We start from the raw sequence: 57,671 nt of genomic DNA on the forward strand, positions 1-57,671 counted from the left end.
ATGTATGTTCAAAGCACGGTCTCAATATATTAAAAAAAGAATTTATATATTAAATATACTTGTATAAAAAATATGGCAGGCATACCATAAACAAATTTGTAATGCTTAGTCTTATGTCTAAATATCTCCATTCCAACTATAATTCCCAAGCTTCCTAATAATAATGCGATTATAAATAACTTCTTTTCTGGTATCCTGAAGCTACCTTTCTTTGCTCTTCTCTTATCTGAATACATTATATATATCCCATAAAAATTAATTATAATAAGGTACAAAATAAAAAATTTTACCATTGTATCACCTTCCTTATTTCATATACTTTAGCATACCCTCTAGAAAGCAATTATTCAAACAAAAAATATAGGACATTAACCTATAGTAACTTAACGCCCTATATTTCTATATAATTTACTTCAAGCATCATTACATTAACTTTATTATTTTGCACAGAGTATCGAATAAATTTAAGTCATCATAATCAAATCTCTTTAATTTGAGAGGAACTGCTGCACAGACTATAGACTGAATGGTTCCCTTTCTTATTAATGGTACTGCCATTGCAGAGTACCACTCTGAAGATTCATTTATTAAATCATATCCTAATTCTTCTCCCCAATACATGGTGCATATACTTTGTTTTTTAGAAACTACTTCATCTATAATATTATTGCAAACCTGCTCCATGCACCAACCTTCCTCATTTATTTTGCGTTTAAAACTTTTCTTTACTTTGTCTTCATCCATATAGACTATGCTGGCATATTCAGCAGACAGTATGTTTATTATTTCTCCTAAGGAATCATAAATCTTTTTCTCTAAGTCTGTCTCTTGATTTACGATATTTATCAAATCTATGATGGAAGAAATGTTTTTAGAATCTTGAACTAAGTTACCAGAAAGTATACCAGAGAGTTTATTTCTATGTTTTATATGAGAAAATTCTCTTTTCCATATTTCACATCTATCTTTTCCTAATTCTTTTGACACATATAAAGCATGATCAGCTTTTTCAATAAGCTCGTATTTTAAATAGCCATGTTCTGGATACACAGAAACACCCATACTTATAGTAACCGGCACATTATCTCCTAAAATTACTCTCTTTTTAATTTTTTTCCTCAGCCTATCTGAAATCTTTTTTGCCTCATATTTATCTACATTAGGAAGAAGTATAATAAATTCTTCTCCACCATATCTTCCACATATATCTCGATTTCTTATATTCTCTAAAACTACGCTGCTGACCTTTTTTAAAACTTCATCTCCTATTTGATGTCCGTAACTATCATTTATACTTTTAAAATTATCTAAATCGAATATTATTAAGGAAAATATATTTTTATTTTCATCTGCTTCTTCTATAAATTCTTCTATTTTTTCTTCAAGACATTTTCTTGTAAATGTTCCTGTTAAAGGATCTAAGCATGAATTAATTTTTAACTGATACTTTTCTAATATATAGTCTATTAAATTTGTTAAGTTTATACACTGTCCTAAACTTTCTTCATTAAAATTATTTAAAATTTTATCTGAACTCAGATAAACGTATCCTTTTACAAAATCATATGTTTTTCTATTTTTCTTTCTTCCTTCCACAGGTGCGCCCTTAATATTCTTTATTATTATTGGTATGCAAATAACTGCTGTATCTCCTTTTAAGGTATACTGATGATTTAGCAGCATAGGAGTTTTTGTATTCTTTACCTTTTTCAGTATTTCCTCATTTTCTATATCATCACATTCTTCACAAAAGGATACCAAGGTCACATACTTTTCATTTTCTCCTTCTAATAAAATCTTTCCTTTTGAAGCCAAAGTTGTCCATACTAAATATTTTAATATCATTTCTAAATTTGCCATAGAATCAGAAGTTAAATTATTTATAATATCCAACTCATTCTTAGCCAAAATTGAATGAGATTTAGAATATATATCTTTAGCTTCATCAATAAAAGTCTTATCCTTTAACAGATCTATAGAGTATTTAAAATCTAATAGTTCCTCTACAGAATTAATTTCCTTATAATTTATCTCAGATTCCACATATCTATTCCTTATGCATATCAATTTATAGAAAGGTTCTCTTAAATTATTAATTTTTATATATTGTTCTTTTATATTTTCAGGAAGCCTACTTAACAAACATCTTATTATTTTGCAAGCTTCAAAATAGTAATCTGCACCTTTAATATACTGATTTCTATCTAAATACCACTCTCCAATTTCTATACATAACTCATACTTAATGTTTTGCTCATCTAATTTGTCTGATAGCTTTAAAGCTGAATTCAGCAATTCAATCTTATTATCATCTTGTGATAATATGCCTTTAAGATGCATGTGTCTTAATTTTATTTTAGGATTAGAATTATCATTAAAATTATACAAATATTTATTATATAAACTTATTGCCAAATCTTTTTTCCCTTTTTTATATAGTATTATTGCTGTATCGTAAACTATATCAAATACTTTATATTTTTTAAAATTGCATAAAAGCTCCTCTATTTTATCTATATATTTGTACATATTTTGTGGAATTTCATCTTCAATTAAATTTATATATTGAAGATGAATTTCACTTATCCATTTTAATGTGCATTCCTTCATATTTAATATATCAACTGCTTTTTTAATATAGTCTTTTGCTTTTTCTATAAATCCTATATTAAAGAGAAATTCTCCCTGCAGTCTATAAAAATTGACTTCATCTATAACCTGTTTTCTATAACTTTTAAATTCTTGTTGAGATAAAGTATAATATCTATAAGCCATCTCATAATTGTTATTTCTAAAATAAACCATAGATAATTGATTTAAACTATAGAAAAACATTTTTTCAAAATTAATTTCTCTTGATTTATCTAATCCTTCTAAAAAGTACTTAAGAGACTTTTTATAGTCATACTTAGCCAAATAAACTCTGCCTAGGTTTACTAATGATATAACTTCATAATATATGAACTTATCGTTTTCACATATTTCCTTGGCTTTTAACAAGTACTCTTCCATTTTACTTTCTCTTTGATAATAATCACCATAAATCACGCCTAAATTATTGAGGGCTACTACAAGCCCCTTCCTATAGTTTATATTTTTGCTATATCTATAGCTTTCTTTATAACTTTTTACAGCATCTTTTGCTCTATTTAACTCCATATAAGCTGCACCTAAAATGCTGCATAATATGGCCTTATATTTCAGGTGATTTTCTCCACATAATTCTATAGCATCATTGCATATAGAAATAGCTTTATCGTTTTCATCACTTCTAAGATATATTCTAGCCAAAATAAATCTATTTTTTATATATGCTTTTTCATAATTCATGCTTATTAATAGATTTTCTGATGCTCTTATACATTCTATAGCTTTATCTAACTTACTAAACTTTAAGTAGGCACTTCCTAGTAAATTATATACATCTACTAAAAGTCTTTTTTCTCCGATTTTTATACAAATACTTTCAGCATCTTTTCCATAATTTATAGCTGATTTATAGTTAGCATCATCCTCATATAATTTAGAAATTTTTATCAAAAGCTCAATTTTTAAAATATAATCTTCCGTGTTCAGTAAAGAAAGAGCTTTATTTAAGATCACTAATGCCCCTTCTCTATTCTTAAGCTTTAACATTTTTTCAGAGCTATCTACACAATAACGAATTGCCTTATGATTTTGCCCCGACTTCTCAAGATGATATATTATTTCATCTTCATAACATTTATCCTCTTCGTTTTCTCTTTCAAATATGTTGGCTATCCAACCGTGAATCTTAGATTTTTTATCGTCATCTATTCTTTTATATATTATATCTTTTAAAATCTTGCTGCAAAAATCATAAGCAAAGCCTCTGTCTTCTATCTTTTCACATATAATTCCTTTATCACATAAATCCTTTATTATAAAATCGCACTGTAAGTCCCATCCACTTAAAAAATTCTTTATTATATCTTTAGACACACCATTATTGAAGAAAGAAATAAACTCTATTATTAAATAGGACTTCTCATCTAATTTACTGATTTGATTCGTACAAGCCTGCTCTAAGCTGTGTGGAATTGGAAGATTTTCATAATCTTCATCATAATCGCTGCACCATTTTCCTGTATCTTCATCTACATAAATCACCTTATTTAAGAGAAAATTTTTTAAGGTTTCTTTAATAAATAAAGGATTTCCATAAGTGTGCTCATATATCTTTTTTGAGAAGTTTACAGCATCTTTATCCAAATGCATTATATCTTTAATAAATCTTATAGTTCCCTCTTTCGATAACTCTTTTAGATTAATATTTATAGTATTAGGATTATTTCTTTCTTTCAATATAAATTCTGAAAAGTCCTTATCAAATAAAGCTTCCTCATCACAATAGGATAAGATAAACATTATATTTTTACTGTTTAAGTCAGAATTATATAGATAATCTATTAATTCTATGGAAAATCTATCCATTGAATGAATATCGTCTACTATAAATACTATTTCATTGCTTTCACAGAGTTCTTTTAAAAAGTTTTCACTAACTTTTAAAAATCTTATTTTTTCCTTCTCTGCTATTAGAGACTGTATTTGAACCATCTGTTTATTGCTTCCTATCTCTGGCACGAATTTAATAAGTTCAGATTCATAGTTTTTAAGTATTTCCTGACTGCAGCTTTCTAATAACTTTTTTATAATTTCATAAAATCCTTTTGAGGATAAATTATTACTTTCTGAGTTATATGTTGAATAAACTTTTCCTCCATCTAAATATATAAACCTTTCAATCTCCTCCAATAATTTAGTTTTACCTATTCCTCTTTCTCCATGAATTAAAATCATTTTACTTTGGGTACGATTAATTTTTATTTGATTATATACAGACAATACTTTATTTAGCTCATAATCTCTATCTACAAGTTTATTACGGAAGTTCAGCTTTTCAATATCATATTTTTTATTGCTGGAGTATTTTTTTCCTAAGACTTTATTTAAATCTTTTATTATTTCGCTTATATCTCCATATCTATTCTTCTCTTCACATACCATCTTGTTTATAATATTAATTATATTTAAATCTAGTTTATCATCTGTATTTTTTATCTGTTTACAAATGTCATAAGAAAAATCTATTTCTATACCTATACTAAGCATCAATAATACGTATAAAAGTACTCCTAAAGAGTATATATCAGAAGCCCTGCTTGGCTTTGCACCATTTATAACTTCAGGTGCCCTGAATATAAGGCTTTCTCTATTATCTTCTTTAAAAAACTCTTTATTTATTTGAACACTAACCAAATCACAGAGCTTTATCTCGTATTTATTATCATTATTTAATATATAAATATTATTTAAATCAATATTTTCATATAAGATTCCTCTTAAATGAAGATATTGAACTCCACTGCATATATCTACAAATAAATCTATTATGCGATCACTTGAGCATACTTTTACTACATCTTTAATATTTACTGTCCCTTCCATATATTCAGTAGTATAATAGTATTGTTTATATCCTATTTTTCTTTCATTTATATTCTGTACAAGTCCAAAATCAATAGTCTTTATAATATTAGAACTATCTATATTATTATAATCAATAAAATTGTCTATAAGAAAGCGAATGAATTTTTTTGGGGTATAATCAGAATTCAATAGATTTAATTGAACCACATTGCTATTTATAACATCTCTAGCCACATATGAAGATACTACATTATTAATATCTATATTCTTTAGTATTGAATATTGTTTATTAATTATATCCACACTTCTCACTTCCCTATAATTCTTATGACTTACTGACTATTTTATTATACCATATATTTTCAATATTTTATATTATTGTAAGCATTATGAATATAAACCTTACATAAGTTTTTCTATATAAACTATAAAAAAATGACTCAGTGCTGACTTTATATACAGCATTGGTCATTTTATCCTATACTACAAACTCTCAAAAGCTGAACATACTCTCTTCATCATATTTCTAATTGGTAAATTATAAGGACATTTAGGCTCACATTTTCCGCAGGACACACAGTCTTTTGCTCCATGTTCCTGAAATACATATCTCTCTACAGCCCAATCCTTTAAATTATATCTTTTTAAATACCCTTCTAATAGGAATTGAGTAGGTATGTCTATTCCTTGTGAGCATGGTCCACAATACCCACATCTTCTGCAGAATTCAGTTCCAAGGCTTTTTGCTTCTTCTTCAATAATTTTTCTCTCTTCTTCATTTAATTTTACAAACTCATTGCCTATTTTTGCATTTTCATCTATTTGCTCTATGGTATTCATTCCTGGTATTGCAGTGGTTACGTTCTCATTTTCTAATATAAATCTTAAGGAATACTCTTTATTTTCTATAGCTCCTCCTGCCATAGGCTTCATAACTATAACGCCAATGTTTAATTCCTTAGCCCTCCTAAATATCTCCTCTGCTTGTCTTTCTACAGGGTTGTATGGAAATTGGATTGTTGAAAACTCACCACTTTCAACAGCCTTTTTCATTATATCAAGAGAATGACTGGTTATACCTATTTCTCTTATCTTTCCCTCTTTTTTAGCTTCCTTTAATGCCCTTAAAGCTCCATTTTCACTCATTACCATTTCATAGTCTTCATCTGTTCTTACATTATGAAGTTGGTATAAGTCTATAGTATCTATTTGAAATCTTTTTAGACTTCTTTCTATGGCTTTTTTCATTCCTTCATAATCTCTATCAGGTGCTTTTGTTGCAATTATCCAATTCTCTCTCCCTGTTTCCTTTATTCCGTAACCTAGTAATTCTTCACTTTTCCCATATCCTGCAGCTGAATCAATAAAATTTATACCAACTTCATGTGCTTTTTTTATTAATGCTGCAGCCGTTTCCTTAGAAACCTTTTGAATAGGTATTCCACCAAATCCTATAATTGAAACATTAAAATTTGTCTTTCCTAGTACTCTCTTATCCATTGTTTCCCCCTATTTTATAAATGTATTTATTATATTATTATATTATTAACATATAAAATTTTTAACTTCTTTAATATTTTAATTCTCTTACACTTTTTACTAAAGCCTTTTTTTATTTTATACCTATCTCACTAATATTTCTAAATCTGCTCCTGCACTATCTAAAATTTCATCTCATCTCTAATATTTCTAAATCTGCTTTTTTCATAATTTTCAACGCTTTTTACCGCATTTATTGCGTATAATTCCACTTCAACATTCTCTACATTGTATACAAGATTTAGAAGTGGAGCGCCTTCATTTTTAAAAGCTTCATGTTCTCCTTCTCCTATATTAGGAAGAGCCTCTTCTAATAGATGCCTTATTTTCTCTACAGTTGTATCTGATATAATTCCTTGCTCATGCTCTTCTATTTTAAAAACTATATTCTCAAAAGTAGACTCTTCTTTATCTATTATAACTGATAATATAGGCTGCTTTCCATTAATATCTGAAACTCTATCCACATTTATCACCTCCTAAACTGCTCTTTATTCCTTATCTACTCTCTTTAAGTATTTTTCACTTATTTTTTCTAAACTCAGCGAAAGGACTAAACTCCCTTTAAAGTTTGTCACCTCTATATATTATGTCCCATATCATATATTGTAATGTAATTTATTAGGAGGAAACATATATGTATATTAATGACTACAGAGGTTGTCACGGAATGTCCAATACCTATCAACCGAGTCAAGCATTAATTAACTTGCTTATAGAGGCAATGAAGGATGAAAGAGCTGATAGAGCTAAATATGGTAGAATGATGGAGATGACTAAAGATAAAAAAATTAAGAGACAAATAGAATTTGCCTATGATGATGAAGGAAAACACTATAAAATGTTTCAGTATATATACCATATGATAACAGGGCAACTGATAAACATCCCTATTCCTGAAGAAAAAATATCTGATTCCCTTATAGAAAATGTAGAAAGCAGTATCGATGGAGAACTTGAAGCTGTAGAACTATATAGGAAAATTAAATCTATGCTTCCTAATATGCAGTTAAGAGATATGCTTTATGAAATTATTACAGATGAGCAAGAACATGCAACTAGGTTTGTATATGTATATGCTATGCTTCATCACATGCATCATCATATGGATAATAATTGTGACAAGGATGAAATGCACAGTAATGTGAATGATATGCACTATTATGTTGAAAATGCAGCAAATGTAAAGCATGATATATACAAGCATAAGGAAGACAAAAAAGATAAAGAAGACAAATGCCACAGTGATAAAAAATGTAAAACCGATAAAACAAAACACTGCGATAAAAGAATGTACGACGACCTATGGTAATATTTTAACTCTCTAAACAAATTTATTTCTAATATTGTTACAATAAAAAACGCCAAGAAAAATCCTGGTGTTTTTTATTAGATATTATGCTGTTTTTACTTTTGCAACTTCAGCAAGAGCTTTCTTCTTACCAAAATCAACTGTAAGATCTGCTACTTCCTGCATATTAGTAATAATTACAGGAGAAATCGAACTTGCTGCTTTCTTTTCAATAAGTTCTTTATCAAAACTTACAAGTAAATCTCCTTTTTTAACTTTATCTCCTTGGGCTACATGAGCTTTAAAACCTTCTCCATTTAATTTTACAGTATCAATTCCTATATGAATTAACACTTCAAGTCCTTCTTCAGTTAGAATTACTGCTGCATGATTAGTTGGGAATAGTACTGATACTTCTCCACTAACAGGTGCATATACCTTATTTCCTGAAGGTTTAACTGCAAATCCATCACCTAAAAGCTTTCCTGCAAAAGTTTCATCTGGAACTTCCTCTAATTTAACAACTTCACCTTCAATTGGGTTATATACTGATACTGTCACTCCAGAAATTTTCTTTTCATTATCAACTGCTACTTCGCATTTTTTCTCATCTACTTCTGGTTCATTTGATGGCTTATAGCCGCCATTTGCTATAATAGCCTTTATATTGTCTTTAATTCTTTCTGCTTCTGTTCCAAAAATAGCTTGAACGCTATTTCCTGCAAACAACACTCCAGCTGCTCCTAAAGCCTTTAATGTAGCTTGATCTACCTTTGATGGGTCTTTTAATGTAAGTCTAAGTCTTGTAATGCAGGCATCAAGAACTTCTATATTATCTTTTCCACCTATTGCTTCTAAAACCTTTGCTGCTTTTTCAGCTCCCTTAACATTTATTGGAGCTACTACATTTTCATCCTCATCTTCTCTACCAGGAGTCTTTAAGTCTAATGCTCTGATTGCAAAGTAGAAAACTGCAAAGTATAATGCAAAGAATGCTATACCAACTATCCAGATTAACCATGAATGTCCTGCAAACTTAAATCCTAAAAGATAGTCTATAAATGAAGCTGAGAAAGTGTATCCTAGTCTAATCTTTAGCATACTTGTAACAATACCTGATAAGAAAGCTGCAGCTACATGGAATACAAATAACATTGGTGCTACGAATATAAATGAAAATTCAATTGGTTCTGTTATTCCTGTAAGGAATGCTACAAATGCTGCTGATATCATCATACCTGATACTTTTTTCCTGTTTTCCTTTTTAGCAGCTGCAATCATAGCTGCAGCAGCTCCTGGAAGACCAAACATTAGTATTGGGAATTCAGATGCCATAAAGAACCCGGCAGTAGGATCTCCATGGAAATATCTTGCTGAATCTCCAAAGTAAGTTACACCGTTTGAAACAAATTCACCAAATTGATATAAGAAAGCTGGGTAGTACACATGATGTAGTCCAACTGGAATTAGCAATCTTTTTCCTGCTGCATAGAATGCAGGTCCAAGCACTGATGTTGTTGCCCATTGTGAAAATACATTAATTCCATTTTGGATAGGTGCCCATACAGTAACTCCAATAATTCCAAAAACTAAAGCTGCAAGAGAAGTTATAATTGGTACAAATCTTTTTCCACCAAAGAAGCCTAAAACTTGTGGAAGCTTTATATCATGGAATCTATTATATAAAATACCCGCAATTAAACCTATAGCTATACCTCCAAAAACTCCCATATTAATGGTTGTTTTAGATACTACGTCGCTATAAGCAGTCGTTTTCATGAAAGCGTCTAGTGTCATTCCTTGTTCAGCTGCAAGCTTTGTAGCTAAAGCTGCAGCTCCATTATTACTAGCAACGTTTATAATTGCTTGTAAAACAAATTGTCCTACAACAGCAGCTAAAGCAGCAACTCCTTCACCACCTGTAAAACCGATTGCAACTCCTGCTGCAAATATCATTGGAAGATTACTGAATATAGCATCTCCAGCCTGTGCCATATATGGCAAATTCAATAGGTCTGGTTGACCAAATCTTAATAATAAACCTGCTGCTGGTAAAACAGATACTGGTAGCATAAGTGACTTACCTATCTTTTGCAAGACAGCAAACAACTTTTTCATTATAATACCTCCTTGGTTAGTTTAAAACATAAAAAATTATAAGTAATTAGTTGTTTAGCTAAACATCTATTAACCCATGATTATTTAAAAACAAAAAACACGAGCTGTAAGGGATAATAATTATGATGGTATAATTATTCCCTTAAAGCTCGTGCCTAATTCAATAGTAACACTGCTTTTATATTTATATTTCTGAAAGTCTATTGAGATGTAAAGCTATATAGCCTATTTCATCTTCAGGTATTACTACAGAAAATAAATCTTCCATTTTTAAAGCAACTTTCATCGCGATGTTATAATCATTATACAAATCCTTTTTTATAATGTCAAGTAAATTATTTTTTATAGTTTTTTTCTGTTTTATTCTCTCTATTACAAAATTCAAGTGGGTTATTGTTCTTATATATTCAATAGAGCTCTTATCGAAATTCTTATTTAACAACTTTGATATTAATTCCATTAATTCTCCAATCCTTCTTGTATACGCTAAAGATTCACTTACTTGCTTCTGATTTAAAGCAGCGTTAATGTGCATGCATATAAATCCAATTTCATCTTCTGGAAGCTCAACATTTAGTCTACTGTTTATCATATCTAAAGCTCTTTCTGCAAGTCTATACTCATCGGGATATAATGCCAATAATTCATGTAAAAACGGATTCTTAATTTCTACGCCATTTTTGAGTCTTCTTATAGCAAAGTTAATATGATCTGGAAGAGATATATGTATGGCTTTACTAAGTTTAGTTTTGAAGCTTTTTTCACATAATGATATTATTTCTTCAGATATGCCAATAATTTCACCGTCTATTTTTCCTAAAATCTTGTTGAAATTTTCTTCATGATAGTTTATCTGTTTTACAAACTTATTTTCTACTTTATCTTCTGAAATCCTTTTCTCCTTACCTGAATTAAAACCTATAGCCTTACCAACTAGAACAAATTCTTCTCCATGTTTTTGCGCAATTACTACATTGTTATTCAATACTTTTTTTACAATATAATAATCTTCCATAATTATCCCCCTACTCTATGTACTCCCTATACAAAAGTATATTTATCCGCTTTTTACTATATATCTTTAACCTTCCTTATGTCAAATATTCTAGATGATTGTCATATAGATTTTACATTTAAAAAATGTATCTGTAAATACCAAGGCTAAGTGTATTTTACTTAACCTTGATATTTATTAATTATAACCCTTCCATTTACAACATCTACTTTCACTTCTCCTCCATTAGAAAGGCTTCCAAAGAGTACTTCGTCTACAAAATAGGGTTTTATTTCCTGCTGAACTATGCGAAGTATTTCTCTTGCCCCATATATAGAAGATACTCCTCTTTCCGCAATCCACCTATAGCATTTCTCAGTTACATTTAAATTGATATTCTTTGATGAAAGCTTTTCATCAAATTCTTTTAAAGCCTTTTTAGCTATTAAATAAGCCATGTTTTCATCCATTTTGTTAAATACAATAATTTCATCTAACCTATTTCTAAACTCTGGAGAAAATATTCTTTCTACTTCTTTTGTTATGGAATCATCTTTTAAAACTCTTGAACCAAAGCCTAACATCTCTTTTCCTACGAGTCTTGCTCCAGCATTTGAGGTCATTATCAGTATAACATTTCTGAAGTCAGCTCTCTTTCCATCATTATCTGTAAGGGTAGCATAATCCATAACTTGAAGTAATACATTAAAAATATCCGGATGAGCCTTTTCAATTTCATCAAGTAAAAGCACACAATAAGGTGTCTTTCTTATGGCATCTGTCAAAAGACCTCCCTCTTCATATCCTACATAACCAGGAGGAGCACCAATAAGCCTTGCTACAGTATGCTTTTCTTGATATTCGCTCATATCAAAGCGAATTAATGGAATATCTAATATTTCTCCAAGCTTTTTTGCAATTTCAGTCTTTCCAATACCAGTTTGCCCTACAAATAGAAGACTTGCTACAGGTTTTTCTTCATCATTAAATCCTGCTCTTGACCTTTTAATAGCCCCTACTACAGTTTCAATAGCTTTATCCTGACCAAAGATAAACTTTTTTAATTCTTTATCTAAGTTTTTTAATCTTTCAACTTCACTTAAAGATACATTTTTTTCAGGAATTTTAGCCATAGCTGAAATTACCTTTTCTATATCCTTTTCTGTGATTTTTATGCTTTCTTCTTTGTCATCGCATCTTAACCTAGCATAAGCACCAGCCTCATCTATTACATCTATAGCCTTATCTGGAAGATGCCTTTCATATAGATATTTTGAAGATAATTCTACAGCGCTTTTTAAAGCATCATCTGTGTAAATTACATTATGATACTTTTCATAGGTGTCTTTAAGTCCAAGAAGTATCTTATAAGTATCTTCTTTTGTAGGCTCAAGAACCTCAATCTTCTGGAATCTTCTAGATAAGGCTCTATCCTTTTCAAAATACTTTTTATACTCATCATATGTAGTAGAACCTATAACTCTTAGCTTTCCATCAGTCAAAAATGGCTTCAATATGTTAGCAGCATCCATAGAGCCTCCTGATACAGCGCCAGTACCTACAATAGTGTGAATTTCATCTATATACACAATTGCCTTTTCTTGTTCTCTTATTTTCTTTAATACTCTCTTAATTCTCTCTTCAAAATCTCCCCTATATTTTGTACCAGCTAGCAATGCCGCAATATCTAATGAGTATATTTTGCTTCCTTTTAAAATCTCAGGAACTTTGTCATCTGCTATCATTTGAGCTAATCCCTCTGTTATAGCAGTTTTACCTACTCCTGCTTCACCTACATGAATTGGATTATTTTTTAATCTTCTGCATAATACTTGTATAGTCCTTTTTAATATGTCTTCCCTTCCTATAACAGGATCAATTTCTCCCCTTCTTGCTTTTTCCGTTAATTCTAAAGTATACAGGCTTAATATATCTCTCCTGTTTGCTGTTTCATAAAATTCTTCCTCATCTTCTTCAGAATCTATGGATAATTCCTCATAAGCCTTATTTTGTGCAGATATATTATGAGATATATTTTTAAGAATATCCAATCTTCTTATTCCCTGTTTTCTTAAAAAATAGCTAGCAAAGGTATCTTCTGAATCATACAACGCAACCAACACATCTTGAAATCTTATTGTTTTCTTATCTGCTGATAACATTTGAGCTCCAGCGGAAGATATTATATTTTGTACTCCTAAAGTTTGAATAGGCTCTCCATGATCTATCACTGGAATCTCATCTCTAAAGAATTTCAAAAGATCCTCTTTAAGTTCATCAACATTTCCTCCAGAATCTATTATAATTTTTTTGGACTCTTCAAACTGAAGAGCTGCATATAGTATATGTTCTGGAGTAAAATATTCATGTCTAGCAATCTTTGCCTCAGAATACGCAGCTATAAATATTTCACTTAATAAATTATCTAAATTCATAATTACTCCTTTTCCAAAGTTAGTTTTAATGGAAATCCACTTTCCTCTGCCATAATCATGACTTGTCTTATTTTAGTTGAAGCAATATCATAAGAGTATATACCAGCAATTCCTATGCCTTTTCTATGAACATCAAGCATGATTCTCTCAGCCTCAATAGGGCTTTTCCTAAATATTTTAATTAAAATCTCCACCACAAAATCCATTGTTGTATAATCATCATTATGCAAAAGTACCTTGTACATATTCGGCTTTTTTATCTTTATTTCTTTTTTTTCCTTAGAAAATATTACTTCATTCAAAGTCAACAACTCCAAAATATATTATTTATTTTTCAATATAATAATTCACATATATTCTATGGCTATTATAGCAAAAAATACCCCACATATAAACTTTTAAAATGGTTAATATAATAGTGTCAGAAAGTTTCAAAGTTTCACTAAGAAGTACTGCTTTTATTCTAAAAGTAAATGGAGATGATTCTCATGATATTTGCAGATCCAGCTGTCGAATGGATGTAGATATCGGGGGTGAGTCCATTGGAAACTCTTAGTGGTTGTTGGTATATTTATTAATAAATCTTAACAGAAGGGTTTATTAATAAATCAACAACTATATTATTTGAACTTCTGATTATATAGATTAAAGGTAGATGTAAATAATACATCTACCTTTTGTCTTTTTCCTTTACTTTATTTTATATTTAAAAAATCCTTTAGGCATTAAAAAATTTTCTTGCAATTTTTACTGCCTCTTGTGCATCCTTAGCATAATAGTCTGCCTTTATCATATCAGCATATTCCTTGTTTAGTACTGCTCCTCCTACTAAAACCTTACATGGCACCTTATTTTTCCTTAGGCTTTCTATAGTCTTCTCCATAGATTTTACTGTAGTTGTCATAAGAGCACTTAAACCAATCAAGGATACTTTTTCTTTCTTCGCTGTTTCCACTACCTTTTCTATAGGTACGTCTTTGCCTAAATCTATTATTTCAAAACCATAGTTTTCAAGAATAACCTTTACAATATTTTTTCCAATATCGTGAATGTCACCTTGTACTGTAGCTAAAATTATTTTACCTTTAGAGATTTCTTTTTTCCCCTCTAGTTGTATTTTTTCCTTGATTACAGAAAAGGAATTCTTTACTGTTTCAGCAGACATAATTAGCTGCGGAAGAAATATTTCACCCTTTTCATATTTTTTGCCTACTACATCTAAGGCTGGAATTAGATATTCATCTACTATAGTTAGACTATCTTTGTTATTTAACAGTTCTTTTGTCTTCTCTGCTGCTTCATCCTTTAGCCCTTTTATTATTATTTCTTTTAAATCTCTATGATTTTCTCTTTGAATTGTTTCTTTATGCTCATCTTTAGAATAAATGCTAATATATTCTTTTGCTTCTCTATCTGTATTAGAAAGGACTTTAAAGGCTCTTATTGTATCCATTATAACTTTATTATTAGGATTTAATATAGGCGCATCTAAGCCCTCTGCTAAAGCCATAGCTAGAAAAGTCTGATTCAAAATCTCCCTTTGAGGAAGTCCAAAGGATACATTGCTAACACCAAGCAAAGTCTTAACGCCAAAACTTTCCTTAACCATTCTTACAGCTTTTATGGTTTCCACAACTTCACTCTGCTGGGCTGAAGCTGTAAGCACTAAACAATCAATTAAAACATCCTCTTTTTTTATACCATATTTCCCAGCAGTGCTTATGATTTTTTCTGCTATTTTAACTCTATCTTCAGCCTTTGATGGAATTCCATTATCATCAAGAGTAAGTCCTACAACGCAGGCACCATATTTTTTAGCTATAGGAAAAATGGCTTTCATGACCTTTTCTTTTCCATTAACTGAATTTATTATAGGTTTACCATTGTAAATTCTTACTGCGGCTTCTATAACTTCTGTCTCAGAACTATCTATTTGAAGAGGGACATTTATTATAGACTGTATCTCTTTGACTATTTTTACCATTATTTCTTTTTCATCTATTTCTGGAAGCCCAACATTTACGTCTAATATATCAGCTCCAGCTTCTACCTGACTTACAGCTTCCCCTAGTATATAATCCATATTATTATTTTTTAAAGCCTCTTTAAACTTTTTCTTTCCTGTTGGGTTGATTCTCTCTCCTATAAGCTTTACCTCTCTACCTAAAACTACAGTTTTACTTGAAGAGCATACAGCAGTTAGTTTTTTATCTATTATTTCAACAGGTTTTAAATCTTTCAATGCTTCTACTACTCTTTTTATGTATCTATCATCTGTACCACAGCAGCCGCCTAAAATAGATGCTCCTTTTTTCGCCATTATCTTTACATTCTCTGCAAATTCTTCTGGTGTAATTTCATATACAGTCTTGCCATCCTTAACCTTTGGAAGTCCTGCATTTGCTTGAACAATAACAGGAGTCGAAGAATATTCTAATATCTTTTCAACTATAGGAAACAGCTCCTTTGGTCCAAGAGAACAATTTACTCCTAAAGCATCAACTCCTAAACCTTCTAAAAGAGTAACCATAGTTAAAGGGTCTGTTCCTGTAAAAGTTCTTCCATCCTCTCCAAATGTCATGGTACAAAATACTGGAAGACTGCTGTTTTCCTTTGCTGCTAAAATTGCCGCCTTAGCCTCGTATAAATCCGAAATTGTCTCTATTAATATAAAATCACATCCAGCTTTAACTCCGGCTTCTACCTGTCTTTTAAAAATCTCATAAGCTCTTTCAAAGCTTAAAGTTCCTATAGGCTCCAGCATTTGTCCAATTGGCCCAATATCTAGTGCTATGTATGTTTCTCTGCTATTCTTTTTTGCTTCTTTAGCTATATTAACAGCATTTGTTATAACTTCTTCTACAGAATATCCAGTATCTTTAAGCTTTAACTCATTGGCTCCAAAGGTATTTGTAGTTACTATATTGGCTCCTGCTTTTATGTATTTTTCATGAATTTCTTTTATTATATCTGGATGCAGAATATTATATGTTTCTGGAACCTCTCCTGCCTTAAGTCCTCTATTTTGAAGCATAGTCCCCATAGCTCCATCAAAAAATATAAATTTATTTAATAAATCACTTTTAATTCCCACAATAACTGCCCCCTTTTCTATATTCACATTTCCCAAAACTGCTGCATTTTTTACATCCTGGAGGTTCAGATTTAATATTTTTATCTTGAAATCCTATTACTGCACTTACAGATTTTCTTGGTATCAAAATATTGTTTTCACTTGCTGTAAGACCTATTCTCTTTTGTGCTTCTAGTGCATTTATTACTTTAGATTGAATTTCTATGGAAAAATCACCATACCCCGGACTATATCTATAAGTAATACCAAGATTCATACTTTCTGCTTTCTGCTTTATCTCATTTTGCACTTCATCACAAACCCATTCTACAGCAGTAGAAGCACAAGCATCTAAAATCAATGCTTTTGTTAAATTTATTTTCTCATAGTATCTTATTCTAGTATCCACCATGTTTCCAAGAGTTACAGCCATGACAGCACACATAGATGAATTCTTAAGGTGTTCTAATATATCTTTTCCTTTAAATTCCAGATTGCTCTCCCTAAGTCTTATTACATCTTCATACTTTTGAATATTAAATATATTATACACGTATTTATAGTTTGAAATTTCTTTTATTTCCTTTATGCATTCATCTATTAACAAATCTATGTTTTTATCAATTACACCATTTTTGTACCCCAAATATCTTAAAACTTCTTTTTTATCTATGTGCACTGTCACCACCCCTTAAGTAACTTATATAGTATGCAGACTATATCATATATAATGACTTCTAGTCTCTATAGAATTTAGTGCTAAAACCTTTATCTAATACATATTTTGCATATTCCTTTGCTCCAAATAAAGATAAATCTCTATAATTTCCGCATTGTAAATCATTTGCTGCTGGAACTTCTTCTGCTTCTAGCACCTGTTTTAAAGAAGCTTCAAGAGCATTTTTTACTGTTTCTGGTTCTACTTCTCCCCACATTACAAGATAAAATCCTGTTCTGCATCCCATTGGAGATAAGTCAATTACATTGTCTAAATGTTCTCTTAAAAAACCTGCAAGAAGATGTTCTAAAGCGTGCATTGATGCAGTTGGCATGGCTTCTTTATTAGGTTGTAAAAATCTTAAATCGAATTTTGTTACTACATCTCCATGTTGTCCATTTAAAACTCCTGCTTTTCTTACATAAGGTGCAGCAACCTTTCTATGATCTAACTGAAAACTTTCTACTTGTGGCATTTTAAATTCCTCCTTATAATTTTTAATCTCTAGACTATGTCAATTATACCCCTTATTTCTATAATACCAAATAATAAATTTTTGAAATTTAACCTTCTATACCGCTATATTGTTATTAAGAGCCTTTACAACAGAATCTATATTAGAGACAATTCTTCTTGCTACCTCTGGATTGTTCATGGTATATATGTGAATTCCTTCTACTCCTGAGGATAATAGATCTATTATCTGCTCTGTAGCATAGGCAATTCCAGCATCTTTTAAAGCCTGTGGTTTATCAATATATCTATCCATAATCTTTTCAAACTTTTTAGGTACATAAGCTCCACATAAAGATGTTATTCTTTTTATTTGCCTGCTGTTTGTAACTGGCATAATTCCTGCTTCTATAGGAACATTAATACCTATTTCCTCTACCTTTTCTCTAAAATTATAGAAGAAGTTGTTATCAAAAAATAACTGAGTTATTAGAAAGTCTGCTCCTGCATCTACCTTCTTTTTAAGATTTTGTATGTCATCATTAAGATTACTACATTCAATATGCCCTTCTGGATAACAAGCACCGCCTATACAAAAATCTTTTGTACTTTTTATTTTTTCTATTAAATCTACTGCATATTTAAAGTGAAGAGGAGTTGGAAATTTAAAGTTTGGGTCCTGAGGAATATCTCCTCTAAGTGCTAATATGTTTTCAATATTATTATCTCTTAAGGATTTTAAAACTTCCTCTACTTCATCTCTAGTAGAGGAAATACAAGTTAAATGTGCTAATGCTTCAATATTATATTTATTCTTTATAATAGAAGCTATCTCAACAGTTTTATTCCTATCTTTATTATTTCCACCCGCCCCATAGGTTACACTTATATAGTTTGGATTTAAAGGTGCCAGCTCATCTATGGTATCATATATAGTATCTATAGAATAATCTTTCTTTGGTGGAAAAATCTCAAAAGAAATTACGGTTTTTTTGCTTGAAAACATATCCTTTATATACATAAAAATGCCCCCCTGAATATTAATGTACATCCATGAATATTTCTTAAAGAGTTCAAAAATAGGAAAAGACCTAAAGGACATCCTTTAGGTCTTTTCCTATTTAACATCCTCATCTTTCAGCTTTCGCTGCAGGAATTAGCACCATTGTATGCAATCTAAAATTCATACCGGTTGCCGGGCTTCACAGGGCCAGTCCCTCCGCCTCTCTTGATAAGAAATATTCCGTTTTATTTATGTTTATGATTATATATGTAACTCTCAATAATGTCAATGCTTTCTAAATTGTTTTATAGATAAATGCTAAAGTTTACTATGTTTATTCAACATAGTTTTTTGCTTAAAGCAATTTTTCTATATAAGGAGCCATATCTTTAGGTTCTGTAGTAGGTTCAAATCTTTCAACTACATTTCCATTCCTATCTATTAAAAACTTAGTAAAATTCCACTTTATAGAGTTTCCTTCTAGAAACTCTGGAAATTCCTTTTCTAAGACTTCAGTTAATTTACTACCTACAGGATGATTTTTATCTATGCCTTTAAAAGGAATCTTTTCACTTAAATATTTAAATAATGGATGTGCATTTTCGCCTCTTACATCTATCTTTTCAAAAAGTTGAAAGCTTACTCCATAATTGATTTTGCAAAAGTTTTTTACTTCCTCGTTGCTTCCAGGCTCCTGTTCTGCAAATTGGTTGCTTGGAAATCCTAATATTTCAAGTCCTTGTGATTTGTATTTCTTATAAAGCTCCTCTAATCCTTCATACTGAGGAGTAAAACCACATTTGCTTGCAGTGTTTACAATGATTAACACCTTGCCTTTATACTTTTCAAGTGAAATCTCCTCTCCATCTATTGTCTTTACTTTGAAATCATATACTGACACATTTATCCCTCCGTTTATAAAAAATTAGTTCTTTAAGAAATTGCTACACAGTTAGGATAACCTTATTTTATTTCAATATTCTTATAAAAATGTTTATTTGTCATAATATATCTTGCTTATTTAGCAAATGATATATTTACATAAGAACATATGTTTGGTATCATATAGTTATAAATTCTAAGGAAGTGTTAATATGGATATATTGGAAAAGCTAAAAATACTATCAGATGCTGCTAAATATGATGTATCCTGTTCATCTAGTGGAAATAGAAGAAAAAATACAAAAGGTGGGCTTGGAAGTTGCAGCACAAGCGGCATATGTCACAGCTTTACTGCAGATGGTAGGTGCATATCTCTGCTAAAAATCCTCCTCACAAACTACTGCTGCTATGACTGTGCTTATTGTATCAATAGAATTTCAAGCGATATACCAAGGGCTGCTTTTACTCCACAAGAAGTAGTAAACTTAACTATAAATTTTTATAAAAGAAATTATATAGAAGGATTATTTTTAAGCTCTGCTGTATTCAAAAATCCAAATTATACTATGGAACTTTTGATTGATGTTGCTGCCAAACTTAGAAACCAACATAAATTTAATGGATATATTCATCTAAAAGCCATACCTGGAGCAGACCCACTTCTTATTAGAAAGGCTGGGGAACTTGCGGATAGAATGAGTGTTAATATTGAACTTCCTTCCTCAAATAGCCTAAAGCTCTTAGCTCCTCAAAAAAAGAAGGAAAATATATTAAATCCAATGTCCCTTATAGGCTCTCAAATTGCAGTTTCAAGAATTGAAAACAAACTTTATAAAAATTCTCCATCCTTTTTACCTGCAGGACAGAGCACTCAACTTATAATCGGAGCTACTCCTGAGAGCGATCTTCAAATTATAAAGCTCTCTGAAAGTCTTTACAACAAATTTAGTTTAAAAAGAGTTTATTATTCTGCCTATGTTCCAGTGGCTGATAATCCTAAACTTCCATCTTTAACTATTCCTACTCCTATTTTAAGAGAACATAGACTTTATCAGGCTGACTGGCTTTTAAGATTCTATGGTTTTTCTGCAAAAGAGCTTTTAAATGAAAACAATCCAAACTTCGATATAAATCTTGATCCTAAAACCGATTGGGCACTTCGCCATATAAAAAACTTTCCTATTGAAGTGAATACTGCTTCTACAAGAGATCTTCTCCGTGTGCCTGGTATAGGAATACGCTCTGTTGGAAAAATCGCCTCATCAAGAAGAGTTCACTCTCTCAATTTTGATGATTTAAGAGCCTTAGGTGTAGTCTTAAAAAGAGCAAAATATTTTATAACCTGCAAAGGAAAATACTATGGAGAAGTAGATTTTGATGAAGCATTAATACGAAAAAGACTTACTGATAACATCAGTAATAAAAGTACTGTTGTCAATAAAAAAGCTAATCTAAATTATGAACAACTTTCTTTTTTTACAGAAACTCCTGCTATTTATAATCCTAGTGATGCTTTTAGTAAAATAACCGGTGAGTTATAAAGGAGGTACAGCTATGATTTGTTATACCTATGATGGAAGCTTTGAAGGATTATTAACCTGCATTTACGAATCCTATTATAGAAAAGAAAAACCTGAAGAGATTTTAAAAAGAAGATGAATTTATACCTAATCTTTTAAATAAGGAAATTTATATAGAAACTGACATTGATAAATTCTCAAAGGTATATAATGCTATAAAGCAAAAAATTTCTCCTGTTTCATTAAAATATATATTTTATGTATATCTTTCTGAAGTAAGGAACTCTAGTGATTTAATCTATAACTACATAAGACTTGGCTTTAAACTTGGAAAAAATATAGATTTACATATTTATGACAAGAGAGTTTTGGAAGTTCACAGATTAGTTAAAAAAGTTACAGGTGAAATTCATAGAATGTTAGGCTTTGTGAGATTTAAAAATATAAATAATAATTTTTTATACTCTGCTATAGAACCTGAACACAACATTGTTGCTTTAATTACTCCTCACTTTGCAGATCGTTTATGCAGTGAAAATTTCATAATCCATGATTTAAAAAGAGAAATAGCATCAATGTATAATGGACAAGAATGGTCAATTACTACTCTTTCTAAAAATCATGGACTAAAATTGCTGAATGAAGCCAAAGATGAAATATATGAATGTCTTTGGAGAGAATACTTTAGAAGCACTACTATAGAAAGCAGACTTAACCTAAAACTTCAGAAAATGCATATGCCAAAGCGTTATTGGAAGTTTCTAACGGAAATTTCTTGATATAAGAGCAAGTAAAAAATTTAAAAAGTGTAAAATTGGAGGAGTAGAAAGTGAAGGAGTTTAGGAACTTCTCTTAATTTAGAAAAAACAAATTTTCTAAACTCCCTACACTCTCTAAACTTCTCCACTCCTCCACTGCCATTCCCACTCTCTAAACTCTAACCTGCTATATAAGTATATCTTTCTTAGTAAACACCACATGTGAAATCACATAGCTTACAATAGTCCATATTACAAGCACTCCTATGGTAAATCCAATGGTTATATTCGGATTATTAAACTGGGTAGCTATTCTTCCACTTAGAACCATAGATGGATCCCCAAAGGTGCTAAATATATAGTGAACATACTTGCTAACATAAGGTATGCTTTGGAACATTGTAAAGGCTATTATTAACACTATATTTATTGCCATAGATACCATACTGCTCTTTACTATTGTTGACAGCAAGAAGGCAAAGGCTGCTGATGCTATAATAAATAAAATTTGAAGTAAAAACATTTGGATTAAATACTTCCACATAGGTATTATAGTCGTACTTCCAGCTACCATTTTTAAAACCTTTTGTCCCATGCCACTGGCAATAGCATTGTCATATACGAACCTTGAACCAACAGCTACTGGATAATCCATATTTCCAAAGCTAAATATAAACCCCACTACTAAAAAGGCTATGATTTCAATTAACACAATTATTATACTAGAGGATAAAGTTAGAGCTATAAATTTTGACAATAGTACTTTTCCTCTTGATACAGGCTGAGTTAATAAAAACTTCATAGTTGGAGGAGTGTACTCTCCTGATACCATATCTGAGCTAAATATAGTAATTCCTACTGCTAAGAAGATAACTCCTAGAATATTAAATAAATCTCTTATAAATTTTGTTGCTGTTACGTCATAAGAATTATATTCTGGTTCTATATCCTTATCTAATAGATACTTTTTAGTCATTAAATCTATATTTAGTCTCTCTTTTTCTTCATTGTTTATCTGAGTATTATTTATTTGCCCTTCTACCTGCTTTATCTCTTCTTTTAAGGTAACCCTCCAATCCTTCTTTCCGCTGGATTGCTCCTTTTTAATTTCTTCTATTCTTAAATTAGCTTGCTTTATTTCCTCATCAAAATGCAGCTTTTCTTCTTCTGGAATACTAGTATCATTTTTCATCTTATTTAAGTGCGCAATATTCTCCTGCTCATTTTGAATTCTTCTCTCTGGCTTATTCCACTCATTCATAGATTCAGCATTTTTATAAGATGCAAAAGCCATAAACCCTACAAGTAAAATAAACAATCCTGTTACAACCAAAGTTTTTCTTCTCTGCATAAGCTTTATAATTTCATTTCTAATTAACGTTATCATCATATCGCTCTTTTCCCTCCTTCAACAAGCTCCATATATCTCTCTTCAAGCTCTGCATGCTTCTTATAGATTTCCTCTAGGCGTATCTTATTTTCTGATAGCTTAAATATAAGCTCTGGCACAAGTCCTTTATCGATACTGCATTTAATCATGTCTGTATCTAAAGAAACATTATGAACAAATTCTAAGCTTTCTAATATTTCTATGCATTTATCCTTTTCTTCTACAGATAAAACTACATTCTCTATTTCGCTCTTTACCACATCTCCATATACACTCTCTACAGATTGAATAACTCCATTATTTATAAAAGCAACTCTATCACATACCATCTGAACTTCACTTAATATATGAGAGGATATAAAAACTGCTGCACCAGTTTCTCTTGCTGCTTTTTTTACTATGCTCCTAAAATCTAGAATTCCTGTTGGATCAAGTCCATTTGTAGGCTCATCTAGTATTAAAAGTTTAGGTTTTGCAATCAGTGCCGCTGCTAGTCCTAGTCTTTGTTTCATTCCAAGAGAATACTTTTTCACCTTATCATCTATTCTATCCTTTAAATTTACAAGTTCTATTATCTCATTTACATACTCTTTATCTGTCTTTCTTATTCTTGCAATTTGCATTAGGTTTTCTCTTCCTGATAGATAAGTATAAAGCTCAGGATTTTCAACCACTGCCCCAACGGAGGCTAGTGCCTTTTCTCTTTCTTTTGATATATCATGTCCTGCAATTACTATACTTCCAGAGTTTGGTGCAATAAGGCCTACTAGCATTCTTATAGTAGTAGTCTTTCCTGCTCCATTTGGCCCTAAGAATCCAAAAATCTCTCCTTCTTTAACATTAAAACTTATTCCTTTTATTATTTCTCTTTTGCCAAGGCGCTTTTTAACATCTTTAACTTCTAGTACATTCATATCTAAACCTCTCTTTCTTATCTTTTACTCATTTCTATAATCTTTCTTGTTATGACATACACAATACATCCACATAGTAAAGTAGTCAGCATAGTTAAAGTAATTATTTTGTTTGCAATAGGTACATAAATTTCTAAGTTATCAATGCCATATTGATATAAATGATAATGTCCTTTAAAAAATTCTGAAGCTATGCTGCCTCCTAAAAGAGCAAAGCATACTGAAACACCTATTTTGAATATAATTTCTAATGGTGCAAAGATTACTATATATCCATTTCTCTCTAGTGGAATATTTTTAAAAGAATATACTAATAAAATTACAAGTATTGGTATAACTACAGCTAGTACGAAAGCTTTTTGATAAATGCTAAGATTATTTATAGCACAACTATAACCTGCTAAGGAAATGTTCATAGCAATACTTTCAAATTTATCTGTTATAGCAAAGTAGCGTTTCTCTGACAATATATTAGGATTAAGAGTTAGTGTTCTTAAAAATGCGGAAGTTAGCACGAATAATCCCATAGGAAGTAATAAAAATATAGTACCAACAACTCCTCCAAGTATATTTTTTCCTGAAAGGCCTTGAATAAGCATTATAAAAGTAACAACAAACAGATAAGTTAAGGAGTTTATGAGTGCCCTCTGAAAAATCATACTTCCATTCATGTAGCCTGCTAAAACACTTTTATTTCCTATATATATAAATGTTATCACTATGGAACTCAATATAACTGGAACTATCACTGTCAATGCTGCTACAATCCATTTTGATATAATAATTTCTTCCCTTTTAAATGGCATAGAACTTAATGAATCATACTTTCTCCCCATAATATCGATTCCTACAATGAAGGTTCCTAAAAGGATTAAAGTTCCTATCAGCACTACTTGACTTGCATCTCCTTTTAAGAAAACTTGCTCAAAATGATGCACATAACTATTATTGAAAGTTCCTTGGCTAACTTCCTTCTGCAAGCTTTGAACAGTGTTTACAAATGGTAGTATTGTATATAAAAGCATCTGCCCCAAAAACAAGCCGCTTAAAGCTCTTACATTCTTCCATTCTTTATATAATAGTGCTTTATTTAAATAGTTCTTCATAGTTAACATCACCTCCAATTGAGTATATAAACATATCTTCAAGACTTAAATCTATTTCCTCTTGGAAGAGAATTTCGCAGCTATTAAGCTTATCTAAAAATTTCTTGCTGTAATCCTTAGTGACTATGTTGTAAACCCTTCCTACCCTTTCTACTTTGATTATCTCATTCCATTCTTCTAAATCACATGGTGCATCATTTTTAAAAACCACCTGTATCTTTCTTATAGTTTCTTTCATTTTTTCTATGGAATTTGAGTATTTAATTTCTCCCTTATTGAGAATTGCAATGCTATCACAAATTCTTTCAAGCTCTCCTAAATTGTGGGAGGATATAAGCACAGTAGTTCCTCTTTCTGCAACATCTTCTAGCAGTATATTTATAAACTGTCTTTTAACTATAGGGTCAAGACCATTAGTAGGCTCATCCATGACTAAAACTTCTGGCATAATACTTAAATTAAGCATTATAGAAAGTCTCATCTTCATTCCTTTTGAGAACTTTCTTATGGACTTTTTCTCAGGAAGCTGAAAGGTTTCATTTAGTTTATAAAATCTATTCTTATCGAAACTTTTATAGCTTAAGGAATAAAAGTTAACTGTATCCTTTAATGTAAAATAATCCAAAAGATTATTTTCATCTGTAACATATCCCATAACACCCTTAATCTTAGAATTTTCAAATACAGGCTCTCCCTTAACCTTTATTTCACCTTTATCTAATTTATAAATCCCCATTATATCTTTAATAAGAGTGGTTTTCCCCGCTCCATTTGGTCCAATAAGCCCAAAGATACTACCCTTTTCTACTTTTAAATTTATATTCTTTAAAACATCTTTATCTCCAAGACTTTTGTGCCCATTTATAATCTCTATCACTTCTTCTTCACCTCTTCATAGGACTCATTTATTAATTTTACAATCTCCTCTTTTTTAATCCCCATATAATGGGCTTCTAATATAATCTTCTTTATATCCTCTCTTAACTTTTCCATCCTATCTTCCTCCACTTTTGGTTTATAATTTGAAGATACATAGGTTCCCCTACCTCTAATGGTCTCAGTTACTCCCTGCCGCTCAAGCTCCATGTAAGCTCTGCTAACCGTATTGGGATTTGTAGTAATCATAGAAGACATCTCTCTTACAGATGGGAGCTTATCCCCTGGTTGTAATATTCCTTTTAGAATATTTTCTTTTATACCGTCAATAATCTGCTCATATATAGGTCTGCTGCTTCTAATATCTATATTTATCAATTTTAATTTCACCTCCCGGTGTAACTTTAAGTAATCTATGTAATATACTAACTGTACTAAGTGTACTATGTGTACTATGTGTACTAATTTAATTAGTACACCATTATTGTAATGCAAGTATTATATTTTGTAAAGAGCTTTATTAAAAATTTTTTCGTACAACGGTTTAATAAACATTACCTTGAAAAAGTTGCATTAATTTTATATGCTGGTTTATAATAGTAATCACTATTATAGGCTAATCAAAGCTAGGAATCCGTAACTTAAATAAAAAATACTTGAGAATATAAATGATGCAGTTAATGCAATAAGCAAAGATATAAATAATGTAGCGTCTATAAATCAGAAAGTGGTTTAAAATTTAAGAAAGATGTAGGAAGGAATAACAGTATGAATCAAGATGAAAGAAGATTATATTTGCTCAGAGCTTTGCTCCACGAAAATATAAAATATAGAGATATGGCAATACCAGATGATATAACCGAGCAAAGGAATTTACTTCGTAGCTTGTTTAATGTAAGAATGCCATGGCCAGTCAGTGAAGAATTTTTAAGAATACAAGATGAATATCTGACAGAGCGAAATATAGAGCGTGGGATTGTGGACGCTCAGACACTTACCCCAGTTGCTTCTAATGATAGAATTTACATCTGGCAAGGGGATATTACAACTTTGAAAATTGATGCAATTACTAATGCGGCTAATAGCCAGATGCTTGGCTGCTTCCAGCCATGTCATCCATGCATCGACAATTTTATACACACATATTCAGGAGTCCAATTAAGACTAAAATGTAATGAAATTATGAAAGCACAGGGGCATGAAGAAGAAACAGGAAAAGCTAAAATCACTCCAGGATATAATCTTCCTTGCAAGTATATACTTCATACAGTAGGACCAATTATCCACTGGAAGGTAACTCAAAAACACTGTGATCAGCTGGCAAGCTGTTACAGAAATTGTCTACAACTAGCAGTAGAGAATGGAGTGGAATCAGTAGCTTTTTGCTGTATCTCTACTGGTGTATTCAGATTTCCACAAAGACTAGCAGCAGAAATTGCTGTAAAAACGGTGGAAGATTTCTTAAATGAAAATCATAGTATGAAACAAGTAGTCTTCAATGTGTTTAAAGATGAAGATTTGCAAATATATCAGAGCTTATTAAATGATAAAATTAAGTTTTAGAGTAATGGGAAAAAACTATATTTGCCGGGAAATTAAGCATGCCAAAAATTCTAATAGTTATCAGAACCTTGGCATGCTTTTTCAACGTTTTTGAAATCTAAATCCATATGAGAAATTAAAAAAGTTAATTCGTATTATATTGCTTGCTTAATATATTTCTAGTGTGGCGTAAAAAGTCTTTTGTATTTAGTAAAGCTCCAATCTTTTAAAAATTTTTCTGCACTTTTGTATCCTGATTCAAAAAGCTTTATGCCCATTGTACTTATTTTATCGAATTCAGTACCTTTTACTCCTAAGGTTGGTATTCCTATAGTTCTTACCCAGTCTTTATGTTTTACATATATTTCTTCATTTTTGTTAAGCATAGCACTTACTATATCAATTATAAAAGAAATTAGATCAGTCTTTCCTTTTGCAGTAAGACTTTGATTATCTTCTATGAGTTTTAGTCCAAGGGTAGGCCATTTTGGCTCACCTTGCCCATCAAATATCCAAATAGGGTAGTTGCTTAAAATGCCTCCATCTACTATAAGGCTTATTCCAGTTTTATGCTTAAGCTTTACTGGTTTAAAAAACAAAGGAATACCTATGCTCATTCTTACAGCCTTAGCTATTGAAAAATCTAAAGGATCTATACCGTAAAATATAAGATCATCTGGTAGAATAATCATATCTCCCCTAGTAATATCAGAAGCTATTATTTTAAGATAAGACTTTCCATTTCTACTTACATCCCTGAATTTAACCTTTCCTTTTTTCTTGAGCAATTCTTCCATATATCCTTCTATGGGATCTCCAGAATAAATTCCCTTATCTTTAAGTAAGCCTATGATCTTATCAAAATAAGAAGTAATTTTAAATTTATCCAAAATGCTTTTCTCTAAAAACTTAGTATAATTAACCTGTAATATTATATCTTTCAATTCTTCTCCAGTATAGCCTGCTGCTAAAAGGGCCGCTACAATGGCTCCTGCTGATGTGCCTGCAAGATTTTCAAATTTATATCCTCTATTCTCAAGGCAACATACAGCTCCTACTAATGCTATTCCTTTTACTCCACCACCTTCAAAAACAGCGTCGATCTTCATGTTATCTCTCCTGAAAATAATACTTCATTTTAAGATATGAAACATCTAATCATTAGTGTTACTATATGGTTAATAGAGACTAGGGTCATAAAAAATATTATTAGAATTTAATTCTAGATATAGGTTGCAAATTTTGCAGTCTATGATATAATAATAAACAAATGGAAAACTTAATACATTGAAGTATTGCAGGGGTGCCAATTATGGCTGAGAAGAATAAATTCTAACCCTCTGAACCTGAATCTAGATAATGCTAGCGCAGGAAGCAATAAAGCAGTTTATATAGTATATATAGCTTCTTTGCTTTGCGGTAGAGGAGCTTTTTATATTTTACTTACTCCTCTAAAGCACTCATGCAATATTTATTTTGTATGAGTGCTATTTTTTTATTGAAAAGAAAGGATGATTTTATGAAAAAGGTATTGACCATAGCTGGCTCTGATAGCTGCGGCGGAGCTGGTATTCAAGCAGACTTGAAAACTATGAGTGCACTTGGAGTTTATGGAATGAGCGTAATCTGTGCGGTTACGGCTCAAAATACTCAGGAAGTTACTGCTGTTCAAGAAATCAGTACAGATATTGTGGAAGCTCAGATGAGAGCAATCTTTGATGATATAAAAGTAGATGCTGTAAAGATAGGAATGGTATCTAATTCTGAGATTATATCAACCATAAAAAATGTATTATTAGAATACAAAATAAAAAACATCGTTTTAGATCCTGTTATGATATCTAAAAGCGGATATTATCTATTAAAACCAGAAGCAATTAATGAACTGAAAAACTTAATCAGCATTTCTGATATTGTAACTCCTAATATTCCTGAAGCTGAGGAACTTACAGGAATGAAGATAAGTTCTGAAAAAGACATGAAAGAAGCGGCCTTAAAGATTACAAATTATGGAGTAAAAAATGTATTAGTAAAGGGAGGACATAGATGCAATAACTCTACAGATGTTCTCTACTTTAATAATGAGTTTTTCTATATAGAAGGAACAAGGATAGAAAGCAACAATACTCATGGCACTGGCTGCACTCTATCCTCTGCAATAGCAAGTTTCTTAGCTAAAGGCTGCAGCATTCATGAAGCTGTAAAGCTTTCAAAGGAGTATATAAATATAGCAATTAAAAATTCATTTTCAATTGGACATGGTGTTGGACCTGTAGGACATTTTATAGACCTATATAAAAAGGGTGGTATAAATTATGAATAACAAGTTTGAAATTAATATGACTAACAATATTTCCACTGTTCTTACTAAGGTGAGAGAAAAAACTCCCCTAGTTCACTCTATAACAAATTATGTAACAATAAATGACTGTGCCAATATATTATTAGCCTTTGGTGCATCTCCTGCTATGGTAGAAGCTTATGATGAAACTTACGACTTTGCTAAAATCTCATCTGCCATCTATATAAACATAGGGACCTTAACTAAGGAACAAGAACAAGCTATGATTATGGCTGTATTATCTGCTAAAAATAACAATATACCCGTTGTTTTGGACCCAGTAGCTTGCGGCGCTATTAAAAGAAAAATAGACTTTATACAAAGAATATTTGAGATTGGTAAAATTGATATAATAAAAGGCAATTTGGGAGAGATAAAATACCTAGCTGGATATGAATCAAAAATCCGTGGAGTAGACTCTATAGATGATGGCAGCAATTCAGTAGAAGCCTGCGTTTCCCTTGCTAAAAAGTATAACTGCATAGTTGCAGCTACTGGAGCTCAAGATATAATTACAGATGGAGAAAGAACAGCTGTAATTGAAAATGGTACAAGCCTTCTAACATTAGTTACAGGTGCTGGATGTATGGTAGGTGCCTTAACAGCTGCGGCAGCTGCTGTAGAGAAAGATAAGTTTTTAGCTGCTGTTGCCTCAGTATTATCTATGAATTTGGCTGGAGAACATGCTACAAAAACTGCTAAAGCTCCTGGAAGCTTTAAGGTTAAGCTCATAGATGAAATTTATTTACTAAAAGAAGATGATTTTGGGAAAGAAGGTAAAATTCAATGGATATAAACTATAAATTATATTTAATTACGGACAGAAGCTTTTTAAATGGTAGGAGCTTAAAAGATTGTGTTGAAGCAGCAATAAAAGGTGGAGTAACTTTAGTTCAAGTAAGAGAAAAAGATGCATCTACGAGAGAGTTTTATAAAATAGCTAAAGAAGTAAAGGAAATCACTTCAAAATATAATGTTCCATTACTTATAAATGACAGAATAGATATAGCTCTTGCTGTAAACGCTGAAGGTGTTCATCTTGGACAAAGTGATATGCCAATAGGGCTTGCTAGAAAAATATTAGGTGAAGATAAAATCATAGGAATTTCTGCCAATACCTTAGAGGAAGCACTAGAAGCTCAAAATGCTGGAGCAGATTACCTTGGTCTTGGACCTGTTTTTTATACGGGAACAAAAAAAGATATTGATGAACCCATAGGGATTCATGGGTTAAAGGAAATTACAGAAAACATAAGGATCCCATCTGTGGCCATCGGTGGAATAAATAAAGAAAATGCTAAATCTGTTTTAGAAACTGGTGTAAATGGAATTTCCGTAATATCAGCAATATTAAGAAGTGAAAACATAGAAAAAGCCTCTATAGAACTATCAAACATCTAATCATTGATTATTAAGCTCTAATCCCTAGTCTCTAATTATTAAATTATATTATTGACTAGAGATTAGAGACTAGAGATTATATGCGCTGTTAGTCATCTAAATCTATTAAGCATTCATCACAATTCTTTTTTTTCTCTTCCATCTTAGCATAATTCTTTATATCTTCTATTTCTTCTTCAATCTTTTTTTTGCTTTCTGTTTCTTTTCCAATAACACGTCCATCCTTGCACTTATAGAAAAATTCTATTTTCATAGCTTGCACCTCCTACTTCTTATATATTAATCCCCCCTTTATTTTATGACTGTTATATAATGTCTCAACTGTTTTTATTAGAATACTTGGTTACATATAGTTTAGGAATAAGAGCATACATAGCTGCACATTTTACAAGTTCACTCTTCCATGTTTTTTCATTTGGAGCATGTGCCTCTTCTTCATGTCCTGGACCAAATCCAATACATGGTATTCCATATCTCCCCATTATAGATACTCCATTGGTGGAGAATGTCCACTTGTCTACCAACGGGTCCTCTTTGAATAATTGTTTATATGCATCTACCAAAGTTTCGCATACAATATGATCTTCTGGCAGCACCCAAGTTGGAAAATAAGATTCAGTAGGATATACAAGTCCTGTATAAGATGGTCTTTCATAGGCATACATTTCAACTTCCGCCTTAGCAGCTTTAACGGATGGAAGATTTCTTATCTGCTGAAGGGCATATTCCCATGTTTCCCCATCTGTAAGTCTTCTATCTATAGAAATGGAGCAGCCATCGGCTACAGCACATCTTGATGGTGAAGAATAAAATATTTCTGATACTGTTAAACTTCCTTTTCCTAGAAAATCATTATCCATTAAATTTTCAGCTAAAGCTCTAAGCTCAATTAATATTGGAGCCATTTTAAATATAGCATTATCTCCTCTTTCTGGAGCGGAACCATGACAGCTTATTCCTCTAGTTGTTACTTTTATCTCCATTCTTCCTCTTTGTCCTCTATATATATTACAGGAAGTAGGCTCAGTTGAAATTACAAATTCTGGCCTTATGCCATCTTCATTTATAATGTACTGCCAGCATAGTCCATCGCAATCCTCTTCTTGAACAGTACCTGTAACTATTAATGTGTACTCATCTTGTAAACCTAGGTCCTTTATAATCTTTCCTGCATACACCATGGATGCCATGCCGCCTTCCTGATCACTTGCTCCTCTTCCAAGAATAATCTCTTCATCTTCATAGCCTTCATAGGGATTATAATTCCAAAGATTTGCATCCCCAACACCAACTGTATCAATGTGGGCATCCATAGCTATTACATGCTTTCCATGTCCAATATATCCTAATATATTTCCCATAGGATCTATTTCTATCTTATCAAAGCCTACTTTCTCCATTTCTTCTTTTATTCTCAATACTACTTTTTCTTCCCCACAACTTTCGCTTGGAATAGATATCATATCCCTTAAAAACTTGCTCATATCATCTTTATATTTTTCAGCTAAGCTTAACACCTCTTCTACTTTTAATTCTTTTGACATTATCTCTCCCTCCACAACCTTATATAACTATTTTATTGATTTTTCTCTTTATAAAATTGCCATAACCTTTCTTTCCAATAAATTTGTTATCCTTAGCTATAATTTCTCCTCTTAGCATAGTAAGCACAGGATATCCTTTTAACTTAAAGCCCTCATAAGCTGTGTAATCTACATTTTCGTGTAGCATACTCTTAGTTAAAGTAACCTCTAAATTTGGATCTATTAAAACTATATCTGCATCGGACCCAACTTGAATTGTTCCTTTCTTAGGGTAAAGTCCAAAAATCTTAGCAGGGTTAGTACAGCACACTTCTACAAACTTATTTAAACTTATTCTTCCTTTCATGACCCCTTCAGAAAACATAAGAGGTATTCTCTCTTCAATTCCTGGCGCTCCATTAGGACATTTTGTGAAATCATCTTTTCCCATCTGCTTGTCTTTATTAAAAGCAAAAGGACAATGATCTGTTGCAACTGTATGAATATGTCCATCCTTAATGCCTTTCCACAAAGGTGCTTGATTTTCTTTTTTCCTAAGAGGAGGACTCATTATATATTTTAGCCCTTCGTTGTTAGGCTCCTTATATCTCTCTTCATCTAAAAGAAGATATTGTGGACATGTTTCAGAGTATACATTTTGTCCTCTATCATGGGCTAGTTTTATATAATCTAGTGCCATGGATGAAGATACATGAACAATATATAAAGGTGCATCTTCTGCTATAGCTGCAAGATTTATAATTCTGTTTACAGCCTCTCCTTCACATTCAGGTGGTCTGCTTAGAGCATGGTATATTGGAGATGTTAGCCCTTTTTTTACAAATTCTTGTCTTAGGTAATTTACAGCATCATTATTTTCAGGATGAACAGTGGTAATCCCACCTAATTCTTTTAATTTTAAAAGGACCTTTAAAGCATCCTCATCACTAACCTTATAATCATAGGTCATATAAATTTTAAAACTAGGTATACCTTCTTCTTTTACGATCTGTTCCATCTCTTTTAATATAGATTCATCTACGTGCTGAATTACTCCATGAAAGCTGTAATCCACAACAGCATTATTCCTTGCATATTTATGATATACATTTACTTGATGGTGAAGGTTACAACCCTTAGGACCAAAACCCATGTGATCAACTATAGTAGTAGTTCCACCACAAGCCGCAGCTACTGTTCCAGTGTAAAAATCATCATTGGCCACTGCAATCCCTGCATCTAAGTTAAGATGAGTATGAACATCTACTCCTCCTGGAATTACATATTTACCCTCAGCATCTATCACCTCATCACAATCTTTTCCTAAGTTTATGCCTATATCTTTTATAATTCCTTCATCAATATATATATCTCCTTTAAATATATCTGCCGCAGTTACTATAATTCCATTTCTTATAATTTTAGACATCTATATTACCCCATTTCCTATAAGGATACTTTTTATGAATTATATATAGCATTATCTATGCCAAATTTTATGAAATATTGTGGACATATTCCTCAGCAGCCACAACATATTATTTCAGCTCATAAATTCTTCATTAATTAAAAGTTGCAACTTATTGCTTATATATAAAAAATAGTTATCAATCTGATAACTTCTATCAAATTGATAACTAAACATTGTTTTATTTGCTTTATTATTCTATATAATTCCTTACTTATAGCCTTATTATCATTTTGATAATTATTCTTTTCAACTTATCTCCAATCCTTAGTCAAATGTCCTGTTGATTCTTTTTTATATCTAATAGATTGTATCTCTGCAAGTATAGATAAGGCTATTTCCTTTGGAGTATCTCCTCCTATGTTTAATCCAACAGGAGCATATACACTGCTAAAGTCCAGATCTTTAGATATTTCTTCTCTTAGCTTTTCAAGCATTATCCTAGCTTTTCTTTCTGAGGCTAAAAGACCAATATATTTAGGAAGGCAATCCTTTTTAAATAGGGCTTTTAATATCCTATATTCTATTTCATGAGTGTATCCAGCTACTACCACATAGTCATCGGCTGTAATTTCAAGTCCATTTATTACTTCCTCATAATCACCAACTACTACTTCATGCCTTTTGTCTACGGTATCTGCTATCTCTTTTCTATCTTCTATTACAACAGTCTTATAATCTAAATCTGCTAGCACATCAGATAAAGCCATTCCTACATGCCCTGCCCCTAATATATATATTTTAGGGCTACACTGTATATATTCATAATATAATGTTACTAAACCACCACATATCATGTCTATGCTCACATCTGCTTTAGTTACATTCATACCTGTAAAATCATATCTAACTATATCATGCTTCTTTTCTTTCATAACTTCTTTAGCCTTTTCAATAGCTAAATACTCTAATTGTCCGCCGCCTACAGTACCCTTTACCTCTCCATTTTTACACACAAGAAGCTTTTTACCAACATTTGCTGGACCATGTCCTTTTCTTTCCACAACTGTTACAAGAACAGCTTCTTCATTTTTTTGCTTCAATTCATATATCTCTTTATATATATCTAGCATAAGTGCCCTTCTCCTTTCACAGGTATACTTTTCTATAATCTTAGTTGTGCTTTCTTACTAAATTTATATATTATTTTTAATATAAATAAATATTACAAAAAGTACTTATGCTTGTAATATGCGTAAATACTTTTTGTAATAAACTTATTAATTTTCCTTATTTAAATTCATTAAAAAGTCTTCCAATATTCTCAAGCAAACATCTTTTCTGTAATCAGCAGTAGACCTTTGATCATCTATAGGAGTTATAAGTTTTGAGTATATCTTTTTAATATAATTTAATTCATCATCATTTACGGATCCTAGTTTAATTAGGGAATTTTCAGTAGTCTTGTCTTTAATAATTTTAGGGCCACAGGCTCCAAATGCAATTCTTATGTCTTCTATTTTACCTTTGTAAACCCTTGCTAGGCCCATAAAAGACACCTTGGATAGTGCAATAGACTTTCTAGTGCCTACCTTTTTATAATAAGTTTTATTAAAATCTCCTATATCTATCTCTATCTCTTTTAAGATTTCATTTTTCTTAATGTCCTTTTTACCTGGACCTAAAATAAACTTTTGTATTGGTACTTTTCTCTCTCCTTCAGCACTTTCAAGTATTAGCTTTGCTTCTAAAGCATATAAAAGAGGCAGACTATCTCCTGCTGGAGATGCATTGCATATATTTCCTCCTACTGTTGCTATATTCCTTATAGCAGGAGATGCCATATTTAAAAATACTTCCTTAAAATAATCTGGGACTAAATCATTTTCTGCAATCTCGCAGCAAGTGCAAGCTGCCCCAAGCTTTAATATATTGTCCTTCCTTTCTATTTTCTTTAGTTCTTTTAAACCACTTATAAATACTACAGGCTTTGTAAAGCCCGGTTCTACGCCTGACCACTTTTTATTCTTTACCATTAAATCTGTGCCGCCTGAAAAGATTATGCACTCTTCCTTGTCTATAATCTCCAATGCTTCTTTTAAGGTTTTAGGTCTATATGCTTCTACCATAGCCCTTCACCTCTTTTCGCTGCTATTTTTACAGCATCTATTATCATATTATACCCTGTGCATCTGCATAAATTGCCTGAAATGCCTTCCCTTATCTCCTCTTCAGTAGGATTAGGATGTTTTCTAAGTAAAGCCTCTGCAGCCATTATCATACCTGGAGTACAAAAGCCACATTGAACAGCTCCAGCTTCCTCATAGCTTTCTTTTAATATCTGGTAGGTTTTGGTCTTTTGAAGTCCCTCTATAGTTATGACTTCTTTTCCTTCCAATATACCTATAGGAACCATGCAGGAGTTTACAAGCTTTCCTTCTATGAGTACACTGCATGCACCGCACTCTCCTTCTCCACAACCTTCCTTAGGTCCTGTTAAACCTAAATCTTCTCTTAATACATCTAACAGCCTTTTTAATGGATTAACCTTAATTTCAACTTCTTCAAAATTTAGCTTTAATTTTATGCTATTTTCCACTATGTGTCACCTCCATTAAATGCTCTGGTCTTATAGGAAGCTTATTAATCTGTACTTTAGCAGCATTTTCTATAGCTAAAGCATAAGCTGTTCCTGAACCTACCAATGTGAGTTCTCCTAATCCTTTGGCTCCAAATGGTCCATTTTCATATGGCTCACACATAAGCTCACTTACTATTTTTGGTGCATCCTTTGAAGTTGGAATTATATAATCTGTATTGCTTCTTTGCATAAGCCTTCCATTCTTTCTTTCCATAACTTCCATACCACCATAGCCTAAACCTTGAAGTATTCCACCTTCTATTTGCCCTTTTACTATTCTCTCATCCATAGGATTTCCAATATCAAAAACAGCCCAAACACCTTTAATCGTAGGTTCATAAGTTATTGGATCTAATTCTACTTCTACTACATTTGCTCCCCAAGAATAAGAATTATAAGCATCTCCTGCAAAGTTAGTATCATCCCATAAAAATCCTTCTGGATGCTTATATTGAGTCATTATTTCCACAGTGCCTTCTTCATTCCACCTATCTTTCAACTTCTCTGCTGCATTCTGTAATAGCTTTCCTACAATTACTGTAGTTCTTGAAGCTACAGTAGGTCCTGAATTTGGAACCCTATCTGTATCTGGATTATTATATATAATCTTGTCAAGAGGAATTCCTAAAGTATGAGCTACTATCTTTCTTAAAACCGTCTGAGTTCCTTGTCCCATTTCCACATTAGCTATGAGAATCTCTACATTTCCATTTGGATATTTAACAAGCTTTACTTTAGCCTTTATAGTGTCTCTCTCTCCACTTCCTGTAAAGCCTCCGCCATGAAAGAATAAGCTAAGACCTATTCCTTTTAATTTTCCTTCTTTTCTTTCTTCCTCAAATTTTTTAAGTTTTTCTGTATAGGATGACATTTCAATTACTCTATCAAGCATCTCTTCAATGCGAACCCTATCTCTAAAGATTCCTCCCGTTGAAGATTTATCTCCTGTTTTTACTAAATTATTTCGCTTTAATTCTAAGGAATCTATGCCTAATTCTTTTGCTATATGCTCCATATGCATCTCTACTGCAAATACTGCCTGAGGTGCGCCAAAGCCTCTAAATGCTCCATTTACAACAGTGTTAGTAGCTACTGTTTTGCCCTTAACAAATACATTTTCTACATTATATACTCCTATAGCTGCAAACATGGCTCTTTGTAGGACTACATTAGATAATCCTGAATAAGCTCCACTGTCTAATTTAACATCAACTTCTGAACCTAAAATTTTATAGTTTTCATCAATATAGCTTGTTATCTTTATTTTAGAAGGATGCCTTTTAGGAGTTACCTCTAAATCTTCATCTCTGTCTAATATTAGCTGAACAGGTTTCTTAGTCTTTACAGCTGCACAAGCTGCTTGCCCTGCTAACAATGAAGGATAGTCTTCCTTTCCTCCAAATCCCCCTCCAGTAACAGCTTGTATAATTTGCACCTTGTCTTCTTCAAATCCTAAGCACTGCTCCACTGCACCCTTTACATAATATGGACACTGCATAGAACCATATATGGTAACCTTGTCATTTTTGTATTCAGCTATTACTCCCTGGGGCTCTAAATAAAGTTGCTCTTGATATCCTGTTTCATACTCTCCTTCTATAACATATTTACTATTCTTTTTTGCTTCTTCAATATTTCCCTTACTATATTTATAATCTGCAAAGCAGTTATTTTCTCCGTAAATAGGTTCCTTAGACCCATCTAGTCCTTCTTCAATTGAAAGTATAGGGTCCATTTTTTCATATTTCACTTCTATTTTTGAAAGAATATTCAATATTTCCTTTTTATCTGGACCTACAACTAGAGCTATAGGTTCTCCAATATAATTGACAACTCCATCCGCAAAGAAAGGTTGATCATCTATAATAATCTTTACAAAATTCTTTCCTGGCACATCATTTTTATCTACTATATAATATCCTTCAGGAAGTTTTGGATATTTAACTTCTATAATTCTTGCTCTTGCTTCTGTTGATCTTAAAGTTTTGGCATAAATCATACCATCTATGCGATAGTCAGCAATATACTTTGCTTTTCCTGCTATCTTGTCTGGTACATCAATTCTTCTTACAGGTTTACTTATACTGCAGTTCTCAAGCATTTAGCTGCACCTCCTTAAAACTTAGCTCAGTGCTAAAATCCTTTTATAATCTTCCATTGTGTCAATATCAAATAATATTCCTTCATACTCTACAGGAACAAAAATTGGTTCTTTGGTATTTATAAACTCCCTCAAATTAGAATATTTAGAGCTTTGCAATAGCTCTTTTGCTAAATAGGATTTCATAAGTATAGGATGACCCTTTTTCCCATTGTATGTTGGAATCACTATTTCATTATCTCTATGCTCCAAAAGTTTTAAGCACACCTTATCATCAATGAGAGGATAATCTCCAGGCATGAAGAAAAATGAATCTCCTTTTATATGAGAAAAGCCTTTTTTTACTGAACTAAACATTCCTTCCTCAAAGTTTTCATTAAATACCAGTTCTACATTTTTATATCCATTTATAATAGGCTTTAGTTTTTCAATTTTATATCCTCCAACTACTATAACCCTTGAAGATACCTTTAACATGCTTTCAATAGCTCTCTCAATAACAGTCTTTTCTCCTACTTTTAAAGTCATCTTGTAGGTCTTAGCTCTAGAAGAAAAACCTGCTGCTAAAATCACTGCCTCTACCAACATAGGTCTCCTCCCATCTATATGGCACTTTAGCTGGTACAAGCATTTGCTTATACCAGCTTTAAAATTTCTATTTATTTAGTTTTTTTAGTCCCATAAGCACCTTTTCAGGTGTTATTGGTAATTCTCTGATTCTAACGCCAGTGGCATTATAAATAGCATTTGCTATTGCTGCTGGCGGCGTATCTACTCCTATTTCTCCAACGGACTTAGCGCCATAAGGTCCTGAAGGTTCGTAGCTTTCAACAAACTCTACATTAAAATTCTTAACATCTTTTCTTGTTGGAATTTTATAATTCATAAGGTTATTATTCATAAGCTTGCCTTTTTCGTCATATTTTGCATCTTCAAACATTGCCATACCAATTCCTTGAAGTAGTCCTCCCTCAACTTGAATACGAGCAAGGTTTGGATTTAAAGTAGTTCCGCAGTCAACTACTGCTGTATAATCTAATAAATCTACCTTACCAGTTTCTAAGTCCACCTCTACCTCAGCAAAGGCTCCCATAAATGGTGGAGGAGATACCTTTCCAAAGTAAGATTCACAAGCTACCAATTGTTTTTGATTATTGCTGTAATATAATTCTGTTGATAAATCCTTTAAGGATATGCTCTTAGTGCCATCCTTAGTTTTTATATTTTCTCCATCAAATACAACATCATATTTCGTTACACCTAGTCTTATTGCTCCCTGCTCTTCTATCATTTCCTTCATTTTTAATGCAGTTTTCCTTACAGCATTTCCTGATATATAAGTTGTACTTGACGCATATGCTCCACAATCGAAAGGAGTTAAATCTGTATCTGATGAATATACAACCATTTTACTTGTTGAAACTCCTAAAGCTTCTGCTGCAATTTGAGCAAGTACAGTATCACTTCCTGTACCTATGTCTGTAGCTCCTACTAATAGGTTAAAGAAGCCTTGGTCATTTAACTTAATTATGGCAGATCCCATATCCACATATGGTATACCTGACCCCTGCATTGCTATAGCGGATCCAATTCCACGAACCTTTCCTTTAGAAACTTCTTTTCTAGGATATTTTTCCCTCCAGCCTGATATTTCCATTGCTCTTTCTAAACACTTATCAAGTTTGCAGCTTTCAATAATCATGTCTACCCCTTCTGTACCTTCTCCCATTATCTTAAATATTGGAGAGGTTTCTCCTTGACCTATCATGTTCTTTTTTCTTAATTCAACTGGGTCCATTCCAAGTTTTGCTGCTAATTCATCTATAGCAGATTCTAAAGCGAAATTTCCTTGTATTGCACCATAACCTCTATAAGCTCCTGCTGGAGTCAAATTTGTATATACTACCTTTCCTCCAAATCTTACAGCCTCTACTTTATTATATAGAGGAAGTGTCTTTGATCCTGATACCATGAAAACTGTTAGAGCATGTTCTCCATAAGCTCCTGTATTTGATAGTAAATCCATATCTATTGCTTTAATATTTCCTTCCTTATCTGAGCCAATAGCTACGTTAAATCTCATAGCATGTCTGCAGTAAGTTGATTCAAACACTTCATTTCTAGTGTATACAAGTTTTGCTGGCTTTCCTGTTCTAAGAGCTACTAAAGATACTAGGAATTCTCCGTGAAGTGCTTGCTTTCCACCATATCCTCCTCCAATTCTTGGTTTAACTACACGTATTTTTTCTATTGGAAGACCTAAAGCTTCAGCAACTATTCTTCTAACATGGAATGGAGTTTGAGTTGAACTTATTATATTAACTCTTCCATATAGATCTACATAAGCTGATGATGTATGAGGTTCCATTGCTACATGAGACTGAGCTTGAGTATAATAAGTGCTTCTAACTACACAGTCGCATTTACTTAAAACCTCATCCACATCTCCAACATGCATATGATATTCAGCAGCAATATTTCTCTTAGAATCAAAGCCTATTGGAAACATTTCATGTGCTTCTGGTTCTGGATGGATAATTGTTTTATTATCTACTGCTTTTTCAAAGTCTAAAACTGGTTCTAAAACCTCATATTCCACCTTTATGAGTTTCAAAGCTTTTTCCGCTGTTTTTTCATCTACTGCAGCTACAGCAGCAACTTCATCTCCTACATATCTAACATATTCATCTAATATGAACTTATCATGAGGAGATGGTTCTGGATAACCTTGTCCCGCTCTTGTAACTATATTTCTTGGAACATTTTTATATGTTAAAACACATTCTACTCCAGTTAATTTTTCTGCTTCCTCAGTATTTATATTCTTTATTTTTGCAAAAGCATATGGGCTTCTTAACACCTTTACAATTAGGGAATTTTGAGGTGCAATATCATCAGTATAAGCCATTTTTCCCTTTGATAATCCTACTCCATCTATCTTTGGAATAGACTTATTTACTTCTCTCATCTTGCCACCTCCTGTAAATACTTCTTTATAGCTCTTAAATGTCCAAAATATCCTGTACATCTACATAGATTTCCAGCTAAATAATGTTTAATATCATCATCTGTAGGGTTGTCTAAATGATTTTTCATAGCTATTATGTTTAAAACGAGGCCTGGACTGCAGTATCCACACTGAGTAGCCCCTTCAGCATTCAAATATTTAGCTATTTTTTCTGCTTCTTCACCAGCTCCTTCTATGGTTGTTATGTTATGTCCTTCTGCTCTTACAGCTAAATATGAGCAAGAAGCTATAGGCTCTCCATCTATTAATATAGTGCATGTTCCACAGGAACCTGTATCACAGGATTTTCTTACACTTATATATCCATTCTTTCTCAAAACATCAGCTAACATATCTCCTGGTTCTACATCTAAGCTCCTGTTACAGTTATTTATTTTCAAATTAATCTTCACTATATCACCTCCAAAATTCCACGCTTTACTAATGCCTTGCAGATTTCTTTCTTATATTCAGCTGATCCCCTTATATTGCTTCTAAACTCTAAATTATCAGCTGCAATTTCTCCAGCCTTAACAGCGTTTTCCTCATTTAACTCAACTGCACTTAGGTATTCTGCTGCTTCCTTTGATAGCTTAGCTATGCCCGGCCTTGCTCCTACTGCTACTTTGAAATTGTTTTCAACCCTTGATACAGCTGCATTTAAAATAGCAAAATCCGTACTAGTATTTCTTAAACTTTTAAAACTTGCTTTTCTATTATCTTTTAATATTACTATCTTTGTGAGAATGTCCTTTTCCTTATGTTCTCTATTTAAAAACTTTTCTAGGGACATTCTTCCTTCCTTATAAAGTTCAACATAAGTATCTAAAGCTAATAAGGCTGTAATTATATCTGAAAATCCATATCTTCCATATACGCTTCCACCTATAGTAAATATGTTCCTCATCTGCACTCCTAAAATAGGTTTTACAGCCTCGCTTAAAATACCATTAAAATTTTCATTTGTTATTTTATTTATCTCTATTTCTCTTAAAGTAGTCATAGCTCCTATTTCAATAGAATCCTCTTTTTCATCAATAAACTCTAAGCCTAAGTTTGAAATATCAATAGCTCTCTCTATTTCCTTATTTCCTAACTTTAGGTATCCTCCTCCACCAAGAATTACAGCTCTTTCCTTTGAAGTTAGCTTTTCATATGCTTCATCTAAACTTGAAGGTCTTATATATTCCTTAATATTCAATTACCTCGCTCCTTTCATATAAATCTTTATAAGACTCCACTTATAGCATGAACTGGGCATTTTGATTCACATAAAGAACATCCAAAACATTTTTCTTTATCCACAAGCACCTTATCTTCTAAGCTTAAAGCAAAGTAAGGGCATATCTTTGTGCATAAACCACATTTAGTGCATTTTTCATGATCTATAACAGGATTATCTGGAGTAAATTTTATGCTTCCTTTAGAAAGTTCAGTTTTTATTACTTCTTCTACACTGGAGAAATTATATTTTTCTAATACTTGTGGCAAATCTTTTATTATTTTTTCATATAAGTCTTTACCTTTTAGCATAGCAGAAGATAGCATCTGTACAGCATTTGCTCCTGCAAGCAAGAATTCAACTACGTCCTCAGCTGAAGATATTCCACCTACCCCTATTACAGTAAGGTCTGGTATTGCGCTTTTAATCTTATTTACTATGGCTAGAGCTAATGGTTTTATTACAGGTCCTGATGTCCAAACCTCTCCTTTGTCATTTCCTACTAATACTTTTCTATTTTTTATATCAATTTTCATGGTAGGTCCAAGAGAATTTATAGCAACAATTCCGCTAGCTCCATTGTCCCTAACTGTCTTTGCAAAGGCAACTGGATCTGGAATATGAGGGCTTACCTTCATGAATATAGGCTTAGTTGTATGACTTCTTATGGTTTTAACCGTTTCTCCTATTACACTTAAATCCTTTCCAACATAATGAGTTGAAATCTCAAAAGCATCTGCATAAGGATCTAAAAGAGGAATAAGCTTTTCCATATCCTCTTTTGTATATCCTACACTTACAATAAGAGGAACCTTTAATTCTCTTTTAAGCTTAGGCAAAGCCTCATTAAGCCAGTATTCTGGTGGATACTCAGACCAAAGTTCTGCATTCATAATCATATCTTTTTCACCATATATACAAGGCCTTGGCACATCTGCTCCTATAGTTGAAATAGTCTTAGTTACCATGCATCCAAGTCCAAAACTTTCTAAAATCATCATCTTTTCATAATCTCCTACTAATGGTCCTGATGCTGGCATTAATGGGTTCTTTAATTTTATACCTGCAATATTAGTACTTAAATCCATATAATCACCCCTAATTAAAATTAATCTTTATTTATCCTGTTCCAAAGCTTTTCTGCTGAATTCTCAGCCTCTAGAGCTATATTTTTCTCATCTATAGCAACCTTATAATTCCTCATAAGACACTCTCCATTACACCAAGTATCTCTTGGATGAAAATTATCAAATACTCCAAAGAATATATGACCTAGTATGTTGTCCTCTTCCATTGGTGTTGGTGGAATATAAGGAACTGCTATCATATCAGCCTTATACCCTTTTTCTATCCTTCCAATCTTTATGTTCAAAATATTGCTTATATATTTATATCCATTGTTAATACACTCTCGCATATCATCTAATCCAAATCTTGTAGGTCCATTTAATCTATTCTTCATAGCAAATACTAAATTTAAAAAATCCCTCGTTATATTAACTCCAAGACCATCATTTCCTATAATACATGGAATCCCATAAGACTTTATCATCTCATAATCAGCTAGTCCTACAGCATTGTTCATGTTAGAAGTAGGATTCATTGCAATATAACATCCTCTTTTTGAAATAAGCTCTGCTTCCTTCTCATTAATATGAACACAATGAGCTAAAATAGAATTACTTTTTAATAAATTAAAACTATCTAATCTATCAACTATATACTTCCCATAATTTTTTCTGCTGTGAATTTCATCCTCTTCACTTTCTGCAACATGAATATGAATTGGTATATCTCCTATATGCCTTGATACCTTGTCTAAAGTTTCATCACTTAAACTCATAGAAGCATGTAATCCAAATAATCCAGCATATTTTTCGCTTTTTCTTTGGCAAACTCTAAATTTTCTTCTATGCACTCATCCATATTAAATCTATCACTTGTTTCGAAACAAAATATTCCTCTAAGTCCTATATCATCACAAATACCCTTTTTCAATTCATTTAGAGTACCTTTTATATCAAGACCACTAGCATGATGATCTATAATAGATGTTACTCCATTTTTTACGCAATCAATTCCATAAACAAGTCCGCTATAATACACATCATTTTTATTAAGCTTTCCATCTAGTCTCCACCAAAGCTGACTTAATATATCCTGGAATGTAATAGGGTTAAAAGGCACGTTCATCCCTCTAGAAAAAGTAGAATAGATATGGGTATGACAATTTATAAGACCTGGCATAACTAAACTATGACTACAATCATATATCTTATCTGCTCCTGGAAAATCTTCCATACTGCCTACTTCTTTAATCTCAGAATCAAATAAAACATATTGATTTTTCTTAAAATTCTGAAAATCATAAATGCAGGCATTAATCAGTGCTTTCAATTTGTTCGCCTCCCGTTTAACTGCATAAACTAAAACTTATTTATACACAATTTTACTTAGCATTATTTATGCCAATTTTTTCATACCTTTTAGTAACCAGCAATCAGTTAATGAAATAATTAAGCAAAGCTTAATATTAAAGTTCTGCACTGGAAAACTTTCTTTACTGGTTACTTATCACTGATTACTGGTTATTAAAAATAAATTATTATGCAATTTATTCTCATTACTATTTTGATAAAAATTATCATTTTGATAAGTTGGGTTATATTTACATTGACCTATTATATTACATTTATTTAATTCTTACCTGTGTTATCATTTTGATAAATATTATATTCCTCTAGTTTTCTATAGAGGGTGGCTATACCTATGCCTAACTTTTTTGCAATGATTTTTTTACTTTGAGTGGAGCCTCCATAGATTTCTAAAGCCTTTAAGATTTCTCTTTTTTCTAATTCTTTCAATGGATGTATATCTTTGTCACTTTCTTTTATCTTTCTGGTATTATTGAGTATACTTTGAGGTATGGTATCTAAAGTCAATTTTCCATCTGGACCAAGCATATTGATCATAAATTCTATGGCATTTTCTAATTCTCTAACATTTCCCGGCCAGGAATAATGTTGAAAAACTTCCCATACTTCTTCATCTATGACTATTGAGGAATATTCTTTGCTTAGCATCTTAGTGTACTTATCAATGAAATAGTTAACTAGGATTTTTATATCCTGTATTCTTTCTCTTAAGGGAGGTATATTGAAAGGAATTACGTTAAGTCTGTAGTATAAATCTTCTCTGAACTTGTTTTCTTCTATGAGTTTTATTAAATTTTTATTGGTTGCTGCTATTACTCTAACATCAATATCCACAGCTTTATTAGATCCTACTTTTATAATTCTTTTATCTTGAAGAACTCTTAGTATTTTTGTTTGGAGATGCAGAGGCATGTCTCCTATTTCATCTAAAAATATAGTTCCTTTGTTGGCAAGTTCAAATTTACCAACTCTTCCTCCTGCATTTGCGCCTGTAAAAGCTCCTTTTTCATATCCAAACAGTTCACTTTCTAGTAGTGCATCTGGTATAGCTGCACAATTAATTGCTATAAATGGTTCATTTTTTCTATTGCCCTCGTTGTGTATAGCTCTTGCAAACATTTCTTTACCTGTTCCGCTCTCACCTAGAATTAAAACAGTAGAAGAAGATAGAGCAATTTTCTTTATGTTCTTTTTTAGGGCTTCTATAGTATCACAACTTCCTAATATATCCTTTACATAAATTCTTTCCTTTGTTTCCTTATGATGAACAGCACTTGATTTTGCTTTTTTAATTTCTCTAAAAATAAACAGTCTATCAAAATAACTTTCGTTTAAATTCATAGGATAAACATCGCCTTGAAAATAAAACACTTGGTTTCCTATCATAACTTTATATTCTTTAGAACCTTTACTACTGCTGTCTAACTCTTGAAGCTTTACTTCATCTATAAAACTGCTGTCTACGAAGTTTAATAAATTAACCGCTTTTCTATTTATTTGAGTTACCTTATTGTTTTTATTTAGAATTATAATTCCCTCATCCATTTTATCTATTACAAAATTGAGGGATTTTAATAAAGTCTGTTCTCTTGATTTCTCTATGTCTTCATAAGCAGTTATGCTTATAAAATCTGATATTTGTTCAAGAAAGCTTTTTGATGTTTCAAAATCATTCAACAAATGTTCCTTTTGAAATTCATCAGTACAGACAAGACCAATTACTCCTATTATTTCGCTGCCTAGCTTTATAGGAGTACACATTTCAAACTTTTCTTCACAAATATCTCGTTTGGGACATGGAAGACACAGCTCTTCTTTTCCTGGATTATTTATTATCTGCGGTCTCCCTGTTGTTAAAGCACTTCTATACACATATCCTTCTTTAGACATACTTCTGTTTATTTTATTTTTGTATATTCCAGTACCTGCAATCCTCATTAAATCACTATCAGCTATTTCAACTTCTACTTTTAAAACCTTTGATATTATATTTGCATATTTCATAACAGGTCTTTGTATACTCTTTAAGATAGATGCCAATAATTATTCACTCCTTTTAAGCTTAATTCTAAGCCTTTCCAAAGGCACAATTAGGATATATACATTCCTTGCACTGCAAGCAAAATCCTCCGTGGCCCAATGATGTAATATCTTGTTTTTGTATTATATCTCCTGCCATTATTCTTGGAAATAATAAATCAAAAGAAGTAATTTTACAATATAATGCTCCTGCTGGTATTCCAATAATAGGTATATCTTTAAAATAAGCAATCATAAGCATATTTCCTGGCAGAGCAGGTATCCCATAAGACACTACTTTGTCTGAAACATTTTTTATAGCTATTGGAGTTACATCATCCGCATCTACGGACATTCCTCCTGTTGCAAGAACTATATCTGCTCCAGATTTAATTAAATTTCTCATACCTTCTTCTATCTTTTCTCTATCATCAGGGGTATACTTTATCTCCAACAATTCTCCTCCGTAATATTCAATCTTCTCCTTTAAAATAGGAGCAAATCTATCTTTTATCCTTCCCTCGTACACTTCTGTGCCTGTTATAATAACCCCTACCTTTAAAGCTTGTAACTCTTTTATAGAAACTACTTTGCCGAGGTTTTCGCATATATCTTCTACTTTTTTTATATTTTCTTCTTCTATAACTAAAGGAATAATTCTAGTAGCACCTATAATTTCATCTTTTTCTACTAATATGTTATTATGTCGTGTAGCAAGACTGACTTTATCTATATTGTTTACAGCATTTAAACTTTCTAAATTTATCTTAATAATGCCTCTATGTTTTGATTTAAGCAAAACTTTTCCTTCTGACGGCTCTGATAAATACATTCCTTCTCCAATGGCTGCTTTTCCAATTCTTTTAGCTGCTTCATCCTCATGAAGTTTTCCGTCACATAATTCTATTATGTTTATATGATTTTTACCCATGCTTTTTAAAACTTCTATATCTTCTTCTTTTATGACATGTCCCTTTTTAAAAGCCGCTCCTTTATACTTTCCTGGAATGATCATGGTTAAATCATGTCCTAAAACTGAACCTACCGCTTCTTCAATTTTAACAATTTTCATTTTTATCCCACCTTTTTTTATTCTAATTATATATTTTAAAAAATATTCTAACAAATTTAAAATAAACCGTTTTATAACATTTTGACCTATTTTTATCAAAGTAATAAAATTATCCAATTCATTTATCAATTTTATAATATTGACTTATTTTTTACAATTTAGTAAAATAATGATGTTGTAATTGTTTTCAATATTTCTCAATATTATAATTAATTCATATTACTAATCTATTTTCTGTTCTAGATTTACTCTCAATTTGCTCGCAAATGCTTAACATAAAATTTTAACCAAGTTTAAGAAAGGAGTGAAATTAATTGTCTTTATTATTAAAGAATCTTTCCCAAGCAGTTACTTTTAACGATAAAGATGAAATACTTAAGGAAGTAGATATATTAGTTGATGGTAGAAAGATTAAATCTATAGGTAGAAACCTACCTGTTGAAGAAGGAACTGAGGTAATAGACTGTACAGGACTTTTAGCTTTACCTGGCTTTGTAAACACCCATCATCACCTTTATCAAACTCTTTTTAGAGGAATACAAGAAGTTCAGGAAATGCCTCTCTTTCCTTGGCTTACGGGATTATACGAATTCTGGAAACATATAACTCCAGAAGCTGTTTACTATGGGTCCCTAGTAGGTTTTAGTGAATTATTAAGGACTGGTTGTACTACTTCTATGGATCATCATTACGTATTTCCTAAAAATCAACCAAATACCTTAATAGATGAACAGATAAGAGCAGCCTCAGAGATAGGAATTCGTTTCCATGCAACCCGCGGTTCCATGTCTCGCGGAAAAAGCGAAGGTGGATTACCACCTGATTCAGTAGTGCAAAGCTCTGATGAAATACTTGAAGATTCCGAAAGACTTATAGATAAATATCATGACAATAGTAAATTTGCTATGCACAGAATTGCTCTTGCCCCTTGTTCTCCATTTTCAGTAACTAAAGAATTAATGATTGAATCAAGGGAGCTTGCAAGAAAAAAAGGTGTAATGCTTCATACCCATCTTGCTGAAACCAAGGATGAAGAACAATTCTGCTTAGATATGTATGGAAGAAGACCAGTAGAACTTATGGTGGATTTAGGTTGGACAGGTCCAGATGTGTGGTTTGCTCATGTAATTCACCTTAACTCAGAAGAAATGAAAATGTTGAAAGGCTCTGGAGTTGCTCATTGTCCTTCATCTAATATGAAACTTTCCAGCGGAATATGTCCAACTAATGACTTAATAAAAGCTGGAGTAAAATTAAGCATTGCTGTGGATGGAAGTGCTTCTAATGATGGCTCTAATATGTGGGAAGAAATAAGACGGGCTTACCTTCTAAATCACCTAAAATACGGGTATGATGGATTAAATGCTTATGAAATTTTAAAATTGGCTACAAGAGGTGGCGCTGAAGTTTTAGGAAGAGATGACATAGGCATACTAAAAGAGGATATGGCCGCAGATATTGTACTCTTCGATCTTAATGATGTAGCCTATGCAGGATGCCATGATCCATTAGTTGGACTAGTTACTTGTGGAAATACTAGCCTTGTAAAAATGACTATAGTAAATGGAAAAATCGTAGTTAAAGATGGCAATCTACTAACAATGGACACTGAGAAAATCAGATTAGAAGCCCATAAAATTGCCAGCGATTTAGTGAGACTTCAAAGAAGTTTATCATAGCTATATGTCCTCTAACCATAAATAAAAAGAGTACCCCATAATTTACGGGATACTCTTTTTCTATAAGAATAAATCTATAAACTCTCTTTTATTAAAATCATAAAGTCCTCTTGTTGTAATCCTTACTTCTGGTATTACAGGAAGTGCCATAAAGCCTACAGTTAAAAATACATCTAAATCTTCATCATTTCCGTAATCTTTGCATATTCTATTTAAGCTTTTTATTTTATTTATAACAAAGTCCACTTTCTTAGAAGTCATAAGTCCTCCAAAAGGCAGACTTAATTCATCTAAAATCTCTCCATTAGATACTATAACAATTCCTCCACCAATAGAAATAACTCTATTTACCGCAAGTTGCATGTCCTTGTCATTATCACCAACTACTATAATATTGTGTGAGTCATGTGCTATTGTTTGAGCTATAGAACAATTTCTTAAGCTTAATCCTTCTATAAATCCAATAGAATATCTTCCTGTATTTTTATGTCTCTCAAACACGCCTATTTTAAGGGCATCTTTTGAAATTACTGAATCTACATATCCATCTTTAATAGTTATTTCTCTTATAGATTTCTTTGTTTCAATTGAATTTTTAATAACTTTTATAACATTTATTTTATTGGATTTAGCTTTTACTTTAAAAACTTTTTCATCTATATAACTTATATTCATAGAATTTCTTAAGGTTTCTGTAAAGTCCTCTTTTAGCTCTTCTCTATACACCTTTCCATTTCTAATTACAAGCTTAATTTTTACTTCTTTTAAATCTTCTAGTACAACTAAATCTGCCTTATATCCTGGTGCAACCGCTCCTCTATTTTTAATTCCAAAACATTGGGCTCCATTTAAAGTTGCTATAGTAATTGCCTTAACTGGATCTATTCCACCTTTTATAGCTAGCCTAATACATTCATCTATGGATCCCCTCTCTACCAAGTCCACTATATCCTTGTCATCTGTGCAGAATAAAAATCTGTGAAAGTTATTATTGTTTATAGCTGGCAATAAATCTTTCAAATTCTTTGCTGCAGAACCTTGCCTTAGCATAACATACATACCCTTTTTCACTTTTCTAATAGCTTCTTCTGGAGTTGTACATTCATGGTCAGTGGTAATCCCAGCATTTAAATATGCATTCAGCCAGTATTCATCTATATTAGGGCAGTGTCCATCTATATGCTTATCTTTAAATAATGCTATTTTATTTAACATATCCTCTTTTCCATACACAACAGCTGGCACATCCATTACTTCTCCAAGTCCTAATACCTTTTCATTATTTACGAACTTTTCTAGTCTTTTAGAATTCAGCACAGCTCCATTATCTTCAAATTCTACAGCTGGGACACAAGATGGCATCATAAAGAATATATCTATAGCACTTTTTTTAGAATCCTTTATCATAAACTTTATTCCATCCTCACCTAGAACATTAGCTATTTCATGAGGGTCAGCTATACATGTAGTTACTCCTTTTTTAATTAAAATATGCGAAAATATCCGTGGAGTAACCTTTGAGGACTCTATGTGAACATGAGTATCTATAAATCCTGGAGATATATAACAGTTTCTACAGTCTATTTCTTCATTTCCCTCATAATCTCCAATTCCAACTATTGTATCTCCATTTATAGCTATATTTCCATAATCTATGCTTCCATCAAATACATTTATGATAAAAGCATTTTTTAGAACAAGGTCTGCTTTGCAGTCTCTAAGTGCAGTTTTAAGATTATATTTTAACCTATTCATAAATACTCTCCTTTACTCATAAGATATTTTCCAATTAAAAACTTAGATGGAGCCTTAAACTCCATCTAAATAAAGCCTCTGTAGGAACTCATTCTGCTGTCTTAAATGAGCAAACTACCATCATAGTACCATAATCTTTTATTTTTTACTTAACTAACTGCCAGTTTTATTATGAATATCAATGCAAGAATATAAATCGTCGGTGAAATATTGCTTGTTTTCTTTGCAAGTAAGTTGAATATAACATAAGCAATAACTCCAAACATTAATCCAGTTGCTATGCTGTATGTTAATGGCATTAATATTATTGTTAAGAAAGCTGGTATTGCTTGTGTATAATCATAGAAGTCAATTTGTGTTATGTTTTGCATCATAAATAATCCTACTATTACAAGTGCTGGTGCAGTTGCACAGCCTGGAATTGCAATAAATATAGGTGCTAAGAACATAGAAAGGATAAATAATATTCCTGTTGTTACAGCTGTAAGACCTGTTCTTCCTCCTTCAGCAACTCCTGCTGAACTTTCAACATAAGTTGTAACTGTAGATACACCCATTAAAGCTCCCATGGTTGTTCCAATAGCATCTACTAATAAAGCTTTATCTGCCCTTAACACTTTTCCATTTTCATCTATCATATTAACCTTTGAAGCAACTCCTACCAATGTTCCTACCGTATCAAAGAAATCTACAAATAAGAAAGTTAATAATACAGATAGGAATGTAAAAATTCCTTCAGCATGAGTAAACACTGAGAAGTCTAATTTGCCAGCTATAGGCCCTATGCCGTGAAAAGCAAAAACCCCACTTGGTAAGTATATTTCATATAATTCAGCAGCTTTTGCTGGTCCAATTATAAGAGCATATACCCAAGATAAAATAGTGCATGCTAGAATTCCCCAGAGCATTGCACCTTTTACCTTTTTATGAACCAAAATTCCTATGATTACTATACCGATTACTGCTATAACAGCTCTTGGATCTCTAAAGGTTCCTAAAGTAACCAAAGTAGAATCTTCATTTACAACTATTTTAGCTCCTTCAAGTCCTACAAGTGCAATAAATAATCCTATTCCTCCACTAACAGCTATTTTTAAAGTCATCGGGATAGAATTGACTACTAATTCTCTAACGTTGGTTACTGAAAGAATAATAAATATTATTCCTTCCGCAAATACTGCTGTTAGTGCAATCTGCCAAGGAACTTTCATGGCACCACATACAGAGAAAGCAAAGAATGCATTAAGTCCCATACCAGAAGCTAAAGCAAAAGGTAGATTAGCATAAATCCCCATTAAGATAGTTGTAAGTCCTGCTGAAAGACAAGTAGCTGTAAGTATAGCTTCCTTAGACATACCTGTTGTTGATAAAAATGATGGATTAACTGCTATAATGTATGCCATAGTCAAAAATGTAGTAAGACCAGCTACAATTTCCGTCCTCACAGTTGTATTACTATCCTTTAGCTTGAATAACTTTTCTAGAAATCCTTCTTTTGTGTTAACGATTTCGGTATTGCCATTCAAAATTATTCCTCCTTTATATAATATTAAAAATATTAAAAATATTTTTATTATTTTATTAGCAATATGAATGCCAAGTCAAAACTTAAACAAACTTCTTTATATAGCATATTTTAAATTCATCTCTTTATCTTTGAGTTATCACATTGATAATGTCTTCAAGACTTTTAAAAGCTTAATATTAACTATATATAGACTATTAGTTCATTTATCAAAACAATAAATTTTATCATTTTGATATGCCTAAATAAGTTAAAAGAACGTAGATAGACTTAATTTTTATAAATCTATTTACGTTCTTTCATAATATGCTTAAAAAATTCTATATATTACTTAATAACTGTGCCTGTTTTTCCTTCTATTCCACACTTTGCTTTTTCAAGTAATGTAATAAGGGCTTTTCTATTGCTTCCTGAGTTTACAAATTCTATTGCAGCTTCAACTTTTGGAAGCATAGAACCTGGAGCAAAATGTCCTTCTTCTATATACCTTTTAGCTTCATCTATTGTGAGTTCATCCAGCCATACTTCATTTTCTTTTCCAAAATTAATAGCTACCTTTTCTACAGCTGTAAGTATAACAAGAAAGTCTGCATCTATTAACTGTGCAAGTTTGGAACTTGCAAAATCTTTATCAACTACTGCATTTGCTCCTTTTAGATGATTTTCCTCTTTTGTTACTGGGATTCCTCCTCCACCAACTGCAACCACAAGTTGTCCTGCATTTAATAAAGCTTTTATAGTCTCCTTCTCTACAATATCAACTGGTTTTGGAGATGCCACTACTCTCCTATATCCACGTCCAGCATCTTCTTTTACTATATAGCCCTTTTTAATCATTTTCTCGGCTTCTTCCTTTGAATAGAAAGAACCTATAGGCTTTGTTGGATTTTTGAATGCTGGGTCATTTTTGTCTACAACAACTTGAGTTATAATGGTGGAAACTGGGACATTAATCCCCCTATTTAGCATTTCTTCTCTCAATGCATTTTGAAGATCATATCCGATATACCCTTGACTCATTGCTACACATACAGACATAGGTATTTTGTCCTTAACGACTTCTGACCTAACTGCAGCTTCAAAAGCAAGGTTAATCATGCCTACCTGTGGTCCATTGCCATGTGCTACTACTACCTCATGTCCTTCTTCTATAAGATCCACAATAGCCTTTGAAGTTACTTTTACAGCTTTCATCTGCTCAGAAAGATTATTGCCCAGTGCATTTCCTCCAAGTGCAATTACTATTCTTTTCTTCATAGTTATACTCCCCTATAAAAAATTATTGGCACTTATATTATTCAAACTTTCTTGTTCTATGGCTATCTGCAAGCTCTTTTAATACCTTTTGAGGATTTTTAATCTTGCTTAAGAATATCATAGCAGCAATTATATATGGTTTATAGCTAGCTTCCTTGTATAGAGGAACTCTATAGCGATCAAATACTGAGGCCTCAACCTCTCCTTTAATGCAGCTAACTCCTGTAATATCTGCAGGTAAACAATGCATATAAAGAGCTTTTCCATTCTTGGTTGTCTTCATCAATTTCTCTGTACATTCCCAATCCTTATGCTCAGCATTTTGAGCAAGAAGTTCCTTTTCAAGAGCATTTATGCCTTCAAAATTTCCTTCTCCATAAAGCTGAGTTCTCTTTTCCATAGCTGCAAATGGCGCCCAGCTCTTTGGATATACTATATCTGCATTTTCAAAAGCTTCTGCCATGCTATTAGTCTTTTTAAAGCTTCCGCCTGAAACTTTTGCATTTTTCTTAGCTATTTCTTCAACTTCTGGCATTACTTCATACCCTTCTGGATGAGCAAGTACAACTTCCATTCCAAAACGAGTCATAAGTCCAATAATACCTTGTGGCACTGAAAGTGGTTTTCCATAAGATGGTGAGTAAGCCCAAGTCATAGCTAGCTTTTTACCCTTAAGATTTTCTACTCCACCAAAATGATGAATTATAGAAAGCATATCTGCCATTGTTTGAGTTGGATGGTCAATGTCGCATTGAAGATTAACAAGAGTTGGCCTTTGTTCTAAAACACCAGCCTTATGTCCTTCCTTCACAGCATTTGACACTTCACGCATATAAGCATTACCTTTTCCTATATACATATCATCACGAATTCCAATTACATCAGCCATAAATGAAATCATGTTAGCAGTTTCACGAACAGTTTCCCCATGAGCCATTTGTGATTTTCCTTCATCCAAGTCTTGAACCTCAAGTCCTAAAAGATTACAAGCACTAGCAAAGCTGAAACGAGTACGAGTTGAATTATCACGGAATAATGAAATTCCAAGCCCACTATCAAAAATACGAGTAGACTTGTTATTCTCTCTTAAATGACGTAATGCATCTGCTACTGTAAATACAGCTTCAAGTTCATCATCTGTTTTTTCCCATGTAAGAAAAAAGTCATTTTCATACATATTCTTAAAATCAAGAGTATCTAATTTATTTATAAATTTCTCAATATTCAACATATACTACTCCCCCATCAACCTGTTTATTATTTTCTATTACTTTTTTAAATTATTTACATATATTGTTGGAAGTGCTGCATAAACTGCTGAACATTTAACCAAATCTTCTTTCCATGTCTTTTCATTTGGAGCATGTGCCTGTGCTTCAGCTCCAGGTCCAAAACCTATACATGGAATTCCATTACGTCCCATAATAGAAACACCATTAGTTGAAAATGTCCATTTATCAATTAGTGGGCGTGCCTTTCTCATTGTTTCAGTTTCTCTAGCCCCTATACGTGTTGTTCCATAAAGATTTTCATATGTCTCTTTTAATGCTTTTGTTACAGGGTGATCTTCTGGAATTACCCAAGTTGGGAAATAACATTCAATTGGGTATACTAGACCTGTAAAGCTTGGTCTCTTATATTTATACATGCTTACAACTGCTCCATATTTTTTAACAGATGGAAGCTGACGAATTTCTTCTAAGCAACTTTCCCAAGTTTCACCAGCTGTCATACGACGATCTAAAGATATTGAACATGAATCAGCTACTGCACAACGGCTTGGAGAAGTAAAGAAAATTTCTGATGTAGCAATGGTACCCCGTCCTAAGAAACGAGCTTCCTTCCATTGAGGATTATATTTTTCATCTAGCATCTTTACTAATCCTTTAATTTCTTTATCATCACCAGCATCATTATCATTAAGTGCACGAATGTCTTGAAGTATATCAGCCATTTTATAAATAGCATTATCTCCACGTTCTGGTGCTGAGCCATGACAAGAAGTTCCTTTAACATCAACACGGATTTCCATACGTCCGCGTTGTCCACGACATATACCGCCATCAGTAGGTTCTGTAGAAACTACAAAATCTGGCCTTATCTTATCTTCCTTGATAATATATTCCCAGCAAAGACCATCACAGTCTTCTTCTTGAATTGTTCCTGTTACCAATACAGTGTACTTATCATTTAACAATTCAAGATCTTTCATTATCTTG

The 57,671-nt window shown here is 32.0% G+C and carries 48 protein-coding genes and 2 riboswitches (1 of these 50 only partly in view); of the genes, 8 read left to right on the plus strand and 40 right to left on the minus strand.

The annotated features are described in order from the left end of the window. Positions 1–29: 29 nt before the first annotated feature. The 4 genes from ACFWTK_RS08585 to ACFWTK_RS08600 form a co-directional block, all read right to left on the minus strand. Entirely contained in the window at positions 30–293 is a 264-nt protein-coding gene (locus ACFWTK_RS08585; protein WP_415875600.1) for a DUF1294 domain-containing protein, read from the minus strand. A gap of 130 nt (positions 294–423) precedes the next feature. After that, complete coding sequence (locus ACFWTK_RS08590) at positions 424–5,757, minus strand: diguanylate cyclase (protein ID WP_415875601.1); 5,334 nt, start codon at positions 5,755–5,757, stop codon at positions 424–426. A gap of 180 nt (positions 5,758–5,937) precedes the next feature. Continuing rightward, complete coding sequence (locus tag ACFWTK_RS08595) at positions 5,938–6,954, minus strand: aldo/keto reductase (RefSeq protein ID WP_415875602.1); 1,017 nt, start codon at positions 6,952–6,954, stop codon at positions 5,938–5,940. 161 nt (positions 6,955–7,115) lie between these two features. Continuing rightward, complete coding sequence (locus ACFWTK_RS08600) at positions 7,116–7,460, minus strand: hypothetical protein (RefSeq protein ID WP_415875603.1); 345 nt, start codon at positions 7,458–7,460, stop codon at positions 7,116–7,118. A 170-nt stretch (positions 7,461–7,630) separates the two neighbouring features. Between ACFWTK_RS08600 and ACFWTK_RS08605 the strand changes: the two genes are divergently transcribed. Then, positions 7,631–8,305, plus strand: coding sequence for a hypothetical protein (locus ACFWTK_RS08605; protein WP_415875604.1), 675 nt, complete (start codon positions 7,631–7,633; stop codon positions 8,303–8,305). Between the two features lie 84 nt (positions 8,306–8,389). On the opposite strand, the gene ACFWTK_RS08610 is transcribed toward ACFWTK_RS08605, so the two are convergent. The 9 genes from ACFWTK_RS08610 to ACFWTK_RS08650 all read right to left on the minus strand — a co-directional run bounded on the left by ACFWTK_RS08610 (position 8,390) and on the right by ACFWTK_RS08650 (position 19,979). Further along, the gene (locus tag ACFWTK_RS08610) at positions 8,390–10,402 is read right to left on the minus strand and encodes a glucose PTS transporter subunit IIA (protein ID WP_415875606.1); all 2,013 of its coding nucleotides are present in this window, start codon (positions 10,400–10,402) and stop codon (positions 8,390–8,392) included. 184 nt (positions 10,403–10,586) lie between these two features. Beyond that, positions 10,587–11,417 (minus strand): PRD domain-containing protein, encoded by an 831-nt coding sequence (locus ACFWTK_RS08615; RefSeq protein WP_415875608.1) that lies wholly within the window; start codon positions 11,415–11,417, stop codon positions 10,587–10,589. 161 nt (positions 11,418–11,578) lie between these two features. Continuing rightward, a complete protein-coding gene (clpA, locus tag ACFWTK_RS08620; protein WP_415875609.1) occupies positions 11,579–13,831 on the minus strand; it encodes an ATP-dependent Clp protease ATP-binding subunit ClpA in 2,253 nt (750 codons plus the stop codon). A gap of 2 nt (positions 13,832–13,833) precedes the next feature. After that, complete coding sequence (locus tag ACFWTK_RS08625; RefSeq protein ID WP_415875610.1) at positions 13,834–14,133, minus strand: ATP-dependent Clp protease adaptor ClpS; 300 nt, start codon at positions 14,131–14,133, stop codon at positions 13,834–13,836. Between the two features lie 416 nt (positions 14,134–14,549). After that, positions 14,550–16,925, minus strand: coding sequence for a homocysteine S-methyltransferase family protein (locus ACFWTK_RS08630; RefSeq protein WP_415875706.1), 2,376 nt, complete (start codon positions 16,923–16,925; stop codon positions 14,550–14,552). After that, positions 16,915–17,583 carry a methionine synthase gene (locus ACFWTK_RS08635; protein WP_415875611.1) on the minus strand — a complete coding sequence of 223 codons (669 nt, stop codon included), beginning with the start codon at positions 17,581–17,583 and terminating at the stop codon, positions 16,915–16,917. The genes ACFWTK_RS08630 and ACFWTK_RS08635 overlap by 11 nt, the downstream gene beginning before the upstream one ends. A gap of 58 nt (positions 17,584–17,641) precedes the next feature. Next, a complete protein-coding gene (locus ACFWTK_RS08640) occupies positions 17,642–18,097 on the minus strand; it encodes an S-ribosylhomocysteine lyase (protein WP_415875612.1) in 456 nt (151 codons plus the stop codon). 96 nt (positions 18,098–18,193) lie between these two features. Next, positions 18,194–19,096: a methylenetetrahydrofolate reductase [NAD(P)H] gene (metF, locus tag ACFWTK_RS08645; RefSeq protein WP_415875613.1), complete on the minus strand. Its 903-nt coding sequence runs from the start codon at positions 19,094–19,096 to the stop codon at positions 18,194–18,196. Positions 19,097–19,202: 106 nt separating this feature from the next. After that, positions 19,203–19,313, minus strand: a riboswitch (SAM riboswitch). Positions 19,314–19,433: 120 nt separating this feature from the next. Further along, a complete protein-coding gene (locus ACFWTK_RS08650) occupies positions 19,434–19,979 on the minus strand; it encodes a glutathione peroxidase (RefSeq protein WP_415875614.1) in 546 nt (181 codons plus the stop codon). 193 nt (positions 19,980–20,172) lie between these two features. Between ACFWTK_RS08650 and ACFWTK_RS08655 the strand changes: the two genes are divergently transcribed. Then, the gene (locus tag ACFWTK_RS08655; protein WP_415875615.1) at positions 20,173–21,501 is read left to right on the plus strand and encodes a putative DNA modification/repair radical SAM protein; all 1,329 of its coding nucleotides are present in this window, start codon (positions 20,173–20,175) and stop codon (positions 21,499–21,501) included. 164 nt (positions 21,502–21,665) lie between these two features. Further along, positions 21,666–22,259 carry a TIGR03915 family putative DNA repair protein gene (locus ACFWTK_RS08660; protein WP_415875707.1) on the plus strand — a complete coding sequence of 198 codons (594 nt, stop codon included), beginning with the start codon at positions 21,666–21,668 and terminating at the stop codon, positions 22,257–22,259. A gap of 166 nt (positions 22,260–22,425) precedes the next feature. Here the strand turns inward: ACFWTK_RS08660 and ACFWTK_RS08665 are convergent, their stop codons facing one another. The 5 genes from ACFWTK_RS08665 to ACFWTK_RS08685 are packed head-to-tail and all read right to left on the minus strand — an operon-like array spanning position 22,426 to position 26,902. Next, positions 22,426–23,628 carry an ABC transporter permease subunit gene (locus tag ACFWTK_RS08665; protein WP_415875616.1) on the minus strand — a complete coding sequence of 401 codons (1,203 nt, stop codon included), beginning with the start codon at positions 23,626–23,628 and terminating at the stop codon, positions 22,426–22,428. Next, entirely contained in the window at positions 23,625–24,542 is a 918-nt protein-coding gene (locus ACFWTK_RS08670; protein WP_415875617.1) for an ABC transporter ATP-binding protein, read from the minus strand. The genes ACFWTK_RS08665 and ACFWTK_RS08670 overlap by 4 nt, the downstream gene beginning before the upstream one ends. Before the next feature lie 17 nt (positions 24,543–24,559). Continuing rightward, positions 24,560–25,648 (minus strand): hypothetical protein, encoded by a 1,089-nt coding sequence (locus ACFWTK_RS08675; protein WP_415875618.1) that lies wholly within the window; start codon positions 25,646–25,648, stop codon positions 24,560–24,562. Next, positions 25,629–26,525, minus strand: a complete 897-nt coding sequence (locus ACFWTK_RS08680) for an ABC transporter ATP-binding protein (protein ID WP_415875619.1) — start codon at positions 26,523–26,525, stop codon at positions 25,629–25,631. The genes ACFWTK_RS08675 and ACFWTK_RS08680 overlap by 20 nt, the downstream gene beginning before the upstream one ends. Further along, the gene (locus tag ACFWTK_RS08685; RefSeq protein WP_061858231.1) at positions 26,522–26,902 is read right to left on the minus strand and encodes a GntR family transcriptional regulator; all 381 of its coding nucleotides are present in this window, start codon (positions 26,900–26,902) and stop codon (positions 26,522–26,524) included. The genes ACFWTK_RS08680 and ACFWTK_RS08685 overlap by 4 nt, the downstream gene beginning before the upstream one ends. Positions 26,903–27,292: 390 nt before the next feature. Between ACFWTK_RS08685 and ACFWTK_RS08690 the strand changes: the two genes are divergently transcribed. Next, a complete protein-coding gene (locus ACFWTK_RS08690) occupies positions 27,293–28,087 on the plus strand; it encodes a protein-ADP-ribose hydrolase (RefSeq protein WP_415875620.1) in 795 nt (264 codons plus the stop codon). Between the two features lie 158 nt (positions 28,088–28,245). Here ACFWTK_RS08690 and ACFWTK_RS08695 read toward each other — a convergent pair whose 3' ends face one another. Next, positions 28,246–29,175, minus strand: a complete 930-nt coding sequence (locus ACFWTK_RS08695) for a patatin-like phospholipase family protein (RefSeq protein WP_415875621.1) — start codon at positions 29,173–29,175, stop codon at positions 28,246–28,248. Positions 29,176–29,355: 180 nt separating this feature from the next. After that, positions 29,356–29,457: riboswitch (TPP riboswitch) on the plus strand. Positions 29,458–29,585: 128 nt separating this feature from the next. Between ACFWTK_RS08695 and thiD the strand changes: the two genes are divergently transcribed. From thiD to thiE, 3 genes are read left to right on the plus strand one after another with little or no spacing between them, the layout of a single operon-like run. Then, the gene (gene thiD / locus ACFWTK_RS08700; protein ID WP_415875708.1) at positions 29,586–30,389 is read left to right on the plus strand and encodes a bifunctional hydroxymethylpyrimidine kinase/phosphomethylpyrimidine kinase; all 804 of its coding nucleotides are present in this window, start codon (positions 29,586–29,588) and stop codon (positions 30,387–30,389) included. 16 nt (positions 30,390–30,405) lie between these two features. Next, positions 30,406–31,203, plus strand: coding sequence for a hydroxyethylthiazole kinase (gene thiM / locus ACFWTK_RS08705; RefSeq protein ID WP_415875709.1), 798 nt, complete (start codon positions 30,406–30,408; stop codon positions 31,201–31,203). Beyond that, the gene (gene thiE / locus ACFWTK_RS08710; RefSeq protein WP_415875622.1) at positions 31,194–31,808 is read left to right on the plus strand and encodes a thiamine phosphate synthase; all 615 of its coding nucleotides are present in this window, start codon (positions 31,194–31,196) and stop codon (positions 31,806–31,808) included. Before thiM ends, thiE begins: the two co-directional genes overlap by 10 nt. Positions 31,809–31,896: 88 nt before the next feature. Here thiE and ACFWTK_RS08715 read toward each other — a convergent pair whose 3' ends face one another. The 16 genes from ACFWTK_RS08715 to ACFWTK_RS08790 form a co-directional block, all read right to left on the minus strand. Further along, on the minus strand, positions 31,897–32,061 hold the full coding sequence (locus ACFWTK_RS08715) for a hypothetical protein (protein WP_415875623.1): 165 nt from the start codon (positions 32,059–32,061) through the stop codon (positions 31,897–31,899). 64 nt (positions 32,062–32,125) lie between these two features. Beyond that, positions 32,126–33,352 (minus strand): YgeY family selenium metabolism-linked hydrolase, encoded by a 1,227-nt coding sequence (locus ACFWTK_RS08720; protein WP_415875624.1) that lies wholly within the window; start codon positions 33,350–33,352, stop codon positions 32,126–32,128. Between the two features lie 19 nt (positions 33,353–33,371). Continuing rightward, a complete protein-coding gene (hydA, locus tag ACFWTK_RS08725; RefSeq protein WP_415875625.1) occupies positions 33,372–34,760 on the minus strand; it encodes a dihydropyrimidinase in 1,389 nt (462 codons plus the stop codon). A gap of 293 nt (positions 34,761–35,053) precedes the next feature. Next, on the minus strand, positions 35,054–35,872 hold the full coding sequence (locus ACFWTK_RS08730; protein WP_415875626.1) for an XdhC family protein: 819 nt from the start codon (positions 35,870–35,872) through the stop codon (positions 35,054–35,056). 147 nt (positions 35,873–36,019) lie between these two features. Further along, positions 36,020–36,868 carry an FAD binding domain-containing protein gene (locus ACFWTK_RS08735; protein ID WP_415875627.1) on the minus strand — a complete coding sequence of 283 codons (849 nt, stop codon included), beginning with the start codon at positions 36,866–36,868 and terminating at the stop codon, positions 36,020–36,022. After that, positions 36,862–37,338: a (2Fe-2S)-binding protein gene (locus tag ACFWTK_RS08740; RefSeq protein ID WP_415875628.1), complete on the minus strand. Its 477-nt coding sequence runs from the start codon at positions 37,336–37,338 to the stop codon at positions 36,862–36,864. Before ACFWTK_RS08740 ends, ACFWTK_RS08735 begins: the two co-directional genes overlap by 7 nt. After that, positions 37,328–39,481 carry a xanthine dehydrogenase family protein molybdopterin-binding subunit gene (locus ACFWTK_RS08745; RefSeq protein ID WP_415875629.1) on the minus strand — a complete coding sequence of 718 codons (2,154 nt, stop codon included), beginning with the start codon at positions 39,479–39,481 and terminating at the stop codon, positions 37,328–37,330. The genes ACFWTK_RS08740 and ACFWTK_RS08745 overlap by 11 nt, the downstream gene beginning before the upstream one ends. A 21-nt stretch (positions 39,482–39,502) precedes the next feature. Continuing rightward, a complete protein-coding gene (locus ACFWTK_RS08750) occupies positions 39,503–40,069 on the minus strand; it encodes a nucleotidyltransferase family protein (RefSeq protein WP_415875631.1) in 567 nt (188 codons plus the stop codon). Positions 40,070–40,136: 67 nt separating this feature from the next. After that, complete coding sequence (locus tag ACFWTK_RS08755) at positions 40,137–42,449, minus strand: xanthine dehydrogenase family protein molybdopterin-binding subunit (RefSeq protein WP_415875632.1); 2,313 nt, start codon at positions 42,447–42,449, stop codon at positions 40,137–40,139. Next, entirely contained in the window at positions 42,446–42,901 is a 456-nt protein-coding gene (locus tag ACFWTK_RS08760) for a (2Fe-2S)-binding protein (RefSeq protein WP_415875633.1), read from the minus strand. Before ACFWTK_RS08760 ends, ACFWTK_RS08755 begins: the two co-directional genes overlap by 4 nt. After that, a complete protein-coding gene (locus ACFWTK_RS08765) occupies positions 42,901–43,689 on the minus strand; it encodes an FAD binding domain-containing protein (protein ID WP_415875634.1) in 789 nt (262 codons plus the stop codon). Before ACFWTK_RS08765 ends, ACFWTK_RS08760 begins: the two co-directional genes overlap by 1 nt. A 26-nt stretch (positions 43,690–43,715) precedes the next feature. Beyond that, positions 43,716–44,798 (minus strand): 4Fe-4S binding protein, encoded by a 1,083-nt coding sequence (locus ACFWTK_RS08770; RefSeq protein WP_415875635.1) that lies wholly within the window; start codon positions 44,796–44,798, stop codon positions 43,716–43,718. Between the two features lie 20 nt (positions 44,799–44,818). Then, entirely contained in the window at positions 44,819–45,628 is an 810-nt protein-coding gene (locus ACFWTK_RS08775) for an amidohydrolase family protein (RefSeq protein WP_415875636.1), read from the minus strand. Next, positions 45,550–46,107 (minus strand): amidohydrolase family protein, encoded by a 558-nt coding sequence (locus ACFWTK_RS08780; protein ID WP_415875637.1) that lies wholly within the window; start codon positions 46,105–46,107, stop codon positions 45,550–45,552. Before ACFWTK_RS08780 ends, ACFWTK_RS08775 begins: the two co-directional genes overlap by 79 nt. Positions 46,108–46,406: 299 nt before the next feature. Continuing rightward, positions 46,407–48,149, minus strand: coding sequence for a sigma-54-dependent Fis family transcriptional regulator (locus ACFWTK_RS08785; RefSeq protein WP_415875710.1), 1,743 nt, complete (start codon positions 48,147–48,149; stop codon positions 46,407–46,409). A gap of 64 nt (positions 48,150–48,213) precedes the next feature. Next, positions 48,214–49,236 carry a molybdopterin-binding protein gene (locus ACFWTK_RS08790; RefSeq protein ID WP_415875639.1) on the minus strand — a complete coding sequence of 341 codons (1,023 nt, stop codon included), beginning with the start codon at positions 49,234–49,236 and terminating at the stop codon, positions 48,214–48,216. 314 nt (positions 49,237–49,550) lie between these two features. Here ACFWTK_RS08790 and ACFWTK_RS08795 point away from each other — a divergent pair, with 314 nt between their 5' ends. After that, the gene (locus ACFWTK_RS08795) at positions 49,551–50,915 is read left to right on the plus strand and encodes an 8-oxoguanine deaminase (protein WP_415875640.1); all 1,365 of its coding nucleotides are present in this window, start codon (positions 49,551–49,553) and stop codon (positions 50,913–50,915) included. 60 nt (positions 50,916–50,975) lie between these two features. Here ACFWTK_RS08795 and ade read toward each other — a convergent pair whose 3' ends face one another. From ade to ACFWTK_RS08820, 5 genes are all read right to left on the minus strand, one after another. After that, the gene (gene ade / locus ACFWTK_RS08800) at positions 50,976–52,670 is read right to left on the minus strand and encodes an adenine deaminase (RefSeq protein ID WP_415875641.1); all 1,695 of its coding nucleotides are present in this window, start codon (positions 52,668–52,670) and stop codon (positions 50,976–50,978) included. Positions 52,671–52,819: 149 nt separating this feature from the next. After that, positions 52,820–54,196 carry an NCS2 family permease gene (locus tag ACFWTK_RS08805; protein WP_415875642.1) on the minus strand — a complete coding sequence of 459 codons (1,377 nt, stop codon included), beginning with the start codon at positions 54,194–54,196 and terminating at the stop codon, positions 52,820–52,822. A gap of 326 nt (positions 54,197–54,522) precedes the next feature. Next, the gene (arcC, locus tag ACFWTK_RS08810) at positions 54,523–55,452 is read right to left on the minus strand and encodes a carbamate kinase (protein WP_415875643.1); all 930 of its coding nucleotides are present in this window, start codon (positions 55,450–55,452) and stop codon (positions 54,523–54,525) included. Between the two features lie 37 nt (positions 55,453–55,489). Further along, positions 55,490–56,683 carry a knotted carbamoyltransferase YgeW gene (gene ygeW, locus ACFWTK_RS08815; protein ID WP_415875644.1) on the minus strand — a complete coding sequence of 398 codons (1,194 nt, stop codon included), beginning with the start codon at positions 56,681–56,683 and terminating at the stop codon, positions 55,490–55,492. A gap of 36 nt (positions 56,684–56,719) precedes the next feature. Further along, positions 56,720–57,671, minus strand: the 3' portion of a protein-coding gene (locus tag ACFWTK_RS08820; RefSeq protein WP_415875645.1) for a YgeY family selenium metabolism-linked hydrolase. 365 nt of this gene lie beyond the right edge of the window; 952 of the gene's 1,317 nt are visible here — the last part of the coding sequence; the start codon falls outside the window, past its right edge; its stop codon occupies positions 56,720–56,722.

Origin of the sequence: Clostridium sp., assembly GCF_047777555.1 — a bacterium.
Taxonomy (GTDB): domain Bacteria; phylum Bacillota; class Clostridia; order Clostridiales; family Clostridiaceae; genus Clostridium_H.

Coding starts and splice junctions, on each gene's coding strand:
- ygeW (WP_415875644.1), bottom strand. CDS start 56,683: ATGTTGAATATTGAGAAATTTATAAATAAATTAGATACTCTTGATTTT.
- hydA (WP_415875625.1), bottom strand. CDS start 34,760: ATGTCTAAAATTATAAGAAATGGAATTATAGTAACTGCGGCAGATATA.
- ACFWTK_RS08670 (WP_415875617.1), bottom strand. CDS start 24,542: ATGAATGTACTAGAAGTTAAAGATGTTAAAAAGCGCCTTGGCAAAAGA.
- ACFWTK_RS08755 (WP_415875632.1), bottom strand. CDS start 42,449: ATGAGAGAAGTAAATAAGTCTATTCCAAAGATAGATGGAGTAGGATTA.
- thiD (WP_415875708.1), top strand. CDS start 29,586: ATGAAAAAGGTATTGACCATAGCTGGCTCTGATAGCTGCGGCGGAGCT.
- metF (WP_415875613.1), bottom strand. CDS start 19,096: ATGTATATAAAGGATATGTTTTCAAGCAAAAAAACCGTAATTTCTTTT.
- ACFWTK_RS08770 (WP_415875635.1), bottom strand. CDS start 44,798: ATGGATTTAAGTACTAATATTGCAGGTATAAAATTAAAGAACCCATTA.
- ACFWTK_RS08585 (WP_415875600.1), bottom strand. CDS start 293: ATGGTAAAATTTTTTATTTTGTACCTTATTATAATTAATTTTTATGGG.
- thiM (WP_415875709.1), top strand. CDS start 30,406: ATGACTAACAATATTTCCACTGTTCTTACTAAGGTGAGAGAAAAAACT.
- ACFWTK_RS08790 (WP_415875639.1), bottom strand. CDS start 49,236: ATGAAAATTGTTAAAATTGAAGAAGCGGTAGGTTCAGTTTTAGGACAT.
- ACFWTK_RS08615 (WP_415875608.1), bottom strand. CDS start 11,417: ATGGAAGATTATTATATTGTAAAAAAAGTATTGAATAACAATGTAGTA.
- ACFWTK_RS08595 (WP_415875602.1), bottom strand. CDS start 6,954: ATGGATAAGAGAGTACTAGGAAAGACAAATTTTAATGTTTCAATTATA.
- ACFWTK_RS08730 (WP_415875626.1), bottom strand. CDS start 35,872: ATGCTAGATATATATAAAGAGATATATGAATTGAAGCAAAAAAATGAA.
- ACFWTK_RS08750 (WP_415875631.1), bottom strand. CDS start 40,069: ATGTTGGTAGAGGCAGTGATTTTAGCAGCAGGTTTTTCTTCTAGAGCT.
- ACFWTK_RS08605 (WP_415875604.1), top strand. CDS start 7,631: ATGTATATTAATGACTACAGAGGTTGTCACGGAATGTCCAATACCTAT.
- ACFWTK_RS08675 (WP_415875618.1), bottom strand. CDS start 25,648: ATGAAGAACTATTTAAATAAAGCACTATTATATAAAGAATGGAAGAAT.
- ACFWTK_RS08695 (WP_415875621.1), bottom strand. CDS start 29,175: ATGAAGATCGACGCTGTTTTTGAAGGTGGTGGAGTAAAAGGAATAGCA.
- ACFWTK_RS08640 (WP_415875612.1), bottom strand. CDS start 18,097: ATGCCACAAGTAGAAAGTTTTCAGTTAGATCATAGAAAGGTTGCTGCA.
- ACFWTK_RS08665 (WP_415875616.1), bottom strand. CDS start 23,628: ATGATGATAACGTTAATTAGAAATGAAATTATAAAGCTTATGCAGAGA.
- ade (WP_415875641.1), bottom strand. CDS start 52,670: ATGAATAGGTTAAAATATAATCTTAAAACTGCACTTAGAGACTGCAAA.
- ACFWTK_RS08715 (WP_415875623.1), bottom strand. CDS start 32,061: ATGAAAATAGAATTTTTCTATAAGTGCAAGGATGGACGTGTTATTGGA.
- thiE (WP_415875622.1), top strand. CDS start 31,194: ATGGATATAAACTATAAATTATATTTAATTACGGACAGAAGCTTTTTA.
- ACFWTK_RS08720 (WP_415875624.1), bottom strand. CDS start 33,352: ATGTCAAAAGAATTAAAAGTAGAAGAGGTGTTAAGCTTAGCTGAAAAA.
- ACFWTK_RS08745 (WP_415875629.1), bottom strand. CDS start 39,481: ATGCTTGAGAACTGCAGTATAAGTAAACCTGTAAGAAGAATTGATGTA.
- arcC (WP_415875643.1), bottom strand. CDS start 55,452: ATGAAGAAAAGAATAGTAATTGCACTTGGAGGAAATGCACTGGGCAAT.
- ACFWTK_RS08655 (WP_415875615.1), top strand. CDS start 20,173: ATGGATATATTGGAAAAGCTAAAAATACTATCAGATGCTGCTAAATAT.
- ACFWTK_RS08690 (WP_415875620.1), top strand. CDS start 27,293: ATGAATCAAGATGAAAGAAGATTATATTTGCTCAGAGCTTTGCTCCAC.
- clpA (WP_415875609.1), bottom strand. CDS start 13,831: ATGAATTTAGATAATTTATTAAGTGAAATATTTATAGCTGCGTATTCT.
- ACFWTK_RS08610 (WP_415875606.1), bottom strand. CDS start 10,402: ATGAAAAAGTTGTTTGCTGTCTTGCAAAAGATAGGTAAGTCACTTATG.
- ACFWTK_RS08735 (WP_415875627.1), bottom strand. CDS start 36,868: ATGGTAGAAGCATATAGACCTAAAACCTTAAAAGAAGCATTGGAGATT.
- ACFWTK_RS08785 (WP_415875710.1), bottom strand. CDS start 48,149: ATGAAATATGCAAATATAATATCAAAGGTTTTAAAAGTAGAAGTTGAA.